Source organism: Streptomyces sp. NPDC001858 (assembly GCF_053594615.1).
The window spans coordinates 114272-171156 of sequence record NZ_JBSFEV010000007.1 but is presented as its reverse complement, the minus strand read 5'-3'; the positions used below and the strand labels follow the sequence as shown (position 1 = coordinate 171156).

General features: G+C 71.8%; 49 protein-coding genes, 1 tRNA gene and 4 pseudogenes (2 of these 54 running past the window's edge). 22 read left to right on the top strand and 32 right to left on the bottom strand.

Annotated elements, in window-relative coordinates; all coding sequences use genetic code 11:
• A protein-coding gene (locus tag ACWCPF_RS12790) for a TetR family transcriptional regulator (RefSeq protein ID WP_451045013.1) crosses the window boundary here: on the top strand, positions 1–235 show its 3' portion. It extends 437 nt beyond the left edge of the window; only the last 235 of its 672 coding nucleotides appear in the window; the start codon falls outside the window, past its left edge; it ends in the stop codon at positions 233–235.
• Between the two features lie 219 nt (positions 236–454).
• The gene (locus ACWCPF_RS12785) at positions 455–1795 is read left to right on the top strand and encodes an MFS transporter (protein ID WP_451045012.1); all 1341 of its coding nucleotides are present in this window, start codon (positions 455–457) and stop codon (positions 1793–1795) included.
• Positions 1796–2019: 224 nt separating this feature from the next.
• Here the strand turns inward: ACWCPF_RS12785 and ACWCPF_RS12780 are convergent, their stop codons facing one another.
• Positions 2020–2469 carry a PPOX class F420-dependent oxidoreductase gene (locus ACWCPF_RS12780; RefSeq protein ID WP_451045011.1) on the bottom strand — a complete coding sequence of 150 codons (450 nt, stop codon included), beginning with the start codon at positions 2467–2469 and terminating at the stop codon, positions 2020–2022.
• Between the two features lie 281 nt (positions 2470–2750).
• Here ACWCPF_RS12780 and ACWCPF_RS12775 point away from each other — a divergent pair.
• Positions 2751–3727: pseudogene (locus ACWCPF_RS12775) on the top strand (tyrosine-type recombinase/integrase).
• Between the two features lie 43 nt (positions 3728–3770).
• Here the strand turns inward: ACWCPF_RS12775 and ACWCPF_RS12770 are convergent.
• Positions 3771–4706, bottom strand: coding sequence for a LysR family transcriptional regulator (locus ACWCPF_RS12770; RefSeq protein ID WP_451045010.1), 936 nt, complete (start codon positions 4704–4706; stop codon positions 3771–3773).
• A 140-nt stretch (positions 4707–4846) separates the two neighbouring features.
• Between ACWCPF_RS12770 and ACWCPF_RS12765 the strand changes: the two genes are divergently transcribed.
• Both ACWCPF_RS12765 and ACWCPF_RS12760 read left to right on the top strand, forming a co-directional pair.
• Positions 4847–6091, top strand: coding sequence for an MFS transporter (locus ACWCPF_RS12765; RefSeq protein ID WP_451045009.1), 1245 nt, complete (start codon positions 4847–4849; stop codon positions 6089–6091).
• Positions 6092–6188: 97 nt separating this feature from the next.
• Positions 6189–6788: a cysteine hydrolase family protein gene (locus ACWCPF_RS12760; protein WP_451045008.1), complete on the top strand. Its 600-nt coding sequence runs from the start codon at positions 6189–6191 to the stop codon at positions 6786–6788.
• Positions 6789–6929: 141 nt separating this feature from the next.
• Here ACWCPF_RS12760 and ACWCPF_RS12755 read toward each other — a convergent pair.
• Positions 6930–9978, bottom strand: a pseudogene (locus tag ACWCPF_RS12755) (Tn3 family transposase).
• Between the two features lie 140 nt (positions 9979–10118).
• Here ACWCPF_RS12755 and ACWCPF_RS12750 point away from each other — a divergent pair.
• The 3 genes from ACWCPF_RS12750 (at position 10119) to ACWCPF_RS12740 (ending at position 13524) form a co-directional block, all read left to right on the top strand.
• The gene (locus tag ACWCPF_RS12750; RefSeq protein ID WP_451045007.1) at positions 10119–10751 is read left to right on the top strand and encodes a TetR/AcrR family transcriptional regulator; all 633 of its coding nucleotides are present in this window, start codon (positions 10119–10121) and stop codon (positions 10749–10751) included.
• A gap of 98 nt (positions 10752–10849) precedes the next feature.
• Positions 10850–12235, top strand: a complete 1386-nt coding sequence (locus ACWCPF_RS12745; protein WP_451045006.1) for an MFS transporter — start codon at positions 10850–10852, stop codon at positions 12233–12235.
• Between the two features lie 59 nt (positions 12236–12294).
• Entirely contained in the window at positions 12295–13524 is a 1230-nt protein-coding gene (locus ACWCPF_RS12740; RefSeq protein ID WP_451045005.1) for a serine hydrolase domain-containing protein, read from the top strand.
• Positions 13525–13576: 52 nt separating this feature from the next.
• Here the strand turns inward: ACWCPF_RS12740 and ACWCPF_RS12735 are convergent, their stop codons facing one another.
• From ACWCPF_RS12735 to ribA, 4 genes are all read right to left on the bottom strand, one after another.
• Positions 13577–14779 carry a saccharopine dehydrogenase family protein gene (locus tag ACWCPF_RS12735; protein WP_451045004.1) on the bottom strand — a complete coding sequence of 401 codons (1203 nt, stop codon included), beginning with the start codon at positions 14777–14779 and terminating at the stop codon, positions 13577–13579.
• Complete coding sequence (locus ACWCPF_RS12730; RefSeq protein ID WP_451045003.1) at positions 14766–15878, bottom strand: saccharopine dehydrogenase; 1113 nt, start codon at positions 15876–15878, stop codon at positions 14766–14768. The genes ACWCPF_RS12735 and ACWCPF_RS12730 overlap by 14 nt, the downstream gene beginning before the upstream one ends.
• Positions 15875–17020, bottom strand: coding sequence for an NAD(P)/FAD-dependent oxidoreductase (locus ACWCPF_RS12725; protein ID WP_451045002.1), 1146 nt, complete (start codon positions 17018–17020; stop codon positions 15875–15877). The genes ACWCPF_RS12730 and ACWCPF_RS12725 overlap by 4 nt, the downstream gene beginning before the upstream one ends.
• A 109-nt stretch (positions 17021–17129) precedes the next feature.
• The gene (gene ribA / locus ACWCPF_RS12720) at positions 17130–17789 is read right to left on the bottom strand and encodes a GTP cyclohydrolase II (RefSeq protein ID WP_451045001.1); all 660 of its coding nucleotides are present in this window, start codon (positions 17787–17789) and stop codon (positions 17130–17132) included.
• A gap of 38 nt (positions 17790–17827) precedes the next feature.
• Here ribA and ACWCPF_RS12715 point away from each other — a divergent pair, with 38 nt between their 5' ends.
• Positions 17828–18661 (top strand): creatininase family protein, encoded by an 834-nt coding sequence (locus ACWCPF_RS12715; protein ID WP_451045000.1) that lies wholly within the window; start codon positions 17828–17830, stop codon positions 18659–18661.
• Between the two features lie 149 nt (positions 18662–18810).
• Here the strand turns inward: ACWCPF_RS12715 and ACWCPF_RS12710 are convergent.
• From ACWCPF_RS12710 to ACWCPF_RS12690, 5 genes and pseudogenes are all read right to left on the bottom strand, one after another.
• Positions 18811–19824 (bottom strand): annotated as a pseudogene (locus ACWCPF_RS12710) (lysylphosphatidylglycerol synthase transmembrane domain-containing protein); the annotation flags it as partial.
• Positions 19824–20792, bottom strand: coding sequence for a hypothetical protein (locus ACWCPF_RS12705; RefSeq protein ID WP_451044999.1), 969 nt, complete (start codon positions 20790–20792; stop codon positions 19824–19826). The pseudogene ACWCPF_RS12710 and the gene ACWCPF_RS12705, both read right to left, overlap by 1 nt.
• A gap of 83 nt (positions 20793–20875) precedes the next feature.
• Positions 20876–22069, bottom strand: a complete 1194-nt coding sequence (locus ACWCPF_RS12700; RefSeq protein ID WP_451044998.1) for a glycosyltransferase family 4 protein — start codon at positions 22067–22069, stop codon at positions 20876–20878.
• Positions 22066–22464 (bottom strand): 6-pyruvoyl trahydropterin synthase family protein, encoded by a 399-nt coding sequence (locus ACWCPF_RS12695; protein ID WP_081551202.1) that lies wholly within the window; start codon positions 22462–22464, stop codon positions 22066–22068. Before ACWCPF_RS12695 ends, ACWCPF_RS12700 begins: the two co-directional genes overlap by 4 nt.
• A 112-nt stretch (positions 22465–22576) precedes the next feature.
• Entirely contained in the window at positions 22577–23566 is a 990-nt protein-coding gene (locus ACWCPF_RS12690) for a zinc-dependent alcohol dehydrogenase (protein WP_451044997.1), read from the bottom strand.
• A gap of 108 nt (positions 23567–23674) precedes the next feature.
• On the opposite strand from ACWCPF_RS12690, the gene ACWCPF_RS12685 reads away from it, so the two are divergent.
• Positions 23675–24430 (top strand): CDP-alcohol phosphatidyltransferase family protein, encoded by a 756-nt coding sequence (locus ACWCPF_RS12685; RefSeq protein ID WP_451044996.1) that lies wholly within the window; start codon positions 23675–23677, stop codon positions 24428–24430.
• 76 nt (positions 24431–24506) lie between these two features.
• Here the strand turns inward: ACWCPF_RS12685 and ACWCPF_RS12680 are convergent, their stop codons facing one another.
• The 6 genes from ACWCPF_RS12680 to ACWCPF_RS12655 form a co-directional block, all read right to left on the bottom strand.
• Entirely contained in the window at positions 24507–25247 is a 741-nt protein-coding gene (locus ACWCPF_RS12680; protein WP_451045160.1) for a YcnI family copper-binding membrane protein, read from the bottom strand.
• 97 nt (positions 25248–25344) lie between these two features.
• The gene (locus tag ACWCPF_RS12675) at positions 25345–25962 is read right to left on the bottom strand and encodes a hypothetical protein (RefSeq protein WP_451044995.1); all 618 of its coding nucleotides are present in this window, start codon (positions 25960–25962) and stop codon (positions 25345–25347) included.
• A 562-nt stretch (positions 25963–26524) separates the two neighbouring features.
• Positions 26525–27763 (bottom strand): MDR family MFS transporter, encoded by a 1239-nt coding sequence (locus ACWCPF_RS12670; RefSeq protein WP_451044994.1) that lies wholly within the window; start codon positions 27761–27763, stop codon positions 26525–26527.
• Positions 27760–29595 (bottom strand): ABC transporter permease subunit, encoded by a 1836-nt coding sequence (locus tag ACWCPF_RS12665; RefSeq protein ID WP_451044993.1) that lies wholly within the window; start codon positions 29593–29595, stop codon positions 27760–27762. Before ACWCPF_RS12665 ends, ACWCPF_RS12670 begins: the two co-directional genes overlap by 4 nt.
• 20 nt (positions 29596–29615) lie before the next feature.
• Positions 29616–31154: an ABC transporter substrate-binding protein gene (locus ACWCPF_RS12660; protein WP_451044992.1), complete on the bottom strand. Its 1539-nt coding sequence runs from the start codon at positions 31152–31154 to the stop codon at positions 29616–29618.
• A gap of 14 nt (positions 31155–31168) precedes the next feature.
• On the bottom strand, positions 31169–31741 hold the full coding sequence (locus ACWCPF_RS12655) for a GNAT family N-acetyltransferase (protein ID WP_451044991.1): 573 nt from the start codon (positions 31739–31741) through the stop codon (positions 31169–31171).
• Positions 31742–31871: 130 nt separating this feature from the next.
• Here ACWCPF_RS12655 and ACWCPF_RS12650 point away from each other — a divergent pair, with 130 nt between their 5' ends.
• Positions 31872–32825, top strand: a complete 954-nt coding sequence (locus ACWCPF_RS12650) for an ATP-binding protein (RefSeq protein WP_451044990.1) — start codon at positions 31872–31874, stop codon at positions 32823–32825.
• A gap of 66 nt (positions 32826–32891) precedes the next feature.
• Entirely contained in the window at positions 32892–33284 is a 393-nt protein-coding gene (locus ACWCPF_RS12645; protein WP_451044989.1) for an SCO5389 family protein, read from the top strand.
• 93 nt (positions 33285–33377) lie between these two features.
• Here ACWCPF_RS12645 and ACWCPF_RS12640 read toward each other — a convergent pair.
• A pseudogene (locus ACWCPF_RS12640) lies at positions 33378–33534 on the bottom strand (IS5/IS1182 family transposase); the annotation flags it as partial.
• 89 nt (positions 33535–33623) lie between these two features.
• On the opposite strand from ACWCPF_RS12640, the gene ACWCPF_RS12635 reads away from it, so the two are divergent.
• Positions 33624–34397 carry a maleylpyruvate isomerase N-terminal domain-containing protein gene (locus ACWCPF_RS12635; protein ID WP_451044988.1) on the top strand — a complete coding sequence of 258 codons (774 nt, stop codon included), beginning with the start codon at positions 33624–33626 and terminating at the stop codon, positions 34395–34397.
• A gap of 203 nt (positions 34398–34600) precedes the next feature.
• On the opposite strand, the gene ACWCPF_RS12630 is transcribed toward ACWCPF_RS12635, so the two are convergent.
• The 4 genes from ACWCPF_RS12630 to ACWCPF_RS12615 all read right to left on the bottom strand — a co-directional run bounded on the left by ACWCPF_RS12630 (position 34601) and on the right by ACWCPF_RS12615 (position 39625).
• Positions 34601–35206, bottom strand: coding sequence for a hypothetical protein (locus tag ACWCPF_RS12630; RefSeq protein ID WP_451044987.1), 606 nt, complete (start codon positions 35204–35206; stop codon positions 34601–34603).
• A gap of 161 nt (positions 35207–35367) precedes the next feature.
• The gene (locus tag ACWCPF_RS12625) at positions 35368–36228 is read right to left on the bottom strand and encodes an alpha/beta fold hydrolase (protein ID WP_451044986.1); all 861 of its coding nucleotides are present in this window, start codon (positions 36226–36228) and stop codon (positions 35368–35370) included.
• A gap of 141 nt (positions 36229–36369) precedes the next feature.
• Positions 36370–38547, bottom strand: coding sequence for an elongation factor G (locus ACWCPF_RS12620; RefSeq protein WP_451044985.1), 2178 nt, complete (start codon positions 38545–38547; stop codon positions 36370–36372).
• Between the two features lie 367 nt (positions 38548–38914).
• Positions 38915–39625: a nucleotidyltransferase domain-containing protein gene (locus tag ACWCPF_RS12615; RefSeq protein ID WP_451044984.1), complete on the bottom strand. Its 711-nt coding sequence runs from the start codon at positions 39623–39625 to the stop codon at positions 38915–38917.
• Between the two features lie 277 nt (positions 39626–39902).
• On the opposite strand from ACWCPF_RS12615, the gene ACWCPF_RS12610 reads away from it, so the two are divergent.
• The 8 genes from ACWCPF_RS12610 (at position 39903) to ACWCPF_RS12575 (ending at position 48324) form a co-directional block, all read left to right on the top strand.
• Positions 39903–40826, top strand: coding sequence for a hypothetical protein (locus ACWCPF_RS12610; protein WP_451044983.1), 924 nt, complete (start codon positions 39903–39905; stop codon positions 40824–40826).
• Positions 40827–40957: 131 nt separating this feature from the next.
• Positions 40958–42112: an NAD(P)/FAD-dependent oxidoreductase gene (locus ACWCPF_RS12605; RefSeq protein WP_451044982.1), complete on the top strand. Its 1155-nt coding sequence runs from the start codon at positions 40958–40960 to the stop codon at positions 42110–42112.
• Complete coding sequence (locus tag ACWCPF_RS12600; protein WP_451044981.1) at positions 42109–42417, top strand: (2Fe-2S)-binding protein; 309 nt, start codon at positions 42109–42111, stop codon at positions 42415–42417. Before ACWCPF_RS12605 ends, ACWCPF_RS12600 begins: the two co-directional genes overlap by 4 nt.
• A complete protein-coding gene (locus ACWCPF_RS12595; RefSeq protein ID WP_451044980.1) occupies positions 42401–43831 on the top strand; it encodes an FAD-dependent oxidoreductase in 1431 nt (476 codons plus the stop codon). Before ACWCPF_RS12600 ends, ACWCPF_RS12595 begins: the two co-directional genes overlap by 17 nt.
• A 52-nt stretch (positions 43832–43883) precedes the next feature.
• A complete protein-coding gene (locus ACWCPF_RS12590) occupies positions 43884–44861 on the top strand; it encodes a dihydrodipicolinate synthase family protein (protein WP_451044979.1) in 978 nt (325 codons plus the stop codon).
• A gap of 49 nt (positions 44862–44910) precedes the next feature.
• The gene (locus ACWCPF_RS12585; RefSeq protein WP_451044978.1) at positions 44911–45912 is read left to right on the top strand and encodes a proline racemase family protein; all 1002 of its coding nucleotides are present in this window, start codon (positions 44911–44913) and stop codon (positions 45910–45912) included.
• Between the two features lie 100 nt (positions 45913–46012).
• Positions 46013–46714: a GntR family transcriptional regulator gene (locus tag ACWCPF_RS12580; protein WP_451044977.1), complete on the top strand. Its 702-nt coding sequence runs from the start codon at positions 46013–46015 to the stop codon at positions 46712–46714.
• Between the two features lie 287 nt (positions 46715–47001).
• Entirely contained in the window at positions 47002–48324 is a 1323-nt protein-coding gene (locus ACWCPF_RS12575) for a flavin-containing monooxygenase (RefSeq protein ID WP_451044976.1), read from the top strand.
• 83 nt (positions 48325–48407) lie between these two features.
• Here ACWCPF_RS12575 and ACWCPF_RS12570 read toward each other — a convergent pair whose 3' ends face one another.
• From ACWCPF_RS12570 to sucC, 9 genes are all read right to left on the bottom strand, one after another.
• Complete coding sequence (locus ACWCPF_RS12570) at positions 48408–49754, bottom strand: cytochrome P450 (RefSeq protein ID WP_451044975.1); 1347 nt, start codon at positions 49752–49754, stop codon at positions 48408–48410.
• A gap of 8 nt (positions 49755–49762) precedes the next feature.
• Entirely contained in the window at positions 49763–50356 is a 594-nt protein-coding gene (locus ACWCPF_RS12565; RefSeq protein ID WP_451044974.1) for a GTP-binding protein, read from the bottom strand.
• Complete coding sequence (locus ACWCPF_RS12560; RefSeq protein ID WP_451044973.1) at positions 50331–50708, bottom strand: DUF742 domain-containing protein; 378 nt, start codon at positions 50706–50708, stop codon at positions 50331–50333. Before ACWCPF_RS12560 ends, ACWCPF_RS12565 begins: the two co-directional genes overlap by 26 nt.
• Positions 50705–51106 carry a roadblock/LC7 domain-containing protein gene (locus ACWCPF_RS12555; protein ID WP_351919300.1) on the bottom strand — a complete coding sequence of 134 codons (402 nt, stop codon included), beginning with the start codon at positions 51104–51106 and terminating at the stop codon, positions 50705–50707. The genes ACWCPF_RS12560 and ACWCPF_RS12555 overlap by 4 nt, the downstream gene beginning before the upstream one ends.
• Entirely contained in the window at positions 51103–52269 is a 1167-nt protein-coding gene (locus tag ACWCPF_RS12550; protein WP_451044972.1) for an ATP-binding protein, read from the bottom strand. The genes ACWCPF_RS12555 and ACWCPF_RS12550 overlap by 4 nt, the downstream gene beginning before the upstream one ends.
• A gap of 473 nt (positions 52270–52742) precedes the next feature.
• A tRNA-Leu gene (locus ACWCPF_RS12545) sits at positions 52743–52827 on the bottom strand.
• A gap of 167 nt (positions 52828–52994) precedes the next feature.
• Positions 52995–54542 (bottom strand): aldehyde dehydrogenase family protein, encoded by a 1548-nt coding sequence (locus ACWCPF_RS12540; RefSeq protein WP_451044971.1) that lies wholly within the window; start codon positions 54540–54542, stop codon positions 52995–52997.
• 64 nt (positions 54543–54606) lie between these two features.
• Positions 54607–55491, bottom strand: coding sequence for a succinate--CoA ligase subunit alpha (gene sucD, locus ACWCPF_RS12535; protein ID WP_451044970.1), 885 nt, complete (start codon positions 55489–55491; stop codon positions 54607–54609).
• 13 nt (positions 55492–55504) lie between these two features.
• The gene (gene sucC / locus ACWCPF_RS12530) at positions 55505–56635 is read right to left on the bottom strand and encodes an ADP-forming succinate--CoA ligase subunit beta (RefSeq protein WP_451044969.1); all 1131 of its coding nucleotides are present in this window, start codon (positions 56633–56635) and stop codon (positions 55505–55507) included.
• Positions 56636–56779: 144 nt separating this feature from the next.
• On the opposite strand from sucC, the gene ACWCPF_RS12525 reads away from it, so the two are divergent.
• Positions 56780–56885, top strand: the beginning of a protein-coding gene (locus tag ACWCPF_RS12525; RefSeq protein WP_451044968.1) for a thiamine pyrophosphate-binding protein. 1577 nt of this gene lie beyond the right edge of the window; only the first 106 of its 1683 coding nucleotides appear in the window; the start codon lies at positions 56780–56782; its stop codon lies off the right edge, out of view.

Here is a 56885-nt window from a genome sequence, read left to right as displayed (position 1 = left end):
GATCCGCCGCATCCTGGCCTCCGGACACGAGTCCGGCCTGTTCACGGCCGAGGTGGACGCCGTCGACCTGCACGCGATGATCAGCTCGTTCTGCTTCTTCCGGGTGGCCAACCGGCACACGTTCGGCGCGCTGTTCGGCCGCGACCTGGTCGACCCGGCGCAGCGCGAGCACTACCGCACCATGCTCGGCGACATGGTGATCGCCTACCTGACGGCGGAGCGCGCGGAGGACTGATCCCCCGCTCCCGCCCCACGGAAGATCCTTCCGCGTGACCTATTGACAGCGGAGAAACATCAGCGCAACATCCGTAGCCATCCGCTACTAACTACCCAGTGGGTTAATTAGCCGGGCACGCACCCGGCGCAGCCGTCCCGCACCCCAGGGAACCGGCCCTACTCCCCTTGTCTCACTCCACGTACGTTGGACGCTGGAGTTCCCTCGAAGGAGCACGCCGTGCCCGTCCCCGCCGCACCCCCCGGCCAGCCGAAGAAAGCCGCCACGGCGGCCTGGATCGGCAGTGCCCTGGAGTACTACGACTTCTTCATCTACGGCAGCGCGGCAGCACTGATCTTCCCGAAGGTCTTCTTCGACGAGTCCGACCCGGCCACCGCGACCCTGCTGTCGCTCGCCACGTTCGGCGTCGCCTACGCGGCCCGGCCCGTCGGCGCGCTGTTCCTCGGGCACTTCGGCGACCGTGTCGGCCGAAAGAAGATCATGGTCTTCACGCTCATTCTGATGGGCGTCTCGACGTTCCTCATCGGCTGCCTGCCCACCCGCGACCAGGTCGGCACGCTCGCGCCCGTCCTGCTGGTCCTGTGCCGTGTGCTGCAGGGCATCTCCGCGGCCGGCGAGCAGGCCAGCGCCAACTCCATGACGCTGGAACACGCGCCACCGAACCGGCGCGGCTTCTTCACCAGCTTCACCCTCAGCGGCACCCAGGGCGGCCAGCTCCTGGCCACACTCGTCTTCATCCCGATCGCCGCCCTCCCCGAGGACCAGCTGCTGTCCTGGGGCTGGCGGATCCCGTTCTGGCTGAGCATCGCGGTCGCCTTCGTCGGCTATGTCATCCGCCGCACGCTGGAGGAGACGCCGGCCTTCGAGGCCCAGCAGGCCACCGGCGAGGTCGTCAAGCTGCCGCTGGCGGTGCTGCTGCGCGAGCACTGGGCGGACGTCCTGCGGGTGATCGCGTGCGCGCTCGTCGCCTCGGTCAGCACCATCTTCACCGTGTGGGCGCTGGCGTACGCGACCAGTGACGCGGTCGGCATGGACCGCTCCTCGATGCTGTGGGTGGGCGCGCTGGCCAACGTGGTCGCGCTGGCGGCCATCCCCGCGTGGGCCACGCTCTCCGACCGCATCGGCCGCCGTCCGGTGTTCCTGATCGGCGCGGCCGGCAGCGGGGTGATGATGGTGGCCTATCTGTGGGCCATCTCCACCGGCTCCTACCCGCTGATCATGCTCATGGGCATCGCCACCTTCGGCGTGGTCTACAGCGCCGCGAACGGCGTGTGGCCCTCCTTCTACGGCGAGATGTTCTCCACCCGGGTCCGGCTGTCCGGCATGGCGATCGGGACTCAGATCGGCTTCGCTGTGGCCGGCTTCGCGGTCACCTTCGCCGCGCAGATCGCGGGCCCGGACGGCGACGACTGGGCCTCGGTGGCCCTCTTCACGGCGGCGCTGTGCGTCCCGCCGGTGATCGCGGCCCTGTCGGCCCGGGAGACGGCGAAGATCCCGACGGAGCAGCTGGGCGAGCGCTCGGTGCAGGAGCCGTCCCGGCCGGAAACGGTTACTGCCTGATCCTGCGGGCCGGGGCCGGGCGGCGCACCGCTCCTCCGCCCAGCTCCTCCGCCGCCTCCACCCCCACCGCCTCGGGATGACCGCTCACATCCCGGGGCGCCTTCCTCGCTCCTGAGCCCGGGGCACCGTTCCCGCCCCGGGCCGGGTACGCCGGGACCCCCGAGCCCCTGGACGCCTTCGCGGCTCCGGGGGCTCGGGTGCGTCGTGGCAGCCGAAAACCCGGCCTATCCGGCGTCGGCGCTCCTGGGGATCCCGTACGCCCGCTCCACCCGTAGGCGGACGACGAGGCGACGGTCGCGGACCATGGCGGCTCGGTAGTCGTCCCAGTCGGGGTGTTCGCCGATGACGTCGCGATAGAGGCGGATCAGTTCCTCGACCGTGTCGTCGTAGGGGTCCTCGGCGACCGGCGTGAGGTCCGCGGTGCCCTCCGCCACCGTGTAGGCGCGGTGGTCGGGGGCGGTGACGTGGTACGACGCCCGGGGGTCGCGGCGCAGATTGCGAGTCTTGGCGCGATCGTCCGTGACGGAGATCCGGATGACGCCCTCGTCCGGGTAGTAGTGATGGCTGACGTTCGACAGCTGAGGGCGTCCGTCGCGCTTCAGGGTGACCAGCACCCCGCCGCGACCCTCGGTGAGCAGCGCGAGCAGTGCGTCCTGCGTCGTCTCCTGAGTCATGCTTCGCACAACCCGCGCCCTGGGAGTCGCATTCCCCGCCGTTGCGAGTAGACAGTGTCTACCGAGACGCGATAGGGGGGTTGAGGAACATCCATGTCAGATCGTGCGCTAAGCCGACGTCGGCCCTGGTGGGCGACTGACGGAACGTCGGCGGCCGGATCCGCTTGAAGTCTTCCCACGGATAACACCCCAATATCTGCGGTAGCTTGATCCGTCACCTGTGGTGATGTTCTCCAGCCACTACGTGAAGCGGCCCTGTTATCTGCGGCAAGGGGGAAGTGGTGTCCACCGTCGTACAGCTGCCGGCCGGGAAGGCGTTGACCGTCCGCGCGGCGGCGGACGTGTTTCTCGACTCGCTCGGCAACCCGAACACGGTCCGCAACTATACGGGATCGGGGTGGGCAAGACCGCTGAACGGCTCGGCGAGGCCCGGCCGCTGGCGTCGGTCGCGGACGACGAGATCGGTGAGGTCCTGGAGCTGCTCTGGGGCACCGCGGCGGTCAACACCTGGAACTCCCGCCGGGCGGGGGTGCTGTCCTGGCTCGGCTGGTGCCGCGAGCGCGGCTACGAGGGACCGATGGTCCCGGCCTGGGCGAAGCGGCTGACGGTGCCGGACTCCGAGACCCCGGCCCGCTCGAAGATGGCAGTCGACCGGCTGATCGCGCGGCGCGAGGTGCACCTGCGGGAGAAGACGCTGTGGCGGATGCTCTACGAGACCGCCGGGCGGTCCGAGGAGATCCTGGGCGTCAACATCGAGGAACTGGACCTCGCCGGGCGCCGTTGCCTGGTCAAGGCCAAGGGAGCCCGGACCAAGGTCCGCCGCCGGGGCGAGTCGCGCGAGGACTACGTGCTGGAGCCCGTGTACTGGGATGCCGGCACCGCCCGGCTGCTGCCCCGGCTGCTCAAGGGACGAACCCGCGGGCCGGTGTTCGTCACCCATCGCCGCCCGGGGCCGGGCAAGGTCGTCAGCCCCCGCGACGTATGCCCGGACACCGGGCTGGCCCGGCTGTCGTACGGGCAGGCCCGCGCCCTGCTCGACGAGCACACCGCCCTGCGCGGGCCGGGTACGGGCTGGGACCTGCACGAGTACCGCCACTCCGCCCTGACCCATCTCGGCGAGCAGGGCACCTCGCTGTTGATGCTGATGGCGAAGTCCCGGCACAAGAAGCCGGAGAACGTCCGCCGCTACTTCAAGCCCTCCCCGGAGGCGATCGCCGAGCTGACCAGCCTGCTCGCCCCCGGCGACGCCCGCCGTTAGCCGCCTGCGCTGGGCGGGGCTGGCCGCACGGGCGGGGAGCCGTTCAGCGAGGAATCGCCCAGCTCGGTGTCCAGGTCCCGGTGGCGTCGTGGCCGGTCGTCGTGGTGGCGAGGTGGGTGCGGAGGGTGGCCAGCGCCGGGTGGGGGTTGTCGCGGTGCCAGAGGAGTGAGTGCGGGTAGACGGGTGTCGGGTCGGTCACCGGGATGCGGCGCAGGCCGTGGTCGGTGGGCCAGATGAGGCGAGTGTGTTCGCCCATGAAAGTGGCCAGGGCAGGGGTGTCGGCGATCGTGTCGAGGAGTGCGTCGGAGCCGAAGTTGGGGCCGGTCACTTCGATGGTGAGGCCGAACTCGGCGACGAGGTCGTCGTAGTAGGCGCCCCACTCGGTACCGGGGGCGATGCCGGGCATCCAGATCCGGTGCCCGGTGAGCCGGGCGACGGTCACCGACCGGGCGCCCGCCAGCGCGTGGGCGGGTCCGGTGAGGAACTGGAGCGGTTCGTCGAGCACCCTGACGGAGGCGATGTCCTCGGGCAGGGGCCGGCCGGGCGCGGCGACGGCGCGGAAGGACGCGTCGATCGCACCGGAACGAATGGCGGTGACGGCCGTCTCGATGTCGAACAGCATCATCACGTCGAGCTCGATGTCGGGGTGTACGCGGTGGAAGTCGCGCATCAGGCCCGACTGCGCGCTGCGCGAGGCGATCACGTCGACGCGCAGCGGACGGCGGCCCGGGCGCACGGACGCACCCGCGCGCTCGGCGACGCGCAGCAACTCGCGGGCGTGGGGCAGGAACGCCTGTCCGTCGATGGTGAGCTCGGCGCCGCGTGGGGCACGGGTGAACAACCGCACACCGAGGCCGTGCTCCAGTGTGGCGATGCGTTTGGAGACGGCCTGCTGGGTGATCGACAGGTCGGTGGCGGCTTTCTGGAACTGGCCCGCTTCCGCGACGGCGACAAAGGTACGTACTGCTTCGAGGTCCACGCCGACCCACCTTAGTGAACAACTACTGGTTGTGGATTGCTGGCAGGTCAGTTGTTTGACCTGCCGTTGTTCTGCCCGCTTACCTCTCATCGGTCAACGTCAGTTTGTTCAGATGGGATTTCAAGGGGAGTGCGCTGAGCATGGTGGGCAGGAGACGGTTGGGTCGGCAGTTCGGTTGGCTGTGGGCGTCATATGCGGTGAGCGCGTACGGGTCCGGGTTGGGATTCGGGGCGTTGCCGCTGATCGCCGTGCTGGTGTTGCATGCCGGACCTGCCGAGGTGTCCGCGCTGTCCGCAGTGGGGCCTGCGGTGGGCGCGTTGATCGCGGTGCCGCTCGCGCCGTGGGTGGAGTTCCGGCGCAAGCGCCCGGTCATGATCATGATGGACCTGGCCCGGTTTGCGGCCATGGCGACGATCCCCGTCGCCTACGCCTTCGGACGGCTCAGTTTCGTCCAACTGCTCGTGGTCTCGGCCGTGGTCGCCGCAGCCAAGATCGCCTTCAACGCGGCCAGCGGTGCCTACCTCAAGGCCCTCGTGCGGCCGGATGACCTGCTGGTCGCCAACGCGCGGTTCGAGTCCACGAACTGGAGCTCCATCGCGGTCGGACCACCGCTCGGCGGGGCGGCGATCGGCCTGTTCGGGCCGGTCACCACCGTGGTGGCCGACGCGCTCAGCTACCTGCTCTCCGCGCTCGGCATCACCGCGATCCGCGGCCAGGAAGAAGCGCCGCGAACGACCGACAAGAGCCCACTCCGGGCGGGCGCACTGCTCGACGGCTGGCGACACATCATGGGCCACCCCGGTCTGCGGCCGCTCTACCTCAACCAAATGCTCGTCGCCGGTCTGATCATGGCCACCGAGCCGCTGCTGGCCGTGCTCCTCCTTCGTCAACTCGGGTTCCCGCCCTGGCAGTACGCCCTCGCCTTCGCCGCCCCCTGCCTCGGCGGACTCATCGGCTCCCGGCTGGCACGCCGTGTCGTGGCCCGCTACGGCCGGCACCGGGTCTTCCGGACCGTCGGCACCCTGCGCGCCATCTGGCTCATCGGCCTGGCCTTTGTCCGTCCCGGCATCGTCGGCCTCGTCACCGTGATGGCCGTCGAGCTGGCAATCATCATCAACATGAGCCTGTACAGCCCCGTGCTCGCCACCTACCGGCTCGAACACACCCCCAAGCATCTCGTCGCCCGCACCCTGACGGCGTGGTCGATCGGCCAGCAGGCGTCCATCGCCGTCCTCACCGCGCTCGCCGGGCTGCTCGCCAACGTCACCAGCCCACGCACCGCTTTCACGGTCGCGGGACTGCTCATCCTGACCACCCCGCTCCTGCTTCCCCGACAGGACCAGACGTCGCAGCACGAGCTGGAACTGTCCCGCAGCCACTCATGAGGCACCGCAACTCACCGCCGAAGCCCACAGGCCGCAGCCGGTCCGCCGGTGCGCGTCCGCGTCGACCAGGCACACCACCAGCAAGGAGAACACTCGCGTGAGCACTGCGCCCGTACTTGACCCCACGCACACCGCGCTTCTCGTCATGGACTACCAGCCCGCGATCCTGGCCTTTGTGCCCGAAGGCGAGGACCGCAACGCCCTGCTCGGTCGCGTGCAAGGGGCCATCGCCGACGTTCGCGCAAACGGCGGCACCATCGCCTACGTACGCGTCGGCTTCACCGAGGCCGACTGGGACGCGATCCCGGCCACCAACAAGTCCTTCGCCCCGCTGGCCCAACACCGCGCCATGCATCACGAGGACCCTGCCACCACCATCCACGAGCGCCTGGCTCCCCAGGACGGCGACATCATCGTGCGCAAGAACCGCTACGGCAGCATGTCCACCACCGACCTCGACCAGCAGCTACGCGAGCGCGGCATCACCACTCTGGTCGTCTCCGGCATCAGTACCAGCGGCGTCGTCCTGTCCACCGTCATCGACGCTGCCGACCGCGACTACCAGCTCTATGTACTGTCCGACGGCGTCGCCGACCCAGACACCGAAGTCCACAACGTCCTGCTCCACCGGGTCTTCCCCTCACGGGCCCACATCATCGACACCACCGAGCTGCATTCCCTGCTCCGGGCTGGCTGACTCGGACCACGAGCCGATCCCACCCACGGCCACCGCACCCACCCGGTGCGGCGGCCGCTCGCACTCCAGTGCCAGCCCAGCAGCAGCCCGGAGCTTTCACCGCCGAGATAGCCCCGGCGGTGAATGCCACCCGCACCGGGTTCACGCTTCTTCGGCGGCCTCCGGGTCACGCAGCGGACGCAGGCCGCCGGGCAGGTCGGGGAGCTGCAAGGAGTACCGGCCGAGCATGTTGATGTGGTGCCGCACAAACGGCGAGAGGCGGGCCACGTCCTCGTCACGGACGTCGAAGCCATCCGCCCGCAGCTGGTTCACCGCAGCGTCCATGTACCGGGTGTTGAACAGCACGAGTGCGTTGAGGACCAGGCCCAGCGCCCCGATCTGGTCCTCCATGCCGTCCTGGTAGCGCTGGTAGAGCTGCCCGTGCCTGCCGTGGAAGATCTTCCGAGCCAGGGAGTGGCGGCCCTCCTGGAGGTTGGCCTGGCTCTTGATCTGCCTGCGGTAGCCGGGCTCGTCGGCCAGGCGCAGGATGTGCAGGGTCTTGGAGATCCGCCCGTAGTGCGCGATCGCGTCGCCGAGCGGGGTGGGGCGCCCGTCCCGCGACAGCATGCGGATGACGTCGTACGCGCGCACGGCACCGGTGTGGATGGAGCCGATGATGCGAAGGATGTCCTCCCAGTGCCGTTCGATGCTGGCAAGGTCGACCCGGCCACGGGCCGCCTCCTGGAAGGCTCCGTAGTCGGCGGTACGGTCGATGCGCCACATCTTCTGGTCCGGCAGGTCGGCGAGCTGCGGGGCGTACGCGAACCCAGCGAGCGTGAGCAGGCCGAACACGATGTCGCTGTACGAAGCGGTGTCCGTGACGATCATCTCGGGGCGCTTGCCGCCGTCGCGGTCGTAGAGGACGTCCCGCACGTACAGCGAGTCGCGCGGGGTGCCGGCCACCACCTTCCCACCGAGCCCTGCGGCCTGGTCGTTGATCATGTTCAGCCAGGTCGCGCCGCCCCGGCGCCCGAAGTACTTCGGGTTGGGGCGGGCGTACACCGACGGGACGGGGACGACGAACCGCATGCCGTCTACGGAGGCGACCAGGCCGCCGCCCCACGCCTGCGCGAGCGGGATGGATGCCTGGCAGTCGATCAGCGTGGCGTTCGCGGCCCGGTATGTCGCCAGCCGCAGATACGTCTGGTCGACGTGGGACAGGCGGCCGTACTTCAGGGCGTCCGCGGCCCCGATGACCGGGGTGTAGCCGACGTTGCAGCTGTGCGCGACCAGCAGCGCGGCGATTGTCACGTGCAAGTCCTTCAGCCGGGCCTCGCCGCCGGTGACCGAAGTGAACGCCTGGTCGGCGCCGGTCCACGAGAACACCTCCAGCAGGCAGGTCGACACGGGGCAGCATCGCCTCCACCGCCTCCCGCAGCTGGCGCAGGGAAGCGGGTTCCGGCTCCGGCTCCAGCGCGGCGAAGTGCAGGCGGCCGTCGTCGTCGAACACGATCTGCGAGTTCGCCGGCACCCGTGCGGCGACCTCACGGTAGGTGCCGTCCAGCAGCGCGGCCCGCGCCGCCAGGTGCTCACCCGCCCCGGCGGGCAGCCCGAGCGAGGCGAGCACGCTGGGCTTGGCCTGCTCCCACGCCTCCCCGTCCAGCAGCTTCGCGCGGGGATCGCCCCACTTGGAGGAGTTCTTAGCGAACACCTGCTTGCTCCGCAGCATCCGGTACAGCTGCTCCAGCACGCAGAACGCGTACGCCTTCCAGTCCACCGTGCCCGGCTCCAGGTGCGGCGCGGACAGCACCAGACGCCGCCAGGAGCCCGTGAGCAGGCCCGTGTTGATCTCGGCGGGCCCGACCTTCTTGCGCCCCATCAGGTCCGGCAGCGACTTCAACGCCTTCAGGACCGGCAGGCCCTCCGGGGTAGCGTCGAAGTCGACCACCGTCACCAGGAGTTTCAGGAACGGGCGTACGACGGCGAACCGGGTGACCAGCTGGGTCCGCCATGCCTCGTCCGCATCAGAGTTGAGCGGCGGAGTCAGCTCGAACAGTGCTGCGATCGCTGCCGCCAGCTCGCGCCGGGGCACCACCTGCTCGATCCGCTCCCGCATCGCCTCCAACGTCTCCACCTCGGGCGGGGTGATCTCCCCGGTGTCGGTGTCGACCTGCTCGCTGGTGCTGTCGAACACGATCTGGAACGCGGCGGCCAGCTTCGCCGACGCCCTCTCCACGCGCGGCAGGGTCTTCAGCTTCTCCTTCGCCGTCTCCCGCTCCGCCCTGGCCAGCAGCTTCGTCGCGATCAGCACCTCCAGCAGGTCCAGGGCGTCATCGACCGCCCGGGACGTCAGGTAGACCGCAGTGGCCAGCAGCGTGGCCAGGCGCCGGGAGTCACCGTGCCGCTTGAGCAGCGACGCCTTGCCATCGATCCCGTACCGGGACAGCTCCGCCAGCCGCCGCGGCGGTATCGCGGACACGTCCACCTCGCCCATCCCGAAGGCTGCAATCTCCTGCGCCCGCTCCAGAGCCCACTTCATCTGGGGCCCGGAGATCCGCACCGGCCCACGGCGCAGCCGGTCCAGCTCCGAGATCCGGGCGCCCGGCGGAACGGACAACAGCGAGTCCAGCACCGCCTGCTGGCCGGTGCTCAGCAGGCCGTACAGGGTGTCCCACAGCCGGTTGTTCGCCGTCTCCCGAACCGTGCCCACCAGCCGGGCCAGACGGCTCGCCCCGGGCAGCAGCACCCGGCGCTCGCGCAGCCACCCGGCCGCCGCGTCGAACAGCGACTTCGGCCCGTCGCCGGTCGTCCAGGCCCGCGCATCCAGCCACTCGCTCAGCTCGTCGCGCACCTCGGCGAAGTCACGCCAGCCTCCGGCCTCCTGGATCTCACCGGCGTGTGTACGGGCCGTCCCGTCCCGCTCGCCGTACTCCTTCAGGCACGACGCATCCGCGATCCCCAGCTGCTCGGCGAGGTACTCGGCGACCTCCGCCGGCACCTGCCGCGGGTCCGGCATGAACCGACCCAGATAGCGCACGCTCGTCAGCTGGACCGCGAACCCGAGCCGGTTGTGCGAACGCCGTTTGGCCTGCACTTTCTCCAGATCCGAGTCATCCAGGAAAAAGTACCGCTCCAGCTCCGCACGTGACGGTGCTCCGTTGAACGCCGCGTACTGGGCTGCCTGTTGATCAGACAGGAACTCGACTGCCACCAGGTCCTCCGAAGATCGACAACATCGACCCGCGAAGGCTGCGCCGTACGATCATCCCAGGTCAAAGCGCCAATCGAGGCCGCGAGCGCTTAGCGCACGATCTGACATGTATGTTCCTCAACCCCCGATAGACACTGTCCATGGACCAGCCTCAGCCGCCCGACCAGGACCTCCGCACCCGACTCGTCGACGCCGGTGTGGACCTCGTGACCCGGGAGGGCTCCGGGGCGCTGACCCTGCGGGAGATCGCCCGGAGGGCGGGGGTCTCGCACGGGGCGCCGCGCCGTCACTTCCCGACCCATCTGGAGCTGTTGTCGGCCATCGCGCACCGCGGCTTCACCGACCTCGCCGGGCGCGTGAAGACGACACTCGGCGACGAAGCCGTGGATGCGCGCACGCAACTGACCGACCTGGGCCGCGTCTACCTGGAGTTCGCTCTGGAGAACCCCGGGATGTACGAGTTGATGTTCCGTCACGATCTGCTGGAGAGCGGGCACTTGCGGCTGCGGGACACCAGCCTTCCGTTGTTCGGCGTGCTGGTGGAACTCATCGGCCGCACCCGGCCGACCGACGACGCCCCGGACGACGCCCGCGCCGATGCCCGCAGCGACGCCGACGCCCGTACGATCGCGGGCGCCCTGTGGGCGAACCTGCACGGCATCGCCCAGTTGTGGCGCTGGGGCAGTCTCCAACTCGCCACCGGCAGCGACGACTTCACCCCTCTCCTGCGCACCGCCCTGGACGCGCATCTCGGCCCGGAGGCCGGCCGGTGAAGCCTGCCCCCGGTCCCCCGAGCCCCCCGAGCTCCCCGCGTTGGCCGCGCTCCCCGCGTTCCCCGGGGCTGACCCTGGCGAGCAGCGTCGCCGGCGCCATGGTGGTGGCGCTGGACGGCACCGTGCTCACGGTCGCCCAGCCCACCCTGCGCCGCGACCTGCACGCCTCCCTCGTCCAGGTCCAGTGGACCAGCACCGGCTATCTCGTCGCGGTGGCAGGCCTGTTGGTGTTCGCCGGGCGGCTCGGCGACCGGTACGGACACCGCCGCGCCTTCGCCCTCGGCATGCTCGGCTTCGGGGCCGCCTCGGCCGGCATCGCGCTGGCACCGGGTGTCGGCTGGGTGATCGGGCTGCGCGTCGTGCAGGGCGTGTTCGGCGCACTGCTGCAGCCGGCCACGCTGGGGATGCTGCGGGCCGCGTACCCGCCCGAGCGGCTGCGGATGCCGATCGCCGTGCGCACCGCGTCCATCGGGGTGGCCGCGGCCGCCGGTCCGGTGGTGGGCGGGGCGCTGGCCACGCAGTTCGGCTGGCGGGCGGTCTTCCTCCTCAACATCGTGCCCGCGCTGTTGTTCGGCCTGCTGGCCCTCACCTCACGCGACCATGACATGACAACTCCGACGACCCGTCCTCCGCTCCCGCTCGACGTACCCGGCGCCCTGCTGCTCGCCGCAGCCCTGGCCTGCCTGGTGCACGCCCTCGTCACGCTGCCGGACCTGACCTGGTCGGCCCCGGTCGCTCTCCTCGCCGGCGCCGCCTTCGTACGGCACGAGCGCCGCGCCGCCGCCCCGCTGCTGCCACCGGAGGTAACCGGTTCCAGAGCGGTGCGCGCGGCGCTCGGCGTGCTGGTCATCGCGTCGGCGGCGCTCAACGGCGCGCTCTTCGCCTGTGTCTACGTGCTCCAGGACGGCCTGGGGCTGTCCCCGCTGAGCAGCGCGCTGCTCAGCCTGCCACTGGCCGCGCTGCTGGTGGCCGCCGCGCCCGCCTCGGCCGTGCTGCTGCGCCGGACCGGAGCCCGCGCCACGGTCGCGGGGGCGACGGTCGTCCTCGCCGCAGGTGTCCTCGTCCTCGCCCGGGCCTCGGGGACGGTCGCCTTCGGCCTCGGATTCGCGCTCGCGGGCGCCGGGTTCGGCGCCGTGATGGTCGCGGCGACCCATATGGTCGTCCGGAAGGCTCCCGTGGAGTCGGCCGGGGTGGCGGGCGGGTTGCAGCAGACGGCGATGAACGTCGGGCCGGTGCTGGGCGTGGCGTCGGCGACTTTACTGACGGCGCTCGGCACGGCGCGCACGCCCCTGTTCGTACTGGCTTTCGCCGCCGCAGCGGCGCTGCCGCTCTGCCGTGCCCTGCCCGGCCGATCGCGTCCCGCACCGTCCGGCCCTTCTGCCCCTCCCGCCGGTTCCACGGCTGGTGGAAGCGACGCAACGCACACGGATCATGACGCCGAAAGGGGTCCGTACAGGCGTTCCCTACGCGACCATGAGGTCTGAGGTCGTCCGGGCGGGGTAGGCCCGGACCGCACCTTGAACGAGCGCACCGGAGGAGAACGATGGCACTGCTGCGGCAAGAGGTCGACCCGAGCGAGGTCGGGCTGGACGCGAAGGCGCTGGACCGCCTCGACCAGCACGTCGCCCACTATGTGGACGAAGGGCGCCTGCCCGGGTTCCTCGTGGCCGTCTCCCGCGGCGGCCGGGTCGCGCACCTCACCGCGCACGGCCACCGCGACCTCGCCGCCGGGCTGCCCGTCGAGGCCGACACCCTCTACCGGATCTACTCCATGACCAAGCCGGTCACCTCGGTCGCCGCGCTGATACTGATGGAGGAGGGCCGGCTACGGCTCGACGACCCGGTCGCCGACCACCTCCCGGCCTTCGCCGACCAGCGGGTGTACACGGGCGGCTCCGGTGCGGATCTCACCACCCGCCCGGTCGAGCAGCCCCTGCTCGTGAAACACCTGATGACCCACACCGCGGGCCTGACCTTCGCGTTCTACCACTGTCATCCCGTCGACGCGCTCTACCGGGAGGCCGGTCTGGAGTCGGCGGTGCTGCCCGGCTCGAACCTGGCGGAGACGGTGGAGGCGTACGCGCGGCTGCCGCTGCAGTTCGAGCCGGGCACGCAGTGGAACTACTCGGTGGCCACCAACGTCCTGGGCCGGATCATCGAGGTCGTCTCCGGGCGTCCCCTGGACGAGTTCATCGCCGAGCGCATCTTCCGTCCGCTGGGCATGCCCGACGCCGGCTTCCAGGTCACGGAGGAACAGGCCGGCCGGCTGGCGGAGCTGTACGGCGACGGCGACAGCGGCGGTATCGAGCCGATCCCGGGCCTACCGCTGTTCGGCCGCCCCCGGTTCCTGTCGGGCAGCGGCGGCATGGTCGCAACCGCTTACGACATCCACCGCTTCAGCGAGCTGCTGCGCCGTCGCGGCGAGCTCGACGGGGTCCGGCTGCTCGCGCCCGTGACGGTCGACCTGATGACCCGCAACCATCTCCCCGGCGACGCCGACCTGCGCGCCTTCGGCAGCCGCCCCGCCCATGACGAACCCGGCCACGACGGGGTCGGCTTCGGCCTCGGCGTCTCCGTGGTCATCGACCCGAGCCGCACCCAGGCGCCCTGCGGCCTCGGCACGTACGGCTGGAGCGGTGTCGCCACGACGACCTTCTGGGTCGACCCGAGCCACGACGTGACCGTGCAGTTCTTCACCCAGTTGAGGCCGAGGCGGTCCCTGAAGCTCTACCCCGACCTCAAACGCCTGGTCCACGAGGCCGTCACGGACTGACGACCTCGGGTCGACGCATCGCCTCTGTCGCCGCTGTCGCCGGCACGGTCGGTCAGCCTTCGACCCGCAACGTGAACTCCAGCCCCTCGTCGTCGAGTTCGTCCAGCCACTCCTGCGACCGCTCCGCCGTCTCGGCCGCCCTGCTCAGCCCGACCGGCAGGGAGCCGTCCAGGATGTGCCGGACGCCGAGGGCGAGCGGCCGGGAGACACAGCGCGCCATCGCGCTCTCCTGCTCGTCGCCCTCCAGGTCGAGGAGGTAACTCCCCGACCACGAGCTGCCGTTGGCGGCACCCCCGACCCCGCTCCCGACTCCGCCCGCGCCCAGGTCCACGGACGCCTCCAGCGACACGGCGAGGACGACTCGGTCGCGGTCGGCGTCCGTCGTGGGATAGGTGGCCGCCAACTCCCGCGCCAGGGCGGCGATCCGGGCGTCGTCGCCGGCCTTCAGCTCCTCGAACACCGTGTCCCAGGCCCGCAGCCAGCCGTCCAGCCGCAGGGTGCCGCGCACGAAGGTCCGCGGCTTCCAGCCTCGCGGCAGCTCGTACTGCTCGATGAACGGCACGCTGTCGCGGTTGGGGTAGACCTCGAAGGTCTCACCGCCGACGAGGTGCCCGCGCGTCGCCTCCCAGGGCCGGTCGACGACGACCTCGACGCCGTCCTCGACATGACGCGCGGGCGAGCGCAGGGCGTTGAGGACGCCGAGGGGCGCCCAGCTGAACCGGTACCTGAAGTCGTTGGGGACGGCGGGGATGCCTCCGCAGTACGAGGTGAGCCGGTACGAGGCCGGCGTGTCGTCGCCGATCGCCTCCCGGGCGCGGGCGACGAGGCTGTGCGCGAAGAGGTGGTCGAGGCCCGGGTCGAGTCCGGCCTCGGTGAGGACGACGATCCCCGCCTCCGCGGCGGCCGGCGCCTGTTCCAGGACGGCGTCCGAGACATAGCTGGAGCAGGCGAAGTGGGCGCGCCGGGCGAGGCACGCGGCCAGCAGCGGGGCGTGCTCCGGGGCGGGCAGCATCGACACCACGACGTCGCCGGGGGCGAGTTCGGCGGTGAGGGCGTCGAGCGTGAAGGCGCGCGGTGCGGCCCGTCCGGTGAGGCCGAGCCGGTCGAGCGCCTCGGCGGCGCGGTCCGCCGTGCGGTGCCAGACCCGCACCCGGGCGGCGCGCTCGCACAGGTCGGCCAGGCCGCTGCCGGTGGACAGTCCGGCGCCGATCCAGTGGACGGTGCCGGTCGCGGGAACGAGGTCAGCGCCGCTCACGGTCGAACCCGCCTTCCTTGACGCCGAGTTCGTCGCAGGTCTCACGGAACCGGTTCAGACACCGCTGCCAGGCCGCGTTCACGCCGTACTCCAGCAGCAGCGGGGTCAGCGCGGCCGAGAAGTCGGCGCTGGACTCGCGCGGCAGCAGGGACGGCAGGTTGTCGATGGCGATCAGATCGAGTGGGGGCTCTTTGTGCAGGCGGCGCACCGGATCCGTCCACTCGGTCGTGCGGTCGTACACCGGCAGGACGTTGAGGGGCGAACCCACGTCGCAGGTGACGTCGGAGAGGGTGCGCAGCCGGCGGGCCGGGGCGTCCAGGTCGTCCTCGCGGACGAAGGGCGGCACCGGCGTGGTGGCGAGGACGCAGTTGACCAGCACGTCGTGCGCCAGCAGGGCCGCGCGGTCCAGGCCGCGGGTCTCCGCGAGGTCCCAGCAGGTGGGTTCGACGCCGGCCGTGGTGAGCGCGGCGCGTGCGCCCCGGCCGCTGCGGCCCAGGGCGCCGACGACGAGCGCCGTGAACTCCTCGTCACCGGCCGCCGGGCGCAGCGCCTCGTCCAACTCCCCCTTGTCGGTGGGCCGCAGGGGCGCGGTGAGCCGGCCCCGGTGCTGGAGGACCGCCAGGGCGGCGCCCAGGTAGCCGGCCCAGAAGCCGAAGGCGGCGAGGCGACGGCCGTCGTCGTCGACCAGGTACTCCAGGTCGAGCAGCGCCCCTCCCCCGGCGGCGAACCGCTGCAACAGGTCGGCTGCGCCCGGTTGTTGCTTGTAGGCGTGCCCGAAGTAGATGTGACGATGCGTCAATTCATCGAGATTGCCGGGGAGTTCCTTCAGGCCGAGGATCAGCGCGTCGTGCGGCGCGGACGCCCAGGAGCCCGCGGGGGCGATCCGGGCGCCGACGGCCTCGTACTCCTGGGTGGGGAAGACGCGCTGCGGGGAGTCCTCGACCGTGAGGTGCACGCCGGCCTCGACGAGGCGGCGGGCGTCCTGCGGGACGACCGGGGTGCGCCGCTCGGTGGAGCGGGTCTCGTGGCGCAGCCACAGGTGCAAGTCGGGCCTGCCCCGCTCGGTCGTACGCGGTGCGGTCGTACGCGGCTCGGTCATACGCAGTTGGCCTCCGGACGCGGGGCGTCGGCCGCGAAACGGTCGGCGCTCAGGGGGGTGACGTCCACGAAGGGTACGCGGCCCAGATACAGGTCGCGCACGACCTCGCCGACGGCCGGTCCCTGGAGGAAACCGTGGCCCGAGAAGCCGGTCGCATACAGAAAACGGGATACCGAAGACGCCTCGCCGATCAGGGCGTTGCAGTCCGGGCTGACCTCGTACAGTCCCGCCCAGCCGCCCGTGCGCCGCAGGTCGAGCAGGGCGGGGGCGCGGCGCTGCATGGCGTCGGCCAGGCGCGGGATCCACCGCTCGTGGGTGTCGGTGGCGAAGCCGGGACGCTCGTCCGGGTCGGAGAGACCGACCAGCAGTCCGGGGCCCTCGGTGTGGAAGTAGAGGGTGCTGCTGAAGTCGATGGTCATGGGCAGGCCGGGCGGCAGACCGGGGACCGGCTCGGTGACCGCGATCTGCCGGCGCAGCGGCTGCACCGGCAGCTCCACGCCGGCCATCGCGCCGACCGCCTTGGACCAGGCGCCGGCCGCGCAGATCACGGTGTTCGTGGTGATGCGGCCGAGCGTCGTCTCCACCGCGGTGATCTCGGCGCCGCGTCGTTCGATGCCGGTGACCGCGGTGTGCCGCAGGATGCGCGCACCGCACCGGCGGGCGGCGGCCGCGTACCCGTGGACGACGGCTTCGGGCGTGCAGTGGCCGTCGTCGGGCGAGAACGCGGCCGCCAGCAGCCCGTCGGTCCTGATCAGCGGGGAGAGGCGCTGCGCCTCGGCGGGGTCGATCATCCGGCTGGGCACGCCCAGCGCGTTCTGCAGCCGCACGCCCGCCTCGAAGGAGGCGACCTCCTGCGGGGTGGACAGCAGGAAGAGGTAGCCGACGCGGTGCAGCCCGATGTCGTACCCGATCTCCTCGCCGAACCGGCCGAACGCCTCCAGGCTGCGCGCCCCGAGCTGGATGTTCAGCTCGTCGGAGAACTGGGCGCGGACCCCTCCGGCGGCCTTCGAGGTCGAGCCGGCGGCGAGTTCGTCCCGCTCGACCAGCAGGACGTCCTGGACACCGGCGGCGGCGAGGTGGTAGGCGATGCTCGTGCCCATCACCCCACCGCCGATGACGACGACCGAGGCATGCGTGTTCACGCGAGCGGCTCCTTATGCGCGGCGGCCCCGGCCCTGACGCCGGCGCCGAGGCTGTCGTACGCCCTGACCGCCGTGATCCCTACCCGGTCGGGCGGCGGTCCGAAGCACCTCAGGACCAGTGGGCGACCGCGTCCAGATGGGGCAGCCGGTGGTCCAGGCGCTCCCGCTTGGTGCGCAGGTAGGTGATGTTGTTCTCGCACGGCTCGATCAGCAGGGGCACCTCCTCGGCGACCTTGATGCCGTTGTCCACCAGCGCCTCGCGCTTGCGCGGGTTGTTCGACATCAGCCGGACGGAGCGCACGCCGAGGTCGCGCAGGATGTCGGCGGCCACCTTGTAGTCGCGGGCGTCGACGGGGAAGCCGAGCGCGACGTTCGCCTCGACGGTGTCCAGGCCCTCCGCCTGCAGCGCCATCGCCCGCAGCTTGCCGAGCAGCCCGATGCCCCGCCCCTCGTGCCCGCGCAGATAGACGACGATGCCGCGGCCCTCGGCGACGACGGCCCGCAGCGCGGACTCCAGCTGGTCGCCGCACTCGCAGTGCTGGGAGCCGAACGCGTCGCCGGTGAGGCACTCCGAGTGCAGCCGGGTCAGCACGTCCTCTTCGCCGATCTCCCCGTAGACCAGTGCGACCTGTTCGTCACCGCGGTCGTGGTCCATGTAGCCGATCGCCTGGAATTTGCCGTACACGGTGGGCAAGGGCGCATTCACCACGCGTTCCACACCGGTGCGCTGGGGGGTCTTCTTGCCGAGTACGCCAATTTTTTCTGTCATGATCTGGTTCCTAAGCAGAGACGAAGGGCCGGGGAAAGATGAGTGTTTCGGGAATACGGTCGGCGGCGTACGGGCTGGTGCCGACGGACACCGCCGAAGACGTACGGACCCGGGGCGCCGGCGTCCCGACGCAGGTGGCGGTCCTTCCCGTCGGAAGCTTCGAGCAGCACGGACCGTACCTGCCCCTGGCGACCGACACACTGGTCGCGTGCGCCATCGCCCGGGAGATCGCCGGGGCGTACCCGGTGCACCTCCTTCCGCCGGTGACCATCGCCTGCTCGCACGAGCACGCGGCCTGGCCGGGGACCGTCAGCATCTCCTCCGTGACCCTTCACGCGGTAGTACGGGACATCGCGGCGTCGTTGCGCCGCTCGGGCGTCGAGGCCCTGGTGCTGGTCAACGGACACGGCGGGAACTACGTCCTGGGCAACGTCGTCCAGGAGTCCTCCGCCCGCGGTGAGCGGATGGCGCTCTTCCCGGCCCCGGAGGACTGGGAGACGGCGCGGGAGCGGTCCGGGGTGTCGACCTCGCTGCTCACCGACATGCACGCCGGGGAGATCGAGACCTCGATCCTGCTGCACGCCCATCCCGAACTCGTCCGGCCCGGTTATGAGTCGGCCGATTTCGTCGCGGACGACCGCCGTCATCTGCTCACTCTGGGAATGTCCGCCTATACCGATTCAGGCGTCATCGGCCGTCCTTCCCTGGGGTCCGCGGAAAAGGGGAAGGAACTCCTGGCGAGCCTGGCGGATTCCTTCGGCGCGTATTTCTCGCTGCTGACTTCGGCGGCCTCGAAGCCCACTCCGGAAGCCGACTCGACGACCGGATCGACGTCCGAATCGACGACAGGCCCGGCGACCGGCTCCGTGTAATGCGGCCGGGGAGCGCCGAGTTCGGGTCCGGCCGTCTCGGCGGCCCCCGCCCGCACTCCGGCGTACCAGCGGACGACCAGCACGACCGCCCCCGGCAGAGCCGCCACAAAGCTCAGCACGCCGTACACGACCGCGACCGCGAGGCCGGTGCTCGCACCGAGCCCGGCGGCGCCGAACGCCCAGGCGGTGACGCCCTCGCGGGGCCCCCAGCCGCCGACGTTCAGCGGCAGGCCCATGGCGAGCAGGGCGAGGACGGCGATCGGCAGCAGCGCCAGGACGGACGCCGAGGAGCCGGCGACCCGGGCGGCCACCACGAACATGCCGAGGTGGCCGGCCAGCACGACCGCCGACGACACGGCGACGCCCGGCCCATTGCGCCGCGACAGCAGTCCCTCGCGCGCCTCGGCCAGCACCGCCCGCAGCCGTCCGCCCCGACGCGCCGTCGAGGAGTTCATCCGGACCGCGACGACGACGGCGAGCGCGCCCACTCCGGCCAGCAGGACCAGCGGGGCGAGCTGCCGGGCGTCCGCCATGACCGGCGAGGGCAAGGTCAGCAGGACCGTTACGCCTGCCACGGCCAGCACCAACTGCCCCGCGGTGCGCTCCAGGACGACGGCCCGCACGCCGCGTCCCACATCGCCCGCGCTCTGCCCGTGCCGCACCGCGCGGTGCACATCGCCCAGGACGCCGCCGGGCAGCGCCGCGTTGAGGAACAGCGACCGGTAGTAGTCCGCGACGGCCGGGCCGAGCGGCAGCCGGATGCGCAGCGCACGGGCCACCAGCGCCCACCGCCAGGCGCTGAACACGGTGGTGACCGCGCCGATCCCGAGCGCGACCAGGACGGTCGGGGCGTCGATCCGCCGCAGCCCGTCCAGGAAGACGCCGGTGCCCAGCTTCCACAGCAGCGCGGTGAGGATGACGACCCCGGCGACGGTCCCGAAGTGCGTGCGCAGGGCGCGGTTGCCGAGCAGGGCACGCAGCCGCGAGGGCCCCTTCGTGCGCGTCCGGGTCACGATGACGCCGATGCGGGCCTCGGACACGGCGGCGCCGGTGCGGCCCACCGACGGGCTGCGCAGGGGCCGCCGGACGACCGGCCCGGCCCCCTCGCCCCACACCACGGGCGCGGCGGTGCGCACCCGTGGTCCGACCGTCTCCGCGCTCATCACGCCCCGCCCGTCGGCCGGGCCAGTGCCAGCAGATCGCTGTGGTGGACGGTGACCTGCAGTTCGCCCGCCGCGCACGCCGCCAGCCGGCCGGCCAGGTAGGCCTCGGCGCGCTCGGCGAGGTGCGGGCGCTCCTCCACCGCCGCGCCGACCCAGCCGCGCAGCCACTGGGCGGTCAGGCCCACGTTCTCCGAGCCCAGCCGCCAGGGGCTCGGGTGGACCTTGACGGTCGCGCCGTGGTCGGCGAACGCCTCGCAGGCCACGCTCACCGCGTCCGGGCCGAGCAGGCCGTCGCGCCGCTGGTGGTCGTTGAAGGCGGCGGCGATCTCGTCGTCCAGCGGGTCCGGCGCGGAGAACTCGACGCGGCCGGCGACCGACAGCGTCAGCAGCGCCGGGCAGCCCGCGCCCGCGCAGGCCGAGGCGAGCGTCTCGACCTCCTCGCGGGTGAGGACGTCCAGCAGGGCGGAGGCGGTGACCAGCGAGGCGCCGAGCAGGGCGTCCGGGGTGAGGCGGGCGACGTCGCCGCGCCGCGTCTCGACGGTGACCCGGCTGCCGTCGGCGGCCGCCCGCGGGGAGGCGACGGCCGCGAAGTGCAGGAGGTAGGGGTCGCGGTCGTGCAGCACCCAGTGCTGCGCGCCGTCCAGCCGGGGGGCCAGCCAGCGGCCCATGGAGCCGGTGCCGCAGCCCAGGTCGTGGATGGCGAGCCCGCTGCGGCCGGGCAGGTTGGCGAGCCGGATCCGCAGCGGGTCCAGCAGATCCAGCGCCCGGGCGGCGGCGTCGGCGCTCTCGCGCAGCTCCAGCCACTCGGGGGCGTAGCGGGGCTGCTCGTCCGGCCCGGCGTCGCGCAGCCGCACGGTGGGCCGCTCACCGGGGCGCACCACCGGTCCGGCGCCGGCGATGACGGCCTGCGCCACGGCGCCCGCGCCGGTGCCCGCGCCCGTGCTGTCGGGAACCACTGCCTCGGTCATGAGACCAGCCTCCTTCCGGACCGGCTGGGTCGGAATGCCGCCCACCCGTCGTGCCACGTCGGCCGGGGTCGCCGTCGTCTTCCTCATGCCGCCCTCCGGGGTTCGCCGGGAAGCCGGCCGAGCACCCCGGCCAGGCTCTGGGCGGTGCTCGCCCAGCCGTTCAGAGCCGCCCGCCGGCCGCGCGCGGCGGCCTTGAGGCGACGCCGCACATCGGCCTCGCCGAACCAGCCGCGCAGTTCGACCGCGAGCGCGGCCGGATCCTCCGGCGGGACCAGGATGCCGGGGACACCGCCGTCGGGGGCGCGGCCGACCGCCTCGGGAAGCCCGCCGACGTCCGTCGCGAGGACCGGGATGCCACGGGCGAGCGCCTCGGTGACGGCCATGCCGTACGTCTCCGCGTACGAGGTGAGGACCATCAGGTCGGCGGAGGCGTAGGCGGCGTCGAGTTCGGCGCCGGCCTTCGGGCCCGCCAGGTGCAGCCGGTCCTCCAGGCCGTACTTCGCGATGAGGCCGCGCAGATGGGTGACGTACTCCGGGTCCTGCCCGAGGCCGCCCACGCACACACAGCTCCACGGCAGGTCCCGGGCCGCGGCCAGCGCCTCGACCAGCCGGTGCTGGCCCTTGCGCGGGGTGACGGCGGCCACGCACAGCAGCCGGGAGACGCCGTCCGTGCCGGAGGCCAGCGGGGCGATGTCCGCGCCCGGGGCCGCGACGTGCACCCGCTCGGGGGCGAGACCGTGGTGCGAGACGAGCCGGCGGACCGCCCACTCGCTGGTGGCGATCACCGCGGGCACGGCCCGCAGCACGGCCCGCTCCTTGGCGTCGAGTTCGGCCGCCACCTCGGGCGCGAGACCGCGCTCGTCGCCCAGCGGAAGGTGGACGAGCACCGCGAGCCGCAGCCGCTCCGCCTCCGGCGCGATGATCTCCGGCACCCCGCAGGCCACCAGTCCGTCGATGAGGACGACCGTCCCGTCGGGGAACTCCCGCAGGGTGCGGGCCAGCTCCGCGCGGGCCGCGGCCTCCGGACGGGGCCAGGAACCCGACGCCAGATGCTTGTGCACCTGCCAGCCGAAGCCGGGCAGATCCAGGCACAGCCGCCGGTCGTAGGCGTTGCCGCCGCTCGGGTTCGCCGGGTCGTCGACCCCGCCGGGCATCACGAAGTGCACCGAGCGCAGCGACATGGGGATGATCCCGCCCATCTTGGGAAGCGCCGCCTGCGAGGGCACGTACGGAAGCGGGGCCGTGTGCACGGTCTTCTCCAGGGTCACGTCGGTCACAGCGCACGCTCGTAACTCGCCCAGGCGACGTGCGACTCGTGCAGGGAGACCGCGATGGCCGCGATACCCCGGGCGCCCTCGCCGAGCGCCCCCTTGTGGATCCGCTCCGCGAGCCGGTCCGCGATGACCTTCGCCAGGAACTCCGTCGAGGTGTTGATCCCGGCGAAATCCGGCTCGTTGTCGAGGTTGCGGTAGTTCAGCTCGCTGACGACGGCACCCAGTTCCTGCGTGGCGAGTCCGATGTCGACGACGATGTTGTCGTCGTCCAGCTGCTCGCGGCGGAAGGTGGCGTCCACGAGGAACGTCGCTCCGTGCAGGCGCTGCGCGGGTCCGAAGACCTCGCCGCGGAAGCTGTGGGCGATCATGATGTGATCGCGGACGGTGACACTGAACAACGGACGACCCTCCAGGTGCGGCGCGTCTGGCTCCTCCGGCAGTTGGCCGCCGGGGGATGCCGTGTAGTACGGACCTTCGCTTCCCCGTGTTCAGCCCGATCTCACTCTTTTCTCAGGTCAGGCCCTCTTGTGCATACCTGACGCGGTGACACAGGGCCGGGATCTCGCCCGACGCGAGCTTCGGCATGACGTCCGGCAGCTCCTCGAAAGCGCTGTCCCCCGTGACGAGCGCGTCCAGCGCCGGATCGGCCAACAGCTCCAGCGCGAGGGCGAGCCGGTCGGCATACGTACGACTCGACCGGCGGGCCGGGGAGACCGCGCCGACCTGGCTGCTGCGGATGACGAGACGACGCGAGTGGAACTCCTCGCCGAGCGGCAGGGAGACCTTCCGGTCGCCGTACCAGCTGAGTTCGAGGACCGTGCCCTCCGCCGTCAGCAGCTCCAGGGAGCGGGCGAGTCCCGCCTCGGTGGCGCTGGCGTGCACGACGAGATCACAGCCGCCCAGGGCGTCCTCGGGGACGGCGAAGTCGACGCCGAGCGCCTCGGCGGTCTTCGCCCGCGCCGGGTCGGCGTCCACCAATTGCACGCGCACACCCGGGAAGCGGGCCAGCAGCGCGGCCACGGAGCAGCCGACCATGCCGCCGCCGACCACCGCGATCCGGTCGCCGACCAGCGGCGCCGCGTCCCACAACGCGTTCACCGCCGTCTCGATCGTGCCCGCGAGGACGGCCCGTTCGGCGGGCACGGAGTCGGGGACGACCGTCACGGCGGCGGCCGGGACGACGTACCGCGTCTGGTGCGGATAGAGGCAGAACACGGTCCGTCCGACGAGGTCCGCCGGCCCCTCCTCCACCAGGCCCACGTTGAGGTAGCCGTACTTCACCGGCGCCGGAAACTCGCCCTCCTGGAACGGCGCCCGCATCACGGCGTGCTGGCTCGCGGGGACCCCGCCGCGGAACACCAGCGTCTCCGTGCCACGGCTGACGCCGGAGTACAGCGAGCGGACCAGCACCTCGCCTTCGGCGGGGTCGGGAAGGGTGAGATCGCGGATCCCGCCCTCACCCGGAGAGTCGATCCAGAACGCACGAGCGGTGCGGTTCATCGGGATCCTCCTGAACGATCGGGAACCTGTTCACGTACCGAGGTGTGCACAGTCCGCGCACAGTACGCGGCACTGATCATCTCTGTCATCTGGCCGGAGGAATGTGCGGTGGCCCTGAACAACACTTACGACGCAAGGCTGGTCCAGCAGGAGACCGCTGTGGGAGCGGGCGTTCAGATCCTGTTGCTGGCCCTGCTCGGCTCGGCGATCGGCCTGGGGCCGGCGGGCTGGGTGACCGGTCTCGTCTTCGCCATCGCCACCTGGGCGGTCCTCTCCCGGGCGCTGCACCGATCCAGTCTGCGCTCCTTCGGCCCGGCCAACCGGGTCACGCTCGGCCGGGCGACCCTGGTGGGCGGAGTGACCGCGCTGGTCGCCGACTCCTTCGAGTCCACCCCGCCGGTGACGCTCCTGGTCGGCCTGACGGCCGTCGCCCTGATCCTCGACGGCGTCGACGGCAAGGTCGCCCGCCGCACCGGCACCTCGACCGCGCTCGGCGCCCGCTTCGACATGGAGGTCGACGCCTTCCTGATCCTGGTGCTCAGCGTCTACGTCTCGATGGCGCAGGGCCCGTGGGTGCTCCTCATCGGCGGCATGCGCTACGCGTTCGTCGCCGCCGCCCGCGTCGCCCCCTGGCTCAACGCCCCGCTCCCGCCGAGCATCGCCCGCAAGACGGTCGCCGCCCTCCAGGGCGTCCTGCTCCTGGTCGCGGGCGCCGATCTGATGCCCCACGCGGGCAACTTCGCCGTCGTACTGCTGGCACTGGGCTCGCTGGTGTGGTCCTTCGGCCGCGACGTGCTCTGGCTGTGGCGGACCTCGCGCGTCACGGCGCAGGCGCCGGAGGAGAAGACGCTCGAGCTCGTCTAGCACGTGGCCGGCAGGCAGGGGGATGGGCCCGGACCAGAAGTTCTGGTCCGGGCCCATCCCCCTGCGTGCGGCCGGGTCAGGTGCGGTTCGCCCGCGTCCGTACGACGGCGAAGCCGGCGGCCGCGAGACCCAGCACCCCGACGACGAGCCCGGCGACGCCGAGACGACGGGCGGTGGAGTCGGCGGGGTCAGCGGCGGTGGCTGTACTGGCGGTGGCCTGTTGCGCGCTGCTCGCGGCGGTGCTCTTGGTGCTGGTCAGCTTCAGTACGGGTGCCGGGTTCTCCGGCTCGTCCGCGCCCGCCGCGGCCTCCTCGATCCAGCGGACGGTCTTGCCGTCGGAGTAGGTCTGCAGGGCCTTGAAGGCCAACTGGCCGGTGTCGTCGGGGAGCTGACCGAAGGCGACGTCGAAGTCCTCGTACTGGCCGGCGGCGATCTTCCCGCCGGTCCAGGTGATCTCGGTGACGGCCTCGGTGATGGTGCCGTCGTCCGTCTTGACCGGCGTCTTGAGCTTGGTGGTGGTCGCCTTCGGCGTCCAGCCGTCCTGCGGGCGGACCAGCACGCCGAGCACGGGGTGGTCGGTGGGCAGGAAGACCTGGACCTCGGTGGTGCTCGCGGTGTCCTCCTCGTTCGGCACCCGGAAGTCGAGGACGCCGTCGGTGGCGCCCTTGGCGTAGCTCTCGGGATGGACGGTGACGTGCGCGGAGGCGACGCCGGCCGCGGAGAGGACCCCGACGGCGGCGAGCACGACACCGAGACCGACCAGGCGCGGGACGGAGCGGTTCTCGGACACGGGCGGGGAGGACAGGGGCGGGGACATGGGTGTGGTCGTGGGTGTGGTCGTGGGTGTGGTCGTGGACATGGGCGAGTGATCTCCGTACAGGAAGGTGTGGGCCCGGCACGGGGCCGGTTCGGGGTCAGATCGCGTACGGGATCGGCGGGGGCGGGCCACGGCGGCTCACGGCATGCCGGAGCAGCAACTGCCGGGCCGGGCCCGGAGCCGGGGCGGCGGAGCGGACGGACGGCCGCGACGGTGACGGGACCCGGGCGTCCCGCCACCAGGCCGCGAGGCCCGGCAGGAACGCGACCGCCCAGCGCAGCAGCGACCACAGGGCGGCCTCCCCGCGCCGCAGCCACCAGGAGGCGACGATCGCGGCGAGGACGTGAGCCGCGGTGGCGTGCGGGGTCGCGGTCGCCGTGGCGGGGTGGGCGTGCTGCAGGTGCATGACGTGGTGCGCGGACGTCATGGACATCGGCGGCACGGTCCGCGCGGCCGCACGGGAGCGGACGGCGGCGTCGAAGGCGACGTGCAGAGTGGCCTGGGTGACCAGCATGGCCGCGCCGATCCCGGGCAGCGAGCGCTCCCGGGCGCCCAGGAGCCACCCGGCGGCGAAGACCGCCAGGAATCCGGCGCCGTCCGCCCACGGCGGCGGCGCGTCACCCGTGGCGAGTCCGTGCCCGGCGGCGGCCAGCAGCACGCACACCGCGGCGAACACCGCGGCGCGCAGACTCCGGACCGCGGGGGACGCGCTCATGAAGCGGGATCCTCCCACGCCCGACAGATACGCCGCCGACCACGCCGACGTTCAGGCTGTGCGGGGTGGGTATCCCGTGCGGGGTGGGTATCCCGTGCGGGGCGTGCACGCCGTGCCTGCGGCATACAGGTCCTGCGGGGCGTGTAGCCCGTGCGCGGCATGCAGCCCGTGCCTGCGGCGTGCAGGCCGTGCGGGACGCGCGGGACGTGCCTGCGGCATTCATGCCATGCGGGGCGCGCAGGCCCGTGCGGGACGTGCAGGCCGAGCGGGACGTGCAGGCCGAGCGGGACGTGCAGGCCGAGCCAGGCGGGCAGTTCCGTGCGCAGCATGCAGCCCGTGCCCCGCGGCAGGCAGGCCGTACTGGGCGGCAGCGCAAGCGGGGGTGGCGGCCCGGCCCTGAGCCGGTCGGGCGATGTCGGCGGCGGTTTCGGCAGCGCCCTGAAGGGGCGCGGGGAACTGCGCGACCAGCCACGACGGCGCCGCAGCAAAACGACGGCACATCCCGGCACCTCCAGCGGAACGAACGCGGGCACGACGCCTTCACGCCCTGCACCTTTACGCGCTACGCGCCCCGCGCCCCGCGCGGCAGCAGGGCGACCGCGGCAGCCGGTACCGCGGCCAGGACCAACCACGGCACGGCCGACGGCAGCCCGGAGTCGAGCAGACTGCCGGAGACCGCGCTGCCGACGAGCACGATCAGCCCGGAGACCGAGGACAACGCCCCCGTGTACAGGCCGAGTCGGCCCTCTTCGGCGAGGTCGGGGACCCAGGCGCGGGCGGCGGGCGCGACGAGCATCTGGCCGAACGTGAGCAGCACGACGAACCCGGCCGCGGGCAGCAGCCCGGCCGTCCCGGTGCGCCCGGCGGGCAGCGCGGCGGCCACGACGGCGAACCCGGCGGCGATCAGCGCGAGCCCCGCCGCCATCGAGCGGCGCGGGCTCAGCCGCTCCCCCACCCACCGGGTGACCGGCAGCTGGGCGGTCACCACGAGCAGCGAGGACAGCGCGAACAGCCAGGCCAGCGGTGCCTGCGAACCGGCCGCCCGCTCCACCTCGGCGGGCAGGGCGAGATAGAGCTGGTTGTAGGCGAGGAGGTAAGCGCCGTACGCGCAGGCCAGCGCAAGAAAGCGGCGGTTGCGCAGCAACGGGCCCACACCGCCCCGCACTTGGACGCGGGTCCGGCCGGCAATGTGCTGCGGCAGCAGCCACGCGTGAGCGGCCAGGACCAGCACGAAGACCCCGGCCCCGGCCAAGCACACCGCACGGAAGTCGACTTCGAGGAGCAGCGCGCCGAGCAGCGGCCCGACGAACGCCCCGGCCTGCCCGGCGACCGTGAACAGCGCCAGCACCCGGGTCCGCGACCCGCCGCCCGACTCCTCGTGCACGACGGCCTGCCGGGCCACCTCGGACTCGACGGCAGGCGAGAACAGCGCGGCCGCGAACCCGATCAGCAGCACCGCCCCGACGACCGTCCAGACCTGCCCGGCATACCCGAGCCACCCGAACCCGGCGATCCGCAGCACGCACCCGGCGAGGACGACGGGCCGGACGCCGTACCGGTCCGCCAGTGCGCCGCCGACCACGAACAGCCCCTGCTGGCTGAAGGTCCGCAGCCCGAGCACGAACCCGACCAGCCAGCCCGCCATGCCGACCGCGCCGCCCAGATGCTCGGCGAGGAAGGGCAGGACGGCGAAGAAGCCTATGTTGAAGGCGAGTTGAGTGAGGATCAACAACCGCAACAGCGGGGAGAGTCGGGCGGCTTCGCTCGCTTTCCGACGCGGGGAGAGACGGGTCGCCTTCACCGGGATCTCACCGACTCCAGTGGAGAGGAGGGCAGTTCGGTGGCGTCCAGGCCGCTCCGACGGTCCAGGCCGTCCAGGCCGTTCGCGCCGTCCGGGTCCGCCGTACGAAGACGCCGTCGTGGCCGTCGCACCGCTCCCGCCGCCGTCACCGCGAGCGCGCCGAGCAGCGCCAGGACCGCGGCGGGGGCGAGGACGGCCCAGGGGGCACGTTCGGCGTAGGGCTGGTTCTCGGCGAGGAGCAGACCCCACTCGGGGGACGGCGGCTGCGCGCCGAGGCCGAGGAAGCCGAGAGAGGCCAGGGCGAGGGCGATGCCCGGCAGCCTCAGGAGGGCGTGACGCGCCACCGGCGGCACGACGGCGGGCAGGAGTTCGCTGCTCAGCAGGTACCAGGGACCGGCGCCGAGGGCGCGGGTGGCGGTGAGGTGGACGGTGGCCCGCTCCTGCCGCAGCAGCGCGGAGGTGTGCGCGGCGAGCGGCGCCCAGGCCACCACCGCCACGGCGAGGACGGGCGTGGTGGGCCCGCTGCCCCAGACCGCGGCGACGAGCAGCGCGGCAAGGACGGGCGGCACGGCGTTCACGGTGTCGACGAGCGGCCCGGACAGCCGGGGCAGCAGCCCGAGCAGCACCCCGGCGGTGAGTGCGATCGCGCTGATGGCGAGCGCGAGGAGCAGCGTGTCGAGCGCGCCGTGCGCGACCCGGGCGAGAACGTCGCGGCCGAGCGCGTCGGTGCCGAAGGGGTGGGCCGCGGAGGGGGGTTGCAGACGGGCGGCGGTGTCGAGGGCGAGCGGGTCGCGGGGCAGGCCGAGGCCGATGACGACCGACAGCAGAAGACTGTATGCAATAGGCAGGATCCTGCGGGCGGTCGGCGGCGGCCCGTGGAGTGTATGCAAAGCGCCGTCGCGCAGCGCCGGGCCGATCAGCCACCGCGCGCCGAGCCGGGCGAGACCGGTGGCGAGGGCCGCGAGGATCACGAGCACCAGGGCGCCGGCCTGGAGGACGGGCAGGTCCTGGGCGATCGCGGCCTGGAGGGTGGTCCGGCCGAGCCCGGGGATGTCGAAGATCTGCTCCACGGCGACGGATCCGCCGGTCAGCCCCACGACGAACAGCCCGAGGTTGGGCAGCAGTCCGGGCACGCAACGGCGCAGCGCCTTACGGGCGATGCTTCGGCCGGGCAGTCCGCGCGCGGCGGCGGCCTGCGCCCAGGGCTCGGCGAAGGCGGCGGGCAACTGATCGTCGAGGAGCCGCCCGAGGACCGCGCCGGCGGGCAGGCCGAGGGCGAGCGCGGGCAGCACGGTCCACTGCGGGCCGTACCAGCCGAGGGCGGGCAGCCATCCCCACTGCACACCGACCACCGTGGCCAGGACGGACGCGGTGAGGAACTCCGGCAGCGCGGCGAGCACGGCGGAGCCGGATCCGCCGGCGGGACGACCGTCGAGCCGTCGCCGCGAGCCGAGGTACAGGGTGCGGGCGCACACTCCGGCGGCGGTGGCCACGGCGACCGTCATCGCCACCGTCATCAGCAGCAGCGACACGCCCAGGGCGTCGAGGACGCCGGGCAGGACGTCGGCGCCGGAGATCCAGGACTGTCCGGCGTCACCGCGCGGCAGGCCCGCGAGCCACTGCCCGAGGAGGTGCAACGGTCCGTCGTCCAGCCCCAGTCGGGCGCGGATGGCGGCGAGCACCTCGGGGGTGGCGTCACGGTCGGCGGATCGCGCCTTCAGTACGGTCAGCGCCGGATCGGTGTGCGAGAGCCAGGGCAGCAGCCCGATCCCGCACACCAGCAGCGCGGCCAGTGCGGCACGCCACAGCAGCGCGCCCACCCTGCTCCGCATGCCGTCGGCGCCGGATGCCGTCAGCGCCGGGTCCCGATGCCGACGAGGGTGCGCTCGTACGGGTCGAGCAGCACGCCGCTGACCTTGGCCGCGACACCGGTGATGACGCGCTGGTGGACCAGCGGGACGACGGCGTCGGCGCCGAGGATCTTCGCCTCGGCGGCCATGGCGGCGTCCTGCCGCTTGTCGGTGTCGGCGACCGTCTGTGCCGTGGCGACGGCGGCGTCGACTCCCTTGTCGCACAGCAGGGCGAGGTTGTAGCCGCCGTCGCAGGTGAAGTCGCCGGCCAGGACCGAGACGGGGTCGCCCGTGTCGAGGAGGCTGTTGCGGGCGCCGACGAAGGCGTCGAACTTCCCGGCGAGCGCGTCGCTCTCCAGCCGCGAGTACTCACGCACCTCCAGCTTCACCGCGAAGCCGGCCTTCTCCAGCTGCTGCTTCAACACCTGGGCCGCTTCGGGGAGTTCGGGCCGGTTGTCGTAGGTGGCGAGGGTGATGGAGGCGCCGCCGGGGTTGGCGGCCTTCGCTCGTCCGACGGGCTGGACGCGCTTGCCGGCGGCCCAGGTGACGGCGGGGCCGTAGATCCCGGCGCCTGCGTCGGCGTGCCCTTCGTAGACGCCCTCGGCGAGGGCGGAGGTGTCGACGGCCGCGCGGGCGGCGGCGCGCAGTGCCGGGTCTTGGAAGACGCCGGACTTCGTGTTGAGCTGCAGGCTGGTGGTACGGGTCGTGGCGGTCTCGCGGCGGGTCTTGGCGTCGAAGGTGGCGGCCTGGGCCACGGGTATCGCCTCGGCGAGGTCGACCTGGCCGGTGCGCAGGGCGTTGGCGCGGGCGGTGCCGTCGGCGACGAACCGCACGTCAATGCCAGAAGCCTGGGCGCGGCCGCCCCAGTAGTCGTCGAAGCGGTCGAGGTCGGCGACGGTCGTGCCGGTCACCTTGGTGAGCTCGAAGGGGCCGGTGGCGGTGCCGACCGGGTCGACGGCGTCCTTCTTCGCGTAGGCCTTCGGGGCGAGGACGGCGAGGCTGGGGCTGGAGAGCCGCAGCGGCAGTACGGGGTCGGGCTGTGCGGTGGTGACGCGCACACCGGTGCTGCCCACCGCCTTCGCCGTGAGGCCGACGCCGGCGAGGGCGGCCGGCGCGGGCTCGGCCTCGGTGGCCCGGGTGAGGGAGGCGGCGACGGCGGCGGGCGTGACGTCGGTGCCGTCCTGGAAGGCGGCCTCGCGCAGGGTGAACAGCCAGGTGCGGTCGTCCTCGCGGCGCCAGGACGCGGCGAGCGCGGGCGCGGCGGCGCCGTTGGCGTCGAGGGCGGTGAGTCCTTCGGTGACGCCGAGTCGGCTGAGGATCGTCGCGTCGGCGCCGTACGGGGAGAGGTTCTCGGCGGGCGGGAAGGCGAGCGCGACCCGCAGCCGGGAGCCGTCTTCGGCTGCGGCCCCCTCGCCGTCGTCACCGCCGGAGGAGGCGAAGCAGCCGGCGAGGACGGGAGTGAGGAGGAGCGCGGCGAGGATCCGTGGACGGCGCGGCGGGCGGGGCAGGCGGGAGGAGAGCGGGCGGTGGGACAGGTGCATGGGTGGTTACCGGCCTAGAGATGGGGGGAGACGGCGGTGGGGCGGTGGGAGACGAGGGCGTCGAGCGGGACGTCGAAGTGCACGATCCCCTGACCGCCGCCCGGGTCCGCACGCTCGTCGTGCACGACCGTGCCGATCGACCGCCAGAACCCTTCGGCGCCTTGCACGGCGGGGTCGGTGTGCAGATACACGGCCCGGTAGCCGCCGTCCGCCGCGGCGAAGGCGAGCAGTTCGGCGACCAGCCGCCGGGCGAGGCCCCGCCGCCGGTGCTCGGACCGGACGTAGATGCGGCGCAACTGGGCGCTCTCGCCGGAGGGATAGCGCTCGGCCACCTGCCGGGGGTTCGGCGGGTGGAGGGGGCCGCGGGAGTCCAGGGCGCCGGTGGCGACCACCTGCCCCTCGGCGTCGAGCGCGACCAGCAGGGTATGGCGGGCGGGGACCAGATAGGCGGCGACCGGATCGATGATGTCGCCGTGCCAGCGGGGCACGTAGCCGGTACCGAAGTCGCGGTAGACGGTGTCGAGCATGACGGCGCGGGCGCCGTCGAGGTCCTCTGGGCCCGCGGGCCTTATGCAGTAGTCGCGCACTTGCACATCCTATGCATTAAGTGGCGAATATTCGATCACCCGACCGCCTCGCCTCGGGGATTTGACAGAGATCACTTCACGCCCCGAATCTTAGCCACATGACATTCATTTTCAAAAAGGCGGTGCGGTGATGCGCATCGCCTTCGTGGGGAAGGGCGGCAGCGGCAAGACGACACTGTCGGCCCTGTTCGCCCGACACTTGGCACGGTCCGGCGCACCGGTGCTCGCCGTGGACGGCGACATCAACCAGCACCTGTCCGAGGCCCTCGACCCGACAGCCGCCACACCGCCCTTCACCGCCCCGCCCCTCGCCGGGCACCTGGGCGAGATCAAGGACCTGCTGCGCGGCGCCAACCCGCGCATCCCCTCCCGCGAGGCGATGGTCAAGACCACCCCGCCGGGCCGCGGCTCCCGACTGCTGCGCCTGCTCGGCGACGACGAACTGCACACCCGCCACGTCCAGCGGGTCGGCGGCGTGCCGCTCATGGTGACGGGCGAGTTCGACGAGAGCGACCTGGGCGTGGCCTGCTACCACTCCAAACTGGGCGCAGTCGAGCTCTACCTGAACCACCTCGTCGACGGCCCCGGCGAGTACCTGGTGATGGACATGACCGCCGGCGCAGACGCCTTCGCCTCCGGCCTGTTCACCCGCTTCGACATGACGTTCCTGGTGGCCGAACCCACCCGTCGAGGCGTCTCCGTCTACCGCCAGTACCGCGACCACGCCCGCGAGTTCGACATCCCCCTCGCGGTGGTCGGCAACAAGGTGACCGGCGAGGACGACCTCCTCTTCCTCAAAGAACAGGTCGGCGACGACCTCCTCACCCACCTCGCCCTCTCCCCCTGGGTCCGCTCCGCCGAACGAGGCAGCCCCCGGGGCGAGTTGGAGGACACCAACCGCCACGCCCTCGACATCCTGCGCGACACGGTCGACGCCCGCCCCAAGGACTGGCCGACCCTCCACCGCCACACCGTCCACTTCCACCTGCGCAACGCCGAATCCTGGGCCAACGACGCAACGGGCCGGGACCTGGCGGGGCAGGTGGACCCGGAGTTCGTGCCGGGCCCGGACGCACTGACCTGAAACCGAAGGTGGGGGGCCTCCCCCTCCCCCCTCCCCCTCCCCTCCCCCAGAACAGGAACGACACCCATGTCTCTCGATGTCTCCCCGAAGCTCCTCGCCGAGGCCGAAGCCGGTGACATCCGTGAGGAGGACTTCGTGGACACGGTCCGCACGTCCCTCCCCTACGCCTACGACCTCGTGGCCTCCCTCGCCTCCGAACTGCACGCCGGCATCGGCGAGTTCACCGACAACCAGATCCCTCCCGCGTCCGAGCAGGAGCGCGGCCAACTGCTCCGCGCCCTCGCCAGCGACGCCATCCGCAGCAGCCTGGAACGCCACTTCGACGTCACGCTGGCCTTCCAGAACTGCCACCGGGTCGCCGCGTTCCGCCCGGGAGCGCGCGACGGCGAGACCTTCACCCGCTTCACATCGACGCGGGCACAGGTACTGAACCAGTCCGCAGTGCTGCGGGACTGCTAGGGCCGACTGTCCTGGCGATCAGGAGCGGAGCCGGATGACGAGTGCTGCGGCGGTGACGGTGACGGCGCGTTTGTCGTCTCCGTCGCAACCACGCGGACTGTTTCAGCTTGTTGATCACCCGCTCGACACTGTTGCGCTTGGCGTACCGCTCCTTGCCGAAGCCGGGTGGCGGCCGGCCACCGGCGCTCCCGCGCCGCAGACGGCCGGCCGCTTGGTCGGCTTTCTCCGGGATGACGTACCGGATCCCGCGTCCAGGCACCGGAGCTCCGCCCGACCGTCGACGCGTTCGTCCGACAAATTCGCTACCCGGCGGCCGGAGCGTCGTGATACACAACCGCCGTGCAAAACATCTTGGAGTTCCCCGAGGTCCTGCGGCTGATAGAAGAGCGCTCGGCCGCGTTCCGCGCCGCGATCGCGTCCGCCCCCGACCTCGACGTCCAGGTCCCGACCTGCCCGGACTGGACGCTGCGCGAACTGGCGCAGCACCTCGGCGACGGTCGCCGCCGCCAGGCCGCCATCGTCGCGGCGGGCCCGGGCGCTGAGCCCCCGGCGAGGACGGACCCGAAGGGCGCCCCGACCGCGCCCCGCGACCGCGAAGCCCTGGACGCCTGGCTCGCCGAGTCGACCGAGCTCATGCTCGACGCGCTGCGCGAGGCCGGCCCGGACCGCGGCTGCTGGACCTGGTGGGGCCGCTCGCAGGCCCCGGAGACCAGCGGAGCCGTGGCCCGGCACCAGATCCAGGAGATCGCCGTCCACACCTACGACACCCAGCTCACCCAGGGCGCCGCACAGCCGCTGCCGACGGACGTCGCGGTCGAGGGCGTCGACGAGTTCCTGACGACCGTCTCGGCGACGACCGTCCCCTGGCCGTTCAAGCCGGCAACCATCGACCTGCACGCAACCGAGGGCCGCTCCTGGCGCCTGACCCTCAACGCCGACGGCGTCCGCTGCGACGCCCTCGCCGCTGACGCCGAGCCGGGCGACATGGCCATGCGAGGCGAAGCGAGCGAACTGGTCCTCTACTTCTACGCACGCGTCCCGCTCCACGTCCTGGAGACCACCGGCGACACCAAGCCGATGGAGCAGCTCGCAGACTGGGACCCGAACGCGTAAAACGCGCACTTGTCACGCATCCGTCGGTGGTGCGCGCGGTCCTGCGGACAGCTCGTCCTGACACCCGGTCATCGGTCCTCCGGCACGCCGTCATGTCGGGCAGTGGGTGCTGGGGAGATCGGGCAGCCGCTCGGGCCGATCGGCTGCCTCTCCCGATCCCCGGACACCCGCACCGCCGGGCACCCGCACCGCCGGGCATCGGGCTACCGGACACCCGCCGCGTCGAGCAGCCGTACCAGATCCTTTCGTCCGTATCCGAGGAGGGCGGCGCGATGGGCCACCGTCAGCAGCAGCTGCGCCACGGTCTGTGCCCCGTATCCATCCGGATCGTTCCGCGACCACTCGTCGGGTTCCTCGATGCCGAGGCTGTTCATCACCACGCCGTGTTCGCGGCGAATCTCCGCGACGGTGTCGGACACGGCGCCCAGAAGCGTGGCCCCTGACCGCTCGCACTGCAGAGCGAAGCAGCCGAAGTCGACGGGCTGACAGCCGCTGGGCGGATGGGTACGCAGGCTCTCGTAGCGCTCGTCTCGGAAGTCACCGCCGAACTCCTCGTGCACCAAGGCGAATCGGTGCACGCCCGGGGCCGACGGCGGTGTCGGCGCAGGTGAGGGCGCCGGGGCCGCATGCTCCCAGCCGGCATCCTCGTGCGCCGGCCCACGCGCCTCGTCCTCGTCCTCGTCGGCCCGCCGTACCTCGTCCTCGTCGGCCGAGGTGGCCGTCAAGCCGGTCTCGTCGTGGTGCCCTGTCGTCGTACCGTCTGTGTCGCGCTGGAAATGCAGGCTCACAGCCACCCCCGTGGTCGTCATGAGCGGGAAGATCCCGTCACCCGCACAACGGCCCGCCCTGGTCCCGCGTGCCCTCGCTCCGGGATATCACCCGTTCGCGTGACGACACCGCTCGCCGGTGACGAAGCCGCCGCGGGCACCCCGCCCGCTGGTCTGCTGTACACCACTCCTTCGCCGGGGAATCAGCGTCCGCCTTCCATGAACCCGTTCACGGCTGTCACGAAGCGCTCGGGATCGTCCCGCCACGGAAAGTGCCCTGCCCCCGGCTGCACGACGAGCTCGGTGTCGGTCCGTCCGCCGCGGAACAGATCCGCGAACTCCCGCATCGCCCGTGGGGGAGCCGCCAGGTCGCCCTCACCGGCCAGGATCAGGACCGGGGACGGGAAGGATGCGAGGGCCTGCCGGGTGGCGGCCGGGGTGAAGGCGCCCTCGGCCGTGTACACGGCCGCTGCCTCATGGTTCTTCTCCTTCTCGCCGGCCGCGTCGAAGGCCCGGGCCTCGTCGTCCCAACGGGCGTGGAAGAAGGGGGCGACAGCCTGCCAGGAGTCGGCCGTGGCCCGTCCGGCGGTGACCTCCTCCAGAGCCGCGTAGGCGGGGCCGAACCAGGGTTCGTCACGGCGCAGTCGAGCTGTCGACAGCCGGTCCTCGGCGGTGATCTCGACCCCGACCGCGTACACGCTCGGGGTGATCAGCAGGAGGCGTGCGACGCGGTCCGGGTGGCGGGCGGCGTAGAGGATCGCCAGGTTGGCTCCCCCGGAGTGCGCGAGCAGGTCGAACCGTTCGAGCCCGAGGTGCGCGCGCAGCGCCTCCACATCGTCCACTTGGCGGTCGCAGCGGTATGACGCCGTGTCCGCAGGGGCCGCCGACTCGCCGGTGCCCCTGGGATCCAGCCCGATGAGGCGGCGGTGTGAGGTGAGGCCGCCGAGGTCCCCCAGATATGCGGTGGACTGCATGGGTCCGCCGGGGAGACAGATCAGGGGCGCTCCGTGCCCCGACTCATGGTGGGCGAGGCGTGTTCCGTCAGGGGCGTTGAAGGTGGGCATGGGGTTGAGCCTCACAGTGGCTCGCAGGGCTGGCAACCCGGTTCTCGCCGGAACACCGACCCTGCCACTTGACGCGCGCCCTCAGGCCGGTCCCCGGAACCTCGGGCCGAGGTTCCGGGGACCGCACCCCGCTGCCGGGGCCTACCGCGTCGTCGCCGCCGTGGGCGCCGGGGCGTATCCCGTCGGGCGGGCCGAGAAAGTGCCTCGGCCCTGTGTTCGGCTGCGCAACCGGGTTGCGTAGCCGAACAGTTCGGCCAGCGGCACGGTGGCCGTGACCACCGCCGAACCACCACGCACGGCCGAGTCGGTGATCCGCCCGCGTCGGCCGGCCAGGTCGCCGAGGACCCCGCCGACGGCGTCCTCGGGCACGGTCACCGTGACCTCGACCACCGGTTCCAGCACGGCCATCACGCAGCCGCGCAGGGCCTCACGGAGCCCGAGCCGGCCTGCGGTGCGGAAGGCCATCTCCGAGGAGTCCTTCACATGGGTCGCCCCGTCGGTCAGGGTGACCCGCAGTCCGGTGACCAGGTGCCCGCCGAGGGGGCCCTCGGCAAGGGCGTCCCGGCAGCCGGCCTCGACGGCACGCGCATACTCCTGCGGCACTCGTCCACCGACGACGGTCGAGCGGAACGCGAACCCGGTTTCGGCGTCACCGCCCGCGTCGCCGTCGCCGAGCGGTTCGACGTCGAGCACGACATGGGCGAACTGGCCCGCGCCGCCGTCCTGTTTGACGTGGCGGAAGACCAGGCCGGACACCCCACGGACGACCGTCTCCCGGTACGTCACCCTCGGACGCCCCACGTTGACCTCCAGCCCCAGGCTGCGGCGGATCTTCTCGACCGCGACCTCCAGATGCAGTTCGCCCATGCCCGACAGCACGGTCTGACCCGTCTCCCGATCGGTCCTGACGACCAGCGACGGGTCCTCCTCCACGAGCCGGGCGAGCGCCGAGGCCAGCCGGTCGGCGTCGGTGCTCGTGCGCGCCTCGACCGCCACGGAGACGACCGGGTCGGGGACCCCCGGCGGTTCGAGGACGATGGGCGCGTCGGGCGCACACAGGGTCGAGCCCGCGCGGGCCGACTTCAGCCCGACCACAGCCACGATGTCACCGGCGACCGCGCGCTCCAGTTGGGCGTGCCGGTCGGCCTGTACGCGCAGGATCCGGCCGATCCGCTCGGTGCGTCGCGCGCCCGACTCCCATACCGCGTCTCCCTTCTCGATCGTGCCCGAGTACACCCGCAGATAGGTGAGCCGACCCGTCGGGGTCGCGCTGACCTTGAACGCGAGTGCCGCGAACGGCGCGGCGGGGTCGGCGGGCCGTTGCCGGCCGACGACATCCTGCATACGGTCGACACCGTCGTGCATACCGCGGGAAGCATTTTGTATACGGTCGACGACCTCGCGCCTACCGCCGCCCGCATTTCGCATACCGTCGACGCCCTCGTGCATACCGCACACCGGCGGCACGTCCAGCGGCGACGGCAGATAGGCGACGACCGCGTCGAGCAGCGGCTCGACGCCCCGGTTGCGGTAGGCCGAGCCGCACAGCACGACCACCCCGTCACCTGTCCGGGTCAGGTCGCGCAGGGCTGTGGAGAGAGTCTGCGCGGAGAGTGTCTCCCGGTCGCAGAACTCCTCCAGCGCGGCCGGGTGCCGCTCCGCCACGGCTTCCTCCAGCAGGCGGCGCCGACGCAGCGCCTCCTCCCGCAGCTCCTCGGGCACCGCCCCTTCGACGGCGCTGTCGCCGTCGTCGTTCCAGGTCAGCGCCCGCATTCGCAGGAGGTCGACGACGCCGGTGAAGTCGTCCTCCGCGCCGATCGGCAGTTGCACGACCAGCGGGACCGGATGGAGTCGTGCCCGGATCGACGCCACCGCGGCGTCGAGGTCGGCGCCGGCCCGGTCCAGCTTGTTGACGAAGGCGATCCTCGGTACGCCGTGCCGGTCGGCCTGCCGCCACACGGACTCGCTCTGCGGCTCCACTCCGGCGACCGCGTCGAACACCGCCACCGCCCCGTCGAGCACCCGCAGGGATCGCTCCACCTCGTCGGCGAAGTCGACGTGTCCGGGGGTGTCGATCAGGTTGATGCGGTGGCCGTCCCAGTCGCAGCTCACGGCCGCGGCGAAGATGGTGATCCCGCGGTCGCGCTCCTGAGGGTCGAAGTCGGTGACGGTCGTGCCGTCGTGGACCTCACCGCGCTTGTGCGTGGTCCCGGTCGCGTACAGGATCCGCTCGGTGACGGTGGTCTTGCCCGCGTCGACATGGGCGAGGATGCCCAGGTTGCGCACGGCGGCGAGCTGACGGTCGAGGTTGTTGCGCACGGCCCTTGGCCTTTCGGGGTGTTCCGAGAACGGGCAGCGCGATTTCCCGCCGGACGCGATGAGCGTCAAGGTCTGTGAATGCGTTCGGATCAGACCTGTTTGACGCGCCGTCAGACATGACGTGTCGACGGCGCGTCGGGGTGCTCAGGCGTTCGTCAGGACATCCGATGCCGGCCGCGCAGCGAGCACCGGACGGACGTGGATACGAGGATCACCTCGTAGCGGGAGCGGGGAGCGACGACAGCGGTGTGGTCACGCATGGCCGGGCTCCCCTCGTTCGTCTCGGTACCGGACAGCCGCGTCATGTCGTGGGCTGCGCTCGGTCTTCGGCGAGTGTAGGGGCGAACGATCGTGCGCGGCACCTGATTTATCGTGTGGGCGGCTGCTCCTCGTGGGCGGTGTAGAACTGCCGGCGCACTCGGCGCAGCCATGCTTCGGCGGCCGTGTCGTCGGGGTGTTCGGGCAGCACGCTGCGGGTCTCGGCGAACGCCTCCTCGAAGCCGCGGAGCAGCGGCAGCGCGGTTTCGGGATCGGCGGCGACCCGGTCGCCGAACCGGTGGTAGCTCTCCGGGTCCTCGACCCGGATCGTCAACTGCCCGGTGGCGTACAGCTCATAGCCTTGGGTGCAGAGGCGCTTGAGGTGTCGTGCGTGCTTGGCGGTCCGTTTGCGGACCTCCTCGGAGAGAGGGCCCTGACTGCGGTTGTGCAGTTTGCGGAACTGCTGCGTGGCGTAGCCGAGGTAGGCGTCGCGGACCCGGTGAGCGCCGAGCAACGTCTGGCGGACGGCGATGAGTTCGTCGCCGAGTGGGGTGCGCACCTCGTACAACTCGTCGGGCAGCCAGACGAGTTCCATCACGGTCGGGTTGCCGCCGAGGGCGAGTCGGCACCATTTCGCGGCTTCGTGCAGGGTGCGGTCGGGCGCCGTGCTGACGTGCGACTCCTTCGGCCCGTGCAGACCGTGCAGTTCCTCGGTGGGGGCGGCGAACATGCCGAGGCGGTCGATGTCCGAGCCTTCGTGGGCGAGCCCGTAGGCGGTCGAGCCGACGATGCCGGACAGCAGGATGTTGGTGACGGTCACAGGTGCCCCCGGTCGTTCCCCCGACGATGATCACCCGGCGCCGCGGCCGACGACGGAAACGCCATGATGCCCCGGCCCCGGCTCGCGCCACCTCGCATTTTCCGGCACCGCCCCTGCGCGCGACCCGCTCCACCCAGTTCCACCCGATCCGCCCACCCCGCTTCTCGCGCCGCCCCCGTCGCGCTTCACCCGTACGGCTCCTTGCGCTGGTCGAGCGGCCCGGCCGGTGGTGCGGTGGAGAGCAGGGGCAGCCGACCCCCGTCCTCAGGAGGTACTCGTGACCAGCCCTCGCCCGTCGTCCCGTCCGCCCTCCCCGCCCCGTCCCTCGGGCCCGGCCGGTCCGAACCGTCCGGCCCGCCCGGCCGGGCCGACCCGGGTGCTGGCCGCCGTCCTGGCCGCCGGAACGCTGCTCACCACGGCAGCCTGTTCCGGCGGGGACGACAGGGCGTCGAGCGGCGCAGGCGTGACGGCCTCGCCCGTCGCCGAACGCGCCGTCACGACGTCTCCGACCACATCCCCGACCAAGTCCGCGACCGCGTCCCCCATCGAGCCGCTCACACAGGCCGGCGCGCGGACGGCGCTGATCACGGAGGGCGACCTGGAGGACAACTGGACGCAGGTGAAGACCGCGGGGAGCTGGCAGGACCGACTGCTCATCGACACGGTCGACGCGGCCCAGTTCGTCACGGCCAAGACGCAGTCCGACGACTGCCAGCAGTTCCTCGACGGGCTCTACGACGACGACCTGCTGGGGAAGCCGTCCGGCGCGTCGGCGCTCACCGGCTTCCAGGAGGGCGACTCCCGTCTGCTCTACCAGGTCGCCGCCTACGAACGGGCCGCCCTGGACTCGAAGTTGGACTGGCTGGAGTCGCTCCCGACCGAGTGCGACCAGTTCAACGCGGTCGGCACCGACGGCTCCACCCGCACCGTGCAGGTCATCGAGAACTCCCTGCCCAAGGTCGGCGACGCCCGCTACGGCTTGACCATGACCATGCAGGGCGTCTCCGGCGGCTCCCCGATCACGCTCACCCTCGACGTCGCCGTCGTCCGGGTCGGGGACGACGCGATCACCGTCACCAACGGCGGACTCGACGGCGCGGACCACGACAGCACGAAGGACGCGGTGAGCCACGGCACCACACGCCTCAAGGACGTCCGGGAAGGCCGCACCCCGGCCCCTGAGCCCAGCGAGTTCGACTGAACGCGCGCCACCTCGCCACCGCAGCCGCCGCTGCCACCGCCCGCCCCAGCCCGCCCCCCGTCCCGTCGTCGTCGCCGCCCGGCCCCCGACGCCTTCTTCCTCCCCTCAGAGCAATGTGACATATTACTGATGTGACCAAGCGACCTAGCGGTGACGTCGTGGTCGTCGGCGCCGGCATGGTGGGCGCCGCCTGCGCGCTGTACGCGGCACGGGCCGGGCTGGACGTGATCCTGGTCGACCGCGGGCCGGTGACCGGTGGCACGACCGGCGCGGGCGAGGGCAATCTGCTGGTCTCCGACAAGGAGCCCGGACCGGAGCTACAACTGGCCTTGCTGTCCCGCCGTTTGTGGGGCGAGCTGGCCCAAGAGCTCGGAACGGACGTCGAGTTCGAGGCCAAGGGCGGGCTCGTCGTCGCATCCACGCCCGAGTCGCTCGCCGCTCTGACGGACCTGGCGGCCGGACAGGGCCCGGCCGGGGTGGAGACGGTCCCTGTCGACGCGGACCGACTCATCGATCTGGAACCGTACTTGGCGCCCGGACTCGCGGGCGGCGTGCTGTATCCGCAGGACGCCCAGGTGATGCCCACCCTCGCCGCCGCCCACCTGGTGAAGGCGTCGGGTGCGCGGCTGGAGACCGGGCGCACGGTGACGCGCGTTCTGCGCGGCGCCGACGGAGCCGTACGGGGTGTGCGGACCGACCGGGGCGACATCCTCGCGGCGGCCGTGGTGAACGCGGCCGGGACGTGGGGTGCGGAGGTCGCCGCGCTGGCGGGGGTCGGACTGCCGGTGCTCCCCCGCCGCGGCTTCGTCCTGGTCACCGAGCCGCTGCCGCTCCGGGTGCGGCACAAGGTGTACGCCGCCGACTACGTGGCCGACGTCGCGAGCGACTCGGCCGCCCTGCAGACCTCGCCGGTCGTCGAAGGAACCGCCGCCGGGCCGGTCCTGATCGGCGCCAGCCGTGAACGGGTCGGCTTCGACCGGTCCTTCTCGCTGCCGGTGGTCCGCGCCCTGGCGGCGGGCGCGACGCGGCTGTTCCCGTTCCTGGAACACGTCCGGGCGATGCGCACATACGTCGGTTTCCGCCCCTACCTGCCCGACCATCTGCCCGCCGTCGGGCCCGACCCCCGCGTGCCCGGGCTGTTCCACGCCTGCGGCCACGAGGGCGCGGGCATCGGCCTGGCGACCGGCACCGGACACCTGATCGCGCAGACGCTCACCGGCAAGAGCCCCGAGCTGGACCTGACGCCGTTCCGCCCCGACCGCTTCGCCGAGGAGGCTGCCAGGTGAACCCCTTGAAGCTGGTCGGGGCGTGTCCCGGCGCCCCGTTCACCGTCACCTTCGACGGCCGGGAGATCGAGGCGCTGCCCGGTCAGACGATCGCGGCGGCCCTGTGGTCGTCGGGCGTCAGCGCGTGGCGCACCACCCGGGGCGGAGGGCGTGCGCGCGGGGTCTTCTGCGGGATCGGCGTGTGCTTCGACTGCCTGGTGACCGTCGACGGCCGCCCCAACCAGCGGGCCTGTCTGGTGCCGGCCCTGCCGGGCGCGGACGTCCGTACGCAGGAGGGGACGGGCCACGATGACCACGACGGCTGAACACCGTCCGGTGCTCGCGGTGATCGGGGCCGGCCCGGCCGGGCTCGCCGCCGCTCTGGCGGCCGCGGCGCGGGGAGTGCGCGTGGTGCTGATCGACTCCGCCGCCGAGGCGGGCGGGCAGTTCTACCGGCAGCCCGCGGCCGGGCTCGGCGCCCGGCGTCCCCAGGCCCTCCACCACCAGTGGCGTACCTGGGAGCGCCTGCGCGCAGGGCTCGACGACCACCTGGCCGCCGACCGCGTGACTCATCTGAGGGACCATCATGTGTGGTGCGTGGAACGGGAGTCGGACGGCTCTGCGGCAAGCGGATTCACCGTCCATGCGCTGCTCGGTCCGCTGCAGGAGGAGTCCGTCGCGGTCCGCGCCGACGGCGTGCTGCTGGCTACCGGCGGCTACGAGAAGGTCCTGCCGTTCCCCGGCTGGACACTGCCCGGCGTGGTCACCGCAGGCGGCGCACAGGCCCTGCTGAAGGGCGGACTCGCGCTGCCCGGCCGTACGGCGGTCGTCGCGGGCACGGGCCCGCTGCTGCTGCCCGTCGCGACCGGGCTCGCGACCGCAGGGGCCAAGGTCGTCGCACTCGTCGAGTCCGCCGATCCGCGGAACTTCGTACGGCGCACGACGGCATGGGCCGCGGCCCCGGTCAAGCTCGCCGAGGGGGCCGTGTTCGGAGCCCAACTCCTGCGCCATGGGGTTTCGGTGATGGTTCGTCATGCCGTGCTGGAGGCGCACGGGAACGGGCGGCTGGAGTCCGTCGGCGTCGTCGCGCTGGACGCCGCGGGGCGGCCCGTGCCCGGCAACGAGCGACGCCTGCCCTGCGACACGCTCGCCGTGGGCCACGGTCTGCTGCCGCACACCGACCTCGCCGAGGGGCTCGGCTGCCGTCTCGACGGACCGGACGTGCGCGTCGACGACGAACAGCGCACCGACGTCCCCGGCGTCTGGGCCGCCGGCGAGACCACGGGGATCGGCGGTGCGGCCCTGTCGCTCGCCGAGGGACACATCGCCGGACGGTCGGCGGCGGCACGGCTGACGGGCTCCGTGCCCGACCCCCGGCAGTGGACTGCGGCCGCCCGGGCCCGTGCCCGGCTGCGGGTGTTCTTCGCGGCACTGGACGACGCCTACGCCGCAGCTCCCGTCCGGTGGACGGAGCAGGTGACCGACGAGACGGTCGTCTGCCGCTGCGAGGAGGTCAGCGCCGGCGCCGTCCGCGAGGCCGTCGGCGCGCTCGGCGCGGGTGATCTGCGCACCGTGAAACTGCTGACCAGGGCCGGGATGGGCTGGTGCCAGGGCCGAATGTGCGAACCCGGGGTGGCCGGCGTCGCGGGCTGTGCGCTCGTCCCGGCTCGACGGCTGCTGGCACGCCCCGTGCCTCTGGGGGTGCTGGCCGCCCCGACCGATCCCACGACTCCGCAGTGACGCTCACACCGGTGATATGTCACATGGTACGCATCGAAGGGACCCTCCGCGCATGACCGCCCCCACGCCGTCCCCGGCACTCACCATCGCCTCGGCACCGACCACTTCTTCGGCACCCACCACATCCTCGGCGCCCACCGCCGACCCGCGCCGACCCTGGCGCGGTGTCCTCGTGGCCACCGCGCTCCCGCTCCGCGACGACCTCTCCGTCGACTACGACCGGTACGCCGAGCACTGCGCCTGGCTGGTGGCGAACGGCTGCGACGGCGTCGTACCGAACGGTTCCCTCGGCGAGTACCAGGTGCTGACGCCGGAGGAACGCGCCAGAGTGGTGGAGACCGCGGTGGCCGCGATCGGCGGCGCGCGGGTGATGCCCGGGGTCGCCGCGTACGGCTCGGCGGAGGCCCGGCGCTGGGCCGAGCAGGCGGCCGAGGCGGGCTGCGGCGCGGTGATGCTGCTTCCGCCCAACGCCTACCGCGCCGACGAGCGTGCCGTCGTGGCCCACTACGCCGAGGTCGCCAGGGCGGGTCTGCCGGTCGTGGCGTACAACAATCCGATCGACACCAAGGTCGATCTCGTGCCCGAACTGCTGGCCCGACTGCACGGCGAGGGGTACGTCCAGGGCGTCAAGGAGTTCTCGGGCGACGTCCGTCGCGCCTACCGGATCGCCGAACTCGCCCCCGAACTCGACCTGTTGATCGGCGCCGACGATGTGCTGCTGGAGTTGGCCGTGGCCGGCGCCAAGGGCTGGGTGGCCGGTTACCCCAACGCGCTGCCGCACGCGTCGGCTGCCCTGTACCGGGCGGCCGTCGCGGGCGATCTGGCCGTCGCGCTCCCCCTCTACCGGCAGCTTCATCCGCTGCTGCGCTGGGACTCGCGCGTCGAGTTCGTCCAGGCGATCAAACTCTCGATGGACGTCGTGGGCCGCCACGGCGGCGCCTGCCGCCCGCCACGGGTCCCGCTGCTGCCGGAGCAGGAGGCGGCCGTCCGCGCGGCCACCGAGAAGGCCGTCGCCGCGGGTCTGGCGTGACACATCAGGGCCGACCGCCGACCGACTCCGCCGTCCGGAAGGGGACTTCATGCGCAGCAAGCTCGTCCTGCACGCCGTCGACTCGCACACCGAGGGCATGCCCACCCGCGTGATCACCGGCGGCATCGGTGTCATCCCCGGCGCGACGATGAACGAGCGTCGGCTGTATTTCCGTGAACACCGCGACGACGTCAAGCAGTTGCTGATGAACGAGCCGCGCGGGCACTCCGCGATGAGCGGCGCGATCCTCCAGCCGCCGACCCGGCCGGACTGCGACTGGGGCGTCGTCTACATCGAGGTCTCCGGCTATCTGCCGATGTGCGGGCACGGCACGATCGGGGTGGCGACCGTGCTCGTCGAGACGGGCATGGTCGAGGTCGTCGAGCCGGTCACCACCATCCGGCTGGACACCCCGGCCGGGGTCGTCGTCGCGGAGGTGGCCGTCGAGGACGGCGCGGCCACGTCGGTGACCTTGCAGAACGTACCCTCCTTCGCGGTCGCGCTGGATCGCAAGGCGACGCTGGCGGACGGCCGCACGGTGCGCTACGACCTGGCGTACGGCGGCAACTTCTACGCGATCCTGCCGCTGGAGGAGTTCGGGCTGCCCTTCGACCGCGCCCGCAAGGACGACATCCTCGCGGCCGGCCTGTCGCTGATGGAGGCGATCAACTCCCGGGCGGAGCCGGTCCATCCCGAGGATCCGTCCATCCGCGGCTGTCACCACGTCCACCTGTACGCGCCCGGCGCGACCGCCCGCCACTCCCGGCACGCGATGGCCATCCACCCCGGCTGGTTCGACCGCTCGCCCTGCGGCACGGGGACGAGTGCGCGCATGGCGCAGCTGCATGCGCGGGGCGAACTGCCGTTGCACACCGAGTTCGTGAACGAGTCGTTCATCGGCACCCGGTTCACGGGCCGACTGCTCGGCACGACCGAAGTGGCGGGCCGTCCGGCCGTGTTGCCGAGCTTCACGGGCCGCGCCTGGATCACCGGCACGGCCCAGTACCTGCTCGACCCGACGGACCCGTTCCCGGCCGGGTTCGTGCTGTGACACGGCAGGCGCCGGCACCGTAGATACTGGTGGTACGTGACATGGCACAGGCGCCGATGTCACGGTGACACGGCACCGCCCGCATCCGAGGAGATCCACGATGGCCGCCCTGCCCGCAAGCAGCAGCCAGCCACCCGCCGAGCCGTCGCTGCCCGTGCTCGGCGGGCGACGCAGCAGCTATCGCGAGCGGGTCGCCGACGCCCTGCGGGCCGCGCTGATCGCGGGCGAACTGCGGCCCGGCGAGGTGTACTCGGCGCCCGCCCTGGCCACCCGGTTCGGCGTCTCGGCGACGCCGGTGCGCGAGGCGATGCTGGACCTCGCGAAGGAGGGCCTGGTCGACGCCGTCCGCAACAAGGGGTTCCGGGTCACCGATGTCTCCGACCGGCAGCTGGACGAGTACACGCACGTCCGCGCGCTGATCGAGATCCCCACGGTGGTGGCGTTGGCGACGACCGCCGACCCGGTGTCGCTGGAGGCGCTGCGTCCGGCCGCCCGGGAGATCGTCGCCGCCGCGGTCGCGGGGGACCTCATCGCCTACGTCGAGGCCGACACGCGTTTCCACCTCGGGCTGCTCGCGCTCGCCGGAAACGCGCATCTCGTCGAAGTCGTCCGGGAACTGCGCGGGCGCGCCCGTCTGTACGGGCTGACCGCGCTGTCCGCGTCGGGACGGCTGCTGGCCTCCGCCGAGGAGCACCTGGAGCTGCTGGACGCCCTGTCGGCGCGTGACGAGCGGGCCGTGCGCGAGGTCATGACGCGGCACCTGGGGCATGTGCGGGGATTGTGGGCCTCCGCCCACCCGTAGCACTCGCTCGCAGCACTCACCCGTAGCGGTCGCCCGTAGCGGTCGGCCTCCGGCGATTCACCCGTGGGTCCGTAGCGGTCGGTCTGCAGCGACTCGCCCCGCAGCGGGCGGATCGTCCAGTGAAGTCCCCCATGGGCCCCATACCCGGCTCCTCCTCTCCCGCCACCTCGGTCCGGGGATCGCCCCTGTGATCCTTGTCGCCGGTGTGCGAAGAGTGAGGAGTGCGTCGCACGGGCATTCAATTGCCCGTGCGCGAAAGGAATGACGTCCGACCTGTGGGGGAATCCGTGCGTCTGTGTCTGATCGGTGCGGGTCTGTCGGGGCTGATGACGGCACACACTCTGAAGACGGCCGGTGTCGACTTCGTCTGCCTGGAACAGTCGGACGACGTCGGCGGGATCTGGCGGCGTCCGCAGGCGGGCGAGCGCGGCCCCGGCTATGTGTCGCTGCACCTCAACACCGCCAAGCAGCTGACGGGTTACGCCGCCTACCCGATGCCCGACTCCTATCCGCTGTATCCGAAACACAGTCAGATCGCCGTGTATCTACGCGCGTTCGCCGAGTGGGCGGACGTACTGGACCGGGTCGAGCTGAGGACGACCGTGGAGTCCGTACGGCAGCAGGCCGACGGCGGGTGGACGGTCGTCAGCCGGGATGCCGACGGCACCGTCTCGTCCCGCGATTTCACTCACGTGGTCGTCGCCTCCGGGCACAACTCGGAGCCGTCGATGCCCGCGCTGCCGAGGGGCGCGGAGACGTTCACGGGAACGATTCGTCACTCCATCGACTACCTCGACGGCAGCGAGCACACCGGGCAGCGCGTCATCATCGTGGGACTCGGCCCCTCCGCGGTGGACATCGCCGCGGACGTGTCCCGGTACGCCGAGCAGACGATGATCTCGGTGCGCCGGGGACTGCACATCGTGCCCAAGCAGTTGTTCGGCATGGCCCTCGACCAGATCGCGGACGCCCCCTGGTGGATCAGCATGTCCCTGTCCGAACAGCGCCGTTTCATCGAACAGGCCCTGCTGGTCGCCCGCGGCAAGCTCGGCGACTACGGCCTGCCCGAGCCGGACCACCCGCTCTTCGCCTCGGCCATCACCATCTCCGACGAGATCCTCAGCCGTATCCGCCATGGCGCGGTCACGCCGAAGCCCGCGATCGAGGCCGTCGAGGGCGACCGGGTCTCCTTCACCGACGGCACGTCGGCCAGGGCCGACGCGATCGTCTACTGCACCGGCTACCAGATGACCTTCCCGTTCCTGGAGCCCGGCTGCCCGGTCGGCGCGCAGGGCACGGTCGAGCTGTACAAGCGGGTCGTCGCCCCGGATCGTCCCGGTCTGTTCTTCGCCGGTCTGATCCGGCCGGTCGGTTCGATCACCCGGCTGGTGGAGGCCCAGGCGCGGTGGATCGCGCGGCTGGTCACCGGCGACGAGGTGCTGCCGGAGCCGGAGGTCATGCGCAAGGAGATCGCGACGTATCTGAGCGGTGTCGCGGGTCAGTACGGGCAGCGGGAGGGGGCGTCGATCCAGGTCGACATGGCGCCGTATCTGCAGGAGTTGCGGGAGGAGCACTCGTCCCGTCGCCGGGAGGAGCACTCCTCCCGGTGACCGCCCCCAGATACAGCGCGAAGACGCCCGGGGCAGAGGAATGCCCGCCCCGAAGGGCGGGCATCCGGCCTGCTCGAGTGCGCCTACTTGGTCAGCCAGTTGAGGAACTTGCTCCACACACCGGACTGTTCGGGCTGGCGGGCCGCCACCGGACTCGGGCGCGCCGGCGCCTGCGCGGTGGTCTGCCGGGTCGGCCGGGCCACCGGCTTGATCGGGGTGTACCGCGCGGGGAGCGTGGCGAGACCGCGGCTGAACGCTCCCGGACGCCACGTCAGACTCGCCTCGGGAATGCTGAGTTCGATGTCCGGCAGCCGGTTGAGGAGGTTCTCGATGGCCGACACGGCGATCTGCCGGGCGGGTTCCTTCGAGGGGCAGGCGTGCGGGCCTGCGCTCCAGGCGAGGTGCGCCCGGTTGCTGCCGGACTTGCGGGCCGCCGTCAGCGTGGGTCCGGTGTTGGCGGCGCCGAAGCCGACCAGCATCAGGTCGCCGGCGGTGAGCTTCTGGCCGGCGAACTCCATGTCGGCCACCGGATAGTGGGCGGCGAAGGTGGTCATGGGCGGGTTCTCCCACAACGTGTCGTCCATCGCCTCCTCGATCAGCCCGCCCTCGTGCGCGTACCGGTCGTCGGTGAGCAGCCGGTGCAGGGTGTTGCCGATGAGGTTGACCAGGGGCTCGGCTCCCGCGCCCAGCAGCAGGGCGACCTGGTGCAGCATCTCCTCGTCGGTCAGTTCGGTGTGATGCTGCAGGAGCCAGGAGGTGACGTCCTCGCCGGGCTTGCGCCGCTTGAGGGCGACGAGCTCGCCGACGGCCTGGAAGAGGACTTCGCCCGCCTTCTCGGCGTTGACCCCGTCGAAGATGCCGGAGATGCCGAAGAAGACGCGGTCGCCGATGTCGGCGGTGCAGCCGAACAGCTCGTTGAACACGAACAGCGGCAGCTGCTTCGCGTAGGAGCCGATGAGGTCGGCCGAACCGCGTTCGGCGAACTGGGAGATGAGGAAGTCGGAGATCCGCTCGACGCTCTGGCTCAGCCGCATCGGGTCGATGCGCGACATGCTGTCCGTGATGGACTGACGCAGCCTCAGATGTTCGGCACCGTCGGTGTACATGCAGTTGGGCCGGTAGGCGAGCACGGGCAGGACGGGACTGTCGGGGGCGATCCGGCCCTCGTTGAGGTCGCGCCAGCGGCGTGCGTCCTTGCGGAAGGAGCCGGAGTCCTGCAGGAGTTGGAGGGCGGTGGCGTAGTCGGTGACGAGGGTGGCCTCGACTCCCGGGGTGATCTCCACGGGTGCGGTGGGCCCGTAGTGCCGCAGGTAGGTGTAGTAGGCCTGCGGGTCGGCCGCGTACTCCGGCCCGTACAGCGGGACTCTGCCGCCGGGCTGGTGCGCCGGGCAGCCCGGAGGGGGCACGGGGGCGGTGGGTTGGGCGTCCATGTCTGCTCCTAGTGGGCACGGTCCTGCAGGTGGCGGACGAGAGTGATCAGCGCTTCGGCCGAAGACTTCTCGTCTCGCGCGTCGCAGGTGACGACGGGGGTGTCGTCGAGCAGGTCCAGTGCGTCGCGCAGAGCCGTCTCGTCGCGCGGCGGGGCGCCGTCGAAGTGGTTGACGGCGATGGCGTAGTCGAGTCCGTACTGCTCGATCAGATCGATCACGGCGAAGGAGTCCGCGAGTCGCTCGGGGTCGACGAGCACCAGCGCGCCGAGCGCGCCGCGTGCCATGTCCTCCCACATCTGCACGAAGCGCTGCTGGCCCGGCGTTCCGAACAGGTAGAGCACGACACGGTCGCTGATGGTCAGCCGGCCGAAGTCCATGGCGACCGTGGTGGTGGTCTTGCCCTGGACGCCCTTGAGGTCGTCGACCGACTCAGCGGCCCGTGTCATGGTCTCTTCGGTGGTCAGCGGCTCGATCTCGGAGATCGCCCCGATGAACGTGGTCTTGCCGACCGCGAAGTGGCCCACGACTAGGATCTTCACCGCCGTCTGCGTCGCGCCGCCGCGGACGTAGGCCTGCTCATCCAAACTTGGCCCTGAGACCATTCAGCACCTCCTCCAGGATGTCCCGGTCGGCGAGTGGAGCCCGCTGCACGGGGGGACGCGTGATGAGGTAGCCGCCTTCGGTGAGGGCGGCGAGGAGGATCTTCACCACGCCCAGGGGCAGTTGGGTGTGCCCGGCGATCTCGGCGACCGAGAGGTAGCCGGCGGCGCACAGGTCCAACAGGTTCTGTTCCTCGGGGGACAGGCGGGTGGGCCGTTGCTGGTGGTCGGTGGTCGCCGTGACCAGCGTGATGAGGGAGAGCTGTCCCTCGTCGGGCAGCCCGCGCCCCTTGGTGATGACGTACGGACGCACTAACTCCGGTGTCTGGGGCTCCAGTTCGTCGAAACCGGTCATGACCGTGCGCCGAGGTTCTCGCGCGGCGGCGTGGTGAGCGCCTTGCCGAGCTGCCCGACGAGTTGCTGCATCCGGAAGGTGATGTCCTGCATGTCGACGTCGGGCGAGGCCGAGACGCCGAGGTAGGCGCCCTCGCCGGCGGAGATCAGGAAGACCCAGCCGCCGTCGAACTCGACCAGCGTCTGCCGCCAGCGCATCTGCGGGTCCTCGCAGAAGAACGCGAGGGAGCGGCTGAGCGACTGCACACCGCTCATCGCCGCGGCGACCCGGTCCGCGTCGTCCTTGCCGAAGTCCTGCGTCCGTGCCATCAGCAGGCCGTCGGCGGATATCAGAACGGCATGCAGGGCCCCGGGAATCTCCAAGGCGCTGTCAAGCATCCATGACAGATCGTCGTTCACGAGACCTCATGCCCTTCGCTGCTCGCACCACGTGTGTTGCTCGACTTTTCCGCGGGATTCGCAGGCGTGGCCCGGCCCGACTGGGTGCCCCGTTGGAAGGCACCCATGATCGCCGCCGTCTCGGCGCCCGAGCGGCCGGGAGCGGCGGCGGACGCGCTGCCCGGCACGATGGCCATGGGCCGCTTGCGACGCCGCTTCGGCAGGCCGTCGGCGGTGGTGCTGGCGGGGAGCGCGCCTTCTGCGCCACTGAGGCCGGTGGCGGTGACGGCGGGAGCGACCGGGGCCGGCTCCCTCTGCTCGGGCGCGCTGGTGAGCAGATCGTGCGGCAGCAGGAGAACCGCCCGGACACCTCCGTAGGGGGAGGTGGAGTCCACGGACACCTCGAAGCCGAAGCGCTCGCTGAGCACGCCGATCACCGCGAAGCCGAACTGCGGCGGGTTGCCGAGCGCGGAGACGCCCGAGACCCGGTCGCTGGTCAGGAGTCGGTCGGCGCGGGCGCGCTCTTCGTCGTTCATACCGACGCCGGCGTCGTCGACGACGATGCAAATACCCTTGGGCACGGTACGAATGTTGATTTCGACGACGGTGTCCGGGCTGGAATAGCTGGTGGCGTTGTCGAGCAGTTCGGCGAGGGCCAGTGCGACCGGTTCGACGGAACGGCTCGTGATGCCGAAGTCGACCTGGGAGAGAATCTCCACCCGTCGGTAATGCCGGACCCTGCCCTGTGCGCTGCGCACCACGTCGTACACGGACGCGACATCGCGTGCGCGGCCCAGCCAGCCGTCGCACAGGACGGCGATGGACTGGGCGCGTCGGCCGAACTGCGAGTTCGTGTGGTCGATCTCCAGGAGGTCCTGGAGGATGACCGACTCGCCATATTTGTTCTGCAGCCGGGAGACGATCAACTGCTGTTCCGCGGCAAGGCCCTGAAGGGTCCGCATCGCGGACTTCAGAACCGTTTTCGTGGCGTCTTCGGCTCGTTCCTGAGCTGCCTCGACGGATTGCGCGTACTCGTTCTCCAAGGCGGAGTAGTGGGTCCTGAGCCCCGCGATCTCCTGGCTCAAGGCACGCGCCGCCCTGCGCTGACGAACAATGAGGGCGACTGCGATGAGCAGGGCGACGAGGAGAGCCCAGAGTGCCGGGTTCTGTATGTAATCAGTCATAAGACTCTCTTCAGGCGACTGACGGCCAGTTGCTGAATTCCCGTCAATGCGGGTGGACCGGCGGACCGCCCGCACCGGGGTGACCGCCCGGACTGTCCCCGTAGTCGGAGATGTCGTCTTGCACCCATCCGCCCGCTCTACAAGCGAGCGTGATCGTATCACCACAAGAAGTCGTCACAGACCGTCAATATGCTGACTGGGATGCACATTGACGGACCGTCAGCAAAGACTGTGAGTAACCCGTGAGCGACCCGTGAGGGACCGTCCGGCGACCGGGAAGCGACCCTGAAACAGGGGCGTCGAACGGCGGGACAGGACAACCGATAAACGGGCTTCCGCGACATTCGGCAGCAAGGGAATAGAAAAGGGAACAGAAACAGAGAAACCCGCACCCGGCGAACGCCGAATGCAGGTATCAAATGCGAGCATCGAGTGCTCACCGAGCGGGATCCGCTCGACACGGAGAGTGAAAGTGTCCGAGGGGGGACTTGAACCCCCACGCCCGATAAAGGGCACTAGCACCTCAAGCTAGCGCGTCTGCCATTCCGCCACCCGGACCAGGTGTCTGCCGCCACGCGTGTTCCCCGCGGCGACATGGACAACAATACCAAGCTTTCAGGGTGCGTTTCACCTGCATAACCGCTGGCCCAGCGGCTGCCGGGCCGCCCGGCGCGGGTACCTCACGCCGGGTGACCGGACGATCACTGCAGCCGCCGGGCCGCCGGTCAGGGCATCAGCTGGTACTCGGGGAAGTTCCCCGGCAGCCTCTCCCCCGCCGGTCCCTGGGTCACCGCGCGAATCAGCAGCTCGCCGCCGACGAACGCGCCCCGCCAGGACCCGCCGAAGCCGCCGAACAGCTCGTCGCGGTCGCCGCGGGAGCGGGGCGTGCCGTGGCCGGTCTTGAACGCACGGATCTGCGGGGCCAGCCGGTCGTAGGTGCCGCGGTCGTCCGTGGACAGGGTGGCCACGAGCGCGCCGTTGGACGCGTTCATGGCGGCGAGCAGCTCCGCCTCGGTGTCGACCAGGACGATCGTGTCGACCGGGCCGAACGGCTCCGCGTGGTGCAGCGGCGAGGACGGCGGCGGCCCGAGGAGCGTGACGGGCTGGACGTACGCCGAGGTGTCCTGGCCGGGCAGGAAGCGGGCGTCGGCCGGGTGGCCGCGGTGCAGCGGGACCGCGCCCCGGTCGATGGCCTCCGCAACCTGGTCGTGCAGTTCCTTGGCCTTGGCGGCGTTGATCACCGGCCCGAAGTCCAGCCGCGGGTAGGGGTCGTCGCGCTTCTCCACGGCCAGCGGATGCCCGAGGGTCAGGGTGCGCACCGCGGGCAGGTAGGCGGCGAGGAACTCGTCGAACAGCGCGCGCTGGACGACGAAGCGCGGATAGGCCGTGCAGCGTTGCTTGCCGTAGTCGAAGAGCTTGGGGAGGACCGCGGCGAGCGCGTCCCAGTCGGAGTGGTTCCAGATGCCCCAGGTGTTGAGTCCTTCCTGTTCGAGGATGTGGCGCTTGCCCAGGTCGGCGACGGCCGTGGCCACCGCGGCGCCGGTGTCGCGGCCGCCGACGAAGGAGACACAGCCGATCTCGGGCGCCCGCACCAGCGCCTGCGACAGCTCGCCCCCGCCGCCGCTGACGAGGGTGATCGGGACGCCCTCCCGCGCGGCCAGTGCGCAGGCCAGGGTCAGACAGGCGACGCCGCCGTCGGTCGGGGTCTTGGCGATGACCGCGTTGCCTGCCAGTGCCTGTACCAGCAATGCGTGAACGAGCACGCTCATCGGGTAGTTCCAGCTCGCGATGTTGGAGACCGGCCCGTCCAGCGGGGCCCGTCCGTCGAGCATGGGTTCGATGCCGTCGACGTACCAGCGCACGCCGTCGACGGCGCGGTCGACGTCGGCCTGGGCGAGCCGCCAGGGTTTGCCGATCTCCCAGACGAGGAGCAGGGCGAGCAGTTCCCGGTGCTCGGCGAAGGCGTCGAGGGTCGCCGCGACACGGGCGCGGCGTTCTTCGAGCGGAACGTGCCGCCAGGCGCGGTGCCGGTCCAGGCAGGCGCGGACGGCGTGGTCGGCGGTGGCCCCGTCCAGGCGGGGCGGACCGACGACGCGGCCGCCGTCGACCGGGCTCGTCGCCGGCAGCGTCCGGCCGTCCGCCTGCCAGGAGCCGTTCCAGAGGTTGAGGACGCGGTCGTCCCGGAAGGCCTCCGGGGCGACGGCGAGGCAGCGCCGCCAGGCGTCGGACCAGGACGTGCCGGATTTGAGGGTGAGGGCAGTGGTGGTCTGCATCGTGCTGCTCCGCTCTCGGTGCACAGTCGGGGGCGGGGTGCGTACGTGATGCCGTCGAGTGATGTCACGCTCGGTGTTCGAGTACGGCGAGCGCGAGGCGGGCGGTCTCGGTGGGCGTGGCGCCCACGCGGACGCCCGCCGCCTCCAGCGCCTCCTTCTTCGCCCGTGCGGTCCCCGAGGAACCGGACACGATCGCTCCCGCGTGTCCCATGGTCTTGCCCTCGGGCGCGGTGAAGCCGGCGATGTAGCCGACGACGGGCTTGGTGACGTGCTCGCGGAGGTAGGCGGCGGCTCGTTCCTCCGCGTCGCCGCCGATCTCGCCGATGAGGACGACGAGTTCGGTGTCGGGATCCTCCTCGAAGGCGGCCAGGCAGTCGATGTGGCTGGTGCCGACGACCGGGTCGCCGCCGATGCCGACGCAGGTCGAGAAGCCGATGTCACGCAGCTCGTACATGAGTTGGTAGGTCAGCGTGCCGGACTTGGAGACCAGTCCGATGCGGCCCGGCTTGGTGATGTCGGCCGGGATGATGCCCGCGTTGGACTGGCCGGGGGTGATCAGGCCGGGGCAGTTGGGGCCGATGATCCGCGTCCCGCGTGCGGCGGCGTGGGCGGTGAAGGAGACGGCGTCGTGGACCGGGACGCCCTCGGTGATGACGACGACGAGGCCGATGCCGGCGTCGGCGGCCTCGGTCACCGCCGCCTTGACGAAGGCGGGCGGTACGAAGACGACACTGACGTCGGCGCCGGTCGACTGCATACCGTCGACGACCGACCCGAACACGGGCACGGCCCGCTCGTCGAAGTCGACGGTGCGGCCGGCCTTGCGGGGGTTGACCCCGCCGACGACGTTCGTGCCGGCCGCGAGCATGCGCCGGGTGTGTTTCATGCCTTCGCCGCCGGTCATGCCCTGGACGAGGACCTTGCTCTCCTTGGTGAGGTAGATGGCCATGGCGTCGGTCTCCTCAGGCTGCGGTGGCGAGTCGGGCGGCCCGGCGGGCCGCGCCGTCCATGGTGGTGGCCTGCTCGACCAGGGGGTGCCGGCGGGCGTCGAGGATCGCGCGCCCCCGGGCGGCGTTGTTGCCGTCGAGCCGGACGACGAGCGGCTTGGTCGGCCGTACGGCGTCCAGGGCGCGCACGATGCCCTCGGCGACCGCGTCGCACGCGGTGATGCCGCCGAAGACGTTGACGAAGACCGACTTCACGGCCGGGTCGGAGAGGATGACCGACAGGCCGTCGGCCATGGTCTCGGCGGAGGCCCCGCCGCCGATGTCGAGGAAGTTCGCGGGGCGGGCGCCGCAGCCCGCGACCACGTCCAGGGTCGACATGACGAGGCCGGCGCCGTTGCCGATGATGCCGACCTCGCCGTCGAGTTTCACGTAGGTGAGGCCCTTGGCCGCGGCCGCCGCCTCCAGCGGGTCGCCGTGCGCCGCGCTCTCGGCTCCCCAACGCTCGTGCCGGAAGCGGGCGTTGTCGTCGAGGGCGACTTTGCCGTCGAGGGCGAGGATCCGCCCCTGCGCGGTGCGCACGAGCGGGTTCACCTCGACGAGGAGGGCGTCCTCGCGGACCAGTACCTGCCACAGCCGCATGAGGACGTCGACGGTCTGCGGCGGGAGTCCGGCCGCGTCGGCGATCTCGCCCGCCCGGGCGGAGGTGACGCCCTCGGCCGGGTCGACGCGGATCCGGGCGACGGCCTCCGGACGGCTCGCGGCGACCTCCTCGATGTCCATGCCGCCCTCCGCGGAGGCGATCGCGAGGAAGCCTCCTGCCGCGCGGTCGAGGACGTAGGAGACGTAGAACTCGCTCTCGATGTCGACGGGTTGGGCCAGCATGACGGTGCCGACCCGGTGCCCCTTGATGTCCATGCCGAGGATCTGACGGGCGGTCAGCTCGGCGGCGGCCGGGTCCGCGGCGAGCTTCACCCCTCCCGCCTTGCCGCGGCCACCCGTCTTGACCTGGGCCTTCACCACCACGCGGCCGCCGAGCCGGCGGGCGATCTCGCACGCTTCCTTGGCCGAGTCGGTGACCTCCGCCCTGGGCGTCGCTATGCCGTGTTCCTCGAAGAGTTCCCTTGCCTGGTGCTCGAACAGGTCCATCTCGGCTCCTGACCTAAAAGTGCCGCACGCCCCCTGGACACCACCCATCGGATGCGGGATAACAAGCTTCATACAGTATTCGTCGACTGTATGCAATGTACCGCGAGAGCCTGCCAACCCCCTACGAAGGGACGGGACTTCGCCATGCCCGACGACACCCAGGACATGATTTCCGGTGGTCATCTCGTTGCCAAGGCGCTGAAGGCAGAGGGGGTCGACCGCATCTACACCTTGTGCGGCGGCCACATCA

Excerpts from the sequence above, each read along its gene's own strand:
- ACWCPF_RS12630 (WP_451044987.1), bottom strand. The coding sequence starts at position 35,206 with ATGACGACCACGGGGGTGGCTGTGAGCCTGCATTTCCAGCGCGACACA.
- ACWCPF_RS12645 (WP_451044989.1), top strand. The coding sequence starts at position 32,892 with ATGTCTCTCGATGTCTCCCCGAAGCTCCTCGCCGAGGCCGAAGCCGGT.
- ACWCPF_RS12665 (WP_451044993.1), bottom strand. The coding sequence starts at position 29,595 with ATGCGGAGCAGGGTGGGCGCGCTGCTGTGGCGTGCCGCACTGGCCGCG.
- ACWCPF_RS12585 (WP_451044978.1), top strand. The coding sequence starts at position 44,911 with ATGCGCAGCAAGCTCGTCCTGCACGCCGTCGACTCGCACACCGAGGGC.
- ACWCPF_RS12740 (WP_451045005.1), top strand. The coding sequence starts at position 12,295 with ATGGCACTGCTGCGGCAAGAGGTCGACCCGAGCGAGGTCGGGCTGGAC.
- ACWCPF_RS12625 (WP_451044986.1), bottom strand. The coding sequence starts at position 36,228 with ATGCCCACCTTCAACGCCCCTGACGGAACACGCCTCGCCCACCATGAG.
- ACWCPF_RS12590 (WP_451044979.1), top strand. The coding sequence starts at position 43,884 with ATGACCGCCCCCACGCCGTCCCCGGCACTCACCATCGCCTCGGCACCG.
- ACWCPF_RS12550 (WP_451044972.1), bottom strand. The coding sequence starts at position 52,269 with ATGACTGATTACATACAGAACCCGGCACTCTGGGCTCTCCTCGTCGCC.
- ribA (WP_451045001.1), bottom strand. The coding sequence starts at position 17,789 with ATGACAGAAAAAATTGGCGTACTCGGCAAGAAGACCCCCCAGCGCACC.
- ACWCPF_RS12540 (WP_451044971.1), bottom strand. The coding sequence starts at position 54,542 with ATGCAGACCACCACTGCCCTCACCCTCAAATCCGGCACGTCCTGGTCC.
- sucC (WP_451044969.1), bottom strand. The coding sequence starts at position 56,635 with ATGGACCTGTTCGAGCACCAGGCAAGGGAACTCTTCGAGGAACACGGC.
- ACWCPF_RS12765 (WP_451045009.1), top strand. The coding sequence starts at position 4,847 with ATGGTGGGCAGGAGACGGTTGGGTCGGCAGTTCGGTTGGCTGTGGGCG.
- ACWCPF_RS12675 (WP_451044995.1), bottom strand. The coding sequence starts at position 25,962 with ATGAGCGCGTCCCCCGCGGTCCGGAGTCTGCGCGCCGCGGTGTTCGCC.
- ACWCPF_RS12705 (WP_451044999.1), bottom strand. The coding sequence starts at position 20,792 with ATGACCGAGGCAGTGGTTCCCGACAGCACGGGCGCGGGCACCGGCGCG.
- ACWCPF_RS12750 (WP_451045007.1), top strand. The coding sequence starts at position 10,119 with ATGGACCAGCCTCAGCCGCCCGACCAGGACCTCCGCACCCGACTCGTC.
- ACWCPF_RS12580 (WP_451044977.1), top strand. The coding sequence starts at position 46,013 with ATGGCCGCCCTGCCCGCAAGCAGCAGCCAGCCACCCGCCGAGCCGTCG.
- ACWCPF_RS12570 (WP_451044975.1), bottom strand. The coding sequence starts at position 49,754 with ATGGACGCCCAACCCACCGCCCCCGTGCCCCCTCCGGGCTGCCCGGCG.
- ACWCPF_RS12565 (WP_451044974.1), bottom strand. The coding sequence starts at position 50,356 with ATGGTCTCAGGGCCAAGTTTGGATGAGCAGGCCTACGTCCGCGGCGGC.
- ACWCPF_RS12680 (WP_451045160.1), bottom strand. The coding sequence starts at position 25,247 with ATGTCCCCGCCCCTGTCCTCCCCGCCCGTGTCCGAGAACCGCTCCGTC.
- ACWCPF_RS12780 (WP_451045011.1), bottom strand. The coding sequence starts at position 2,469 with ATGACTCAGGAGACGACGCAGGACGCACTGCTCGCGCTGCTCACCGAG.
- ACWCPF_RS12595 (WP_451044980.1), top strand. The coding sequence starts at position 42,401 with ATGACCACGACGGCTGAACACCGTCCGGTGCTCGCGGTGATCGGGGCC.
- ACWCPF_RS12660 (WP_451044992.1), bottom strand. The coding sequence starts at position 31,154 with ATGCACCTGTCCCACCGCCCGCTCTCCTCCCGCCTGCCCCGCCCGCCG.
- ACWCPF_RS12560 (WP_451044973.1), bottom strand. The coding sequence starts at position 50,708 with ATGACCGGTTTCGACGAACTGGAGCCCCAGACACCGGAGTTAGTGCGT.
- ACWCPF_RS12715 (WP_451045000.1), top strand. The coding sequence starts at position 17,828 with ATGAGTGTTTCGGGAATACGGTCGGCGGCGTACGGGCTGGTGCCGACG.
- ACWCPF_RS12690 (WP_451044997.1), bottom strand. The coding sequence starts at position 23,566 with ATGAACCGCACCGCTCGTGCGTTCTGGATCGACTCTCCGGGTGAGGGC.
- ACWCPF_RS12650 (WP_451044990.1), top strand. The coding sequence starts at position 31,872 with ATGCGCATCGCCTTCGTGGGGAAGGGCGGCAGCGGCAAGACGACACTG.
- ACWCPF_RS12745 (WP_451045006.1), top strand. The coding sequence starts at position 10,850 with ATGGTGGTGGCGCTGGACGGCACCGTGCTCACGGTCGCCCAGCCCACC.
- sucD (WP_451044970.1), bottom strand. The coding sequence starts at position 55,491 with ATGGCCATCTACCTCACCAAGGAGAGCAAGGTCCTCGTCCAGGGCATG.
- ACWCPF_RS12730 (WP_451045003.1), bottom strand. The coding sequence starts at position 15,878 with ATGACCGAGCCGCGTACGACCGCACCGCGTACGACCGAGCGGGGCAGG.